This is a genomic window from Sporosarcina sp. HYO08, assembly GCF_001563475.1.
In the GTDB taxonomy this organism is placed as follows: Bacteria; Bacillota; Bacilli; order Bacillales_A; family Planococcaceae; genus Sporosarcina.
Genome location: NZ_LPUT01000029.1, coordinates 57672 through 115342, shown reverse-complemented (window position 1 = coordinate 115342; position 57671 = coordinate 57672). Strand labels below are relative to the sequence as shown.

The 57671-nt window shown below is 42.3% G+C and carries 57 protein-coding genes, 1 tRNA gene, 1 other RNA gene and 1 riboswitch (2 of these 60 cut by a window edge); of the genes, 44 read left to right on the top strand and 15 right to left on the bottom strand.

Features of this window, described 5'->3' with window-relative positions; translation table 11 throughout:
- On the top strand, positions 1-722 hold the 3' portion of the coding sequence (locus AU377_RS13890; protein WP_067408372.1) for a coproporphyrinogen III oxidase. The gene continues 787 nt to the left of window position 1, outside the view; 722 of the gene's 1509 nt are visible here — the last part of the coding sequence; its start codon lies off the left edge, out of view; the stop codon is at positions 720-722.
- Between the two features lie 68 nt (positions 723-790).
- Here AU377_RS13890 and mgsA read toward each other — a convergent pair whose 3' ends face one another.
- Together mgsA and AU377_RS13880 are read right to left on the bottom strand one after the other, a co-directional pair.
- Complete coding sequence (mgsA, locus tag AU377_RS13885; protein ID WP_067408371.1) at positions 791-1195, bottom strand: methylglyoxal synthase; 405 nt, start codon at positions 1193-1195, stop codon at positions 791-793.
- 61 nt (positions 1196-1256) lie between these two features.
- Positions 1257-1442 (bottom strand): YhzD family protein, encoded by a 186-nt coding sequence (locus tag AU377_RS13880; protein WP_067408370.1) that lies wholly within the window; start codon positions 1440-1442, stop codon positions 1257-1259.
- A 151-nt stretch (positions 1443-1593) separates the two neighbouring features.
- Here AU377_RS13880 and AU377_RS13875 point away from each other — a divergent pair, with 151 nt between their 5' ends.
- The 6 genes from AU377_RS13875 to AU377_RS13850 all read left to right on the top strand — a co-directional run bounded on the left by AU377_RS13875 (position 1594) and on the right by AU377_RS13850 (position 9760).
- A complete protein-coding gene (locus AU377_RS13875; protein WP_067408404.1) occupies positions 1594-2493 on the top strand; it encodes an ABC transporter ATP-binding protein in 900 nt (299 codons plus the stop codon).
- On the top strand, positions 2486-3748 hold the full coding sequence (locus tag AU377_RS13870) for an ABC transporter permease (protein WP_067408369.1): 1263 nt from the start codon (positions 2486-2488) through the stop codon (positions 3746-3748). The genes AU377_RS13875 and AU377_RS13870 overlap by 8 nt, the downstream gene beginning before the upstream one ends.
- Positions 3749-3927: 179 nt before the next feature.
- Complete coding sequence (locus AU377_RS13865) at positions 3928-5154, top strand: DNA repair exonuclease (protein WP_067408368.1); 1227 nt, start codon at positions 3928-3930, stop codon at positions 5152-5154.
- 4 nt (positions 5155-5158) lie between these two features.
- Complete coding sequence (locus AU377_RS13860; RefSeq protein WP_067408367.1) at positions 5159-8044, top strand: AAA family ATPase; 2886 nt, start codon at positions 5159-5161, stop codon at positions 8042-8044.
- Positions 8041-8976, top strand: a complete 936-nt coding sequence (yhaM, locus tag AU377_RS13855) for a 3'-5' exoribonuclease YhaM (protein ID WP_067408366.1) — start codon at positions 8041-8043, stop codon at positions 8974-8976. The genes AU377_RS13860 and yhaM overlap by 4 nt, the downstream gene beginning before the upstream one ends.
- A 61-nt stretch (positions 8977-9037) precedes the next feature.
- Complete coding sequence (locus AU377_RS13850; protein ID WP_067408365.1) at positions 9038-9760, top strand: hypothetical protein; 723 nt, start codon at positions 9038-9040, stop codon at positions 9758-9760.
- A gap of 19 nt (positions 9761-9779) precedes the next feature.
- Here the strand turns inward: AU377_RS13850 and AU377_RS13845 are convergent, their stop codons facing one another.
- Positions 9780-10661 (bottom strand): peptidylprolyl isomerase, encoded by an 882-nt coding sequence (locus AU377_RS13845; RefSeq protein WP_067408364.1) that lies wholly within the window; start codon positions 10659-10661, stop codon positions 9780-9782.
- A 148-nt stretch (positions 10662-10809) separates the two neighbouring features.
- Here AU377_RS13845 and AU377_RS15380 point away from each other — a divergent pair, with 148 nt between their 5' ends.
- Complete coding sequence (locus AU377_RS15380; RefSeq protein WP_156450455.1) at positions 10810-10902, top strand: YjcZ family sporulation protein; 93 nt, start codon at positions 10810-10812, stop codon at positions 10900-10902.
- A 43-nt stretch (positions 10903-10945) separates the two neighbouring features.
- Here AU377_RS15380 and AU377_RS13840 read toward each other — a convergent pair whose 3' ends face one another.
- The 5 genes from AU377_RS13840 to AU377_RS13820 all read right to left on the bottom strand — a co-directional run bounded on the left by AU377_RS13840 (position 10946) and on the right by AU377_RS13820 (position 13581).
- The gene (locus AU377_RS13840) at positions 10946-11131 is read right to left on the bottom strand and encodes a hypothetical protein (RefSeq protein WP_067408363.1); all 186 of its coding nucleotides are present in this window, start codon (positions 11129-11131) and stop codon (positions 10946-10948) included.
- Between the two features lie 60 nt (positions 11132-11191).
- The gene (locus AU377_RS13835; RefSeq protein ID WP_067408362.1) at positions 11192-11803 is read right to left on the bottom strand and encodes an HTH-type transcriptional regulator Hpr; all 612 of its coding nucleotides are present in this window, start codon (positions 11801-11803) and stop codon (positions 11192-11194) included.
- Between the two features lie 149 nt (positions 11804-11952).
- Positions 11953-12318: a YtxH domain-containing protein gene (locus tag AU377_RS13830; protein ID WP_067408361.1), complete on the bottom strand. Its 366-nt coding sequence runs from the start codon at positions 12316-12318 to the stop codon at positions 11953-11955.
- Positions 12319-12514: 196 nt separating this feature from the next.
- Positions 12515-13039: a tryptophan transporter gene (locus AU377_RS13825; RefSeq protein WP_067408360.1), complete on the bottom strand. Its 525-nt coding sequence runs from the start codon at positions 13037-13039 to the stop codon at positions 12515-12517.
- Between the two features lie 119 nt (positions 13040-13158).
- Positions 13159-13581 carry an HIT family protein gene (locus AU377_RS13820; RefSeq protein WP_067408359.1) on the bottom strand — a complete coding sequence of 141 codons (423 nt, stop codon included), beginning with the start codon at positions 13579-13581 and terminating at the stop codon, positions 13159-13161.
- Between the two features lie 118 nt (positions 13582-13699).
- Between AU377_RS13820 and AU377_RS13815 the strand changes: the two genes are divergently transcribed.
- The 6 genes from AU377_RS13815 to AU377_RS13790 all read left to right on the top strand — a co-directional run bounded on the left by AU377_RS13815 (position 13700) and on the right by AU377_RS13790 (position 22235).
- Complete coding sequence (locus tag AU377_RS13815) at positions 13700-14449, top strand: ABC transporter ATP-binding protein (protein ID WP_067408358.1); 750 nt, start codon at positions 13700-13702, stop codon at positions 14447-14449.
- On the top strand, positions 14433-15647 hold the full coding sequence (locus AU377_RS13810) for an ABC transporter permease (RefSeq protein ID WP_067408357.1): 1215 nt from the start codon (positions 14433-14435) through the stop codon (positions 15645-15647). The genes AU377_RS13815 and AU377_RS13810 overlap by 17 nt, the downstream gene beginning before the upstream one ends.
- Before the next feature lie 115 nt (positions 15648-15762).
- The gene (locus AU377_RS13805; protein ID WP_067408356.1) at positions 15763-15999 is read left to right on the top strand and encodes an IDEAL domain-containing protein; all 237 of its coding nucleotides are present in this window, start codon (positions 15763-15765) and stop codon (positions 15997-15999) included.
- A 161-nt stretch (positions 16000-16160) separates the two neighbouring features.
- Entirely contained in the window at positions 16161-18146 is a 1986-nt protein-coding gene (gene uvrB / locus AU377_RS13800) for an excinuclease ABC subunit UvrB (protein ID WP_067408355.1), read from the top strand.
- A gap of 5 nt (positions 18147-18151) precedes the next feature.
- A complete protein-coding gene (uvrA, locus tag AU377_RS13795) occupies positions 18152-21025 on the top strand; it encodes an excinuclease ABC subunit UvrA (protein ID WP_067408403.1) in 2874 nt (957 codons plus the stop codon).
- A gap of 58 nt (positions 21026-21083) precedes the next feature.
- Entirely contained in the window at positions 21084-22235 is a 1152-nt protein-coding gene (locus tag AU377_RS13790) for a DUF4097 domain-containing protein (RefSeq protein WP_067408354.1), read from the top strand.
- A 58-nt stretch (positions 22236-22293) separates the two neighbouring features.
- Here AU377_RS13790 and AU377_RS13785 read toward each other — a convergent pair whose 3' ends face one another.
- Entirely contained in the window at positions 22294-22848 is a 555-nt protein-coding gene (locus tag AU377_RS13785) for an N-acetylmuramoyl-L-alanine amidase (protein WP_067408353.1), read from the bottom strand.
- A 132-nt stretch (positions 22849-22980) separates the two neighbouring features.
- On the opposite strand from AU377_RS13785, the gene hprK reads away from it, so the two are divergent.
- From hprK to AU377_RS13725, 12 genes are all read left to right on the top strand, one after another.
- Complete coding sequence (hprK, locus tag AU377_RS13780; RefSeq protein ID WP_067408352.1) at positions 22981-23913, top strand: HPr(Ser) kinase/phosphatase; 933 nt, start codon at positions 22981-22983, stop codon at positions 23911-23913.
- Positions 23914-23926: 13 nt separating this feature from the next.
- Positions 23927-24745: a prolipoprotein diacylglyceryl transferase gene (gene lgt / locus AU377_RS13775; protein WP_253724497.1), complete on the top strand. Its 819-nt coding sequence runs from the start codon at positions 23927-23929 to the stop codon at positions 24743-24745.
- 16 nt (positions 24746-24761) lie between these two features.
- A complete protein-coding gene (locus AU377_RS13770) occupies positions 24762-25712 on the top strand; it encodes a nucleoside recognition domain-containing protein (RefSeq protein ID WP_067408402.1) in 951 nt (316 codons plus the stop codon).
- Positions 25705-26361, top strand: a complete 657-nt coding sequence (gene ppaX, locus AU377_RS13765) for a pyrophosphatase PpaX (RefSeq protein WP_067408401.1) — start codon at positions 25705-25707, stop codon at positions 26359-26361. The genes AU377_RS13770 and ppaX overlap by 8 nt, the downstream gene beginning before the upstream one ends.
- Complete coding sequence (locus tag AU377_RS13760; protein ID WP_067408351.1) at positions 26358-26891, top strand: DapH/DapD/GlmU-related protein; 534 nt, start codon at positions 26358-26360, stop codon at positions 26889-26891. The genes ppaX and AU377_RS13760 overlap by 4 nt, the downstream gene beginning before the upstream one ends.
- A gap of 94 nt (positions 26892-26985) precedes the next feature.
- Positions 26986-28509, top strand: a complete 1524-nt coding sequence (locus AU377_RS13755; protein ID WP_067408350.1) for a lipopolysaccharide assembly protein LapB — start codon at positions 26986-26988, stop codon at positions 28507-28509.
- 106 nt (positions 28510-28615) lie between these two features.
- Positions 28616-29566, top strand: a complete 951-nt coding sequence (gene trxB / locus AU377_RS13750; RefSeq protein WP_067408349.1) for a thioredoxin-disulfide reductase — start codon at positions 28616-28618, stop codon at positions 29564-29566.
- Positions 29567-29896: 330 nt separating this feature from the next.
- A complete protein-coding gene (locus AU377_RS13745; protein WP_067408348.1) occupies positions 29897-30376 on the top strand; it encodes an NUDIX domain-containing protein in 480 nt (159 codons plus the stop codon).
- Between the two features lie 2 nt (positions 30377-30378).
- On the top strand, positions 30379-31266 hold the full coding sequence (gene rapZ, locus AU377_RS13740) for an RNase adapter RapZ (RefSeq protein ID WP_067408347.1): 888 nt from the start codon (positions 30379-30381) through the stop codon (positions 31264-31266).
- A 4-nt stretch (positions 31267-31270) separates the two neighbouring features.
- The gene (yvcK, locus tag AU377_RS13735; protein ID WP_067408346.1) at positions 31271-32254 is read left to right on the top strand and encodes a gluconeogenesis factor YvcK family protein; all 984 of its coding nucleotides are present in this window, start codon (positions 31271-31273) and stop codon (positions 32252-32254) included.
- Positions 32255-32277: 23 nt separating this feature from the next.
- Positions 32278-33219 (top strand): DNA-binding protein WhiA, encoded by a 942-nt coding sequence (whiA, locus tag AU377_RS13730; RefSeq protein ID WP_067408345.1) that lies wholly within the window; start codon positions 32278-32280, stop codon positions 33217-33219.
- A gap of 24 nt (positions 33220-33243) precedes the next feature.
- On the top strand, positions 33244-33501 hold the full coding sequence (locus tag AU377_RS13725) for an HPr family phosphocarrier protein (protein ID WP_067408344.1): 258 nt from the start codon (positions 33244-33246) through the stop codon (positions 33499-33501).
- A gap of 42 nt (positions 33502-33543) precedes the next feature.
- Here the strand turns inward: AU377_RS13725 and clpP are convergent, their stop codons facing one another.
- Entirely contained in the window at positions 33544-34146 is a 603-nt protein-coding gene (clpP, locus tag AU377_RS13720; RefSeq protein ID WP_067408343.1) for an ATP-dependent Clp endopeptidase proteolytic subunit ClpP, read from the bottom strand.
- Between the two features lie 185 nt (positions 34147-34331).
- Here clpP and AU377_RS13715 point away from each other — a divergent pair.
- The 16 genes from AU377_RS13715 to AU377_RS13645 all read left to right on the top strand — a co-directional run bounded on the left by AU377_RS13715 (position 34332) and on the right by AU377_RS13645 (position 51450).
- Positions 34332-34403 (top strand) — tRNA-Arg (locus AU377_RS13715).
- Positions 34404-34600: 197 nt separating this feature from the next.
- A complete protein-coding gene (locus tag AU377_RS13710) occupies positions 34601-34840 on the top strand; it encodes a glutaredoxin family protein (RefSeq protein WP_067408342.1) in 240 nt (79 codons plus the stop codon).
- A gap of 150 nt (positions 34841-34990) precedes the next feature.
- Positions 34991-36025: a sugar-binding transcriptional regulator gene (locus AU377_RS13705; RefSeq protein WP_067408341.1), complete on the top strand. Its 1035-nt coding sequence runs from the start codon at positions 34991-34993 to the stop codon at positions 36023-36025.
- 89 nt (positions 36026-36114) lie between these two features.
- Positions 36115-37122 (top strand): type I glyceraldehyde-3-phosphate dehydrogenase, encoded by a 1008-nt coding sequence (gene gap, locus AU377_RS13700; protein WP_067408340.1) that lies wholly within the window; start codon positions 36115-36117, stop codon positions 37120-37122.
- 158 nt (positions 37123-37280) lie between these two features.
- Positions 37281-38465 (top strand): phosphoglycerate kinase, encoded by a 1185-nt coding sequence (pgk, locus tag AU377_RS13695; protein WP_067408339.1) that lies wholly within the window; start codon positions 37281-37283, stop codon positions 38463-38465.
- 14 nt (positions 38466-38479) lie between these two features.
- The gene (gene tpiA, locus AU377_RS13690) at positions 38480-39241 is read left to right on the top strand and encodes a triose-phosphate isomerase (protein WP_067408338.1); all 762 of its coding nucleotides are present in this window, start codon (positions 38480-38482) and stop codon (positions 39239-39241) included.
- Positions 39234-40754, top strand: coding sequence for a 2,3-bisphosphoglycerate-independent phosphoglycerate mutase (gene gpmI / locus AU377_RS13685; protein ID WP_067408337.1), 1521 nt, complete (start codon positions 39234-39236; stop codon positions 40752-40754). Before tpiA ends, gpmI begins: the two co-directional genes overlap by 8 nt.
- Positions 40755-40768: 14 nt before the next feature.
- Positions 40769-42064: a phosphopyruvate hydratase gene (gene eno / locus AU377_RS13680; RefSeq protein ID WP_067408336.1), complete on the top strand. Its 1296-nt coding sequence runs from the start codon at positions 40769-40771 to the stop codon at positions 42062-42064.
- 206 nt (positions 42065-42270) lie between these two features.
- Entirely contained in the window at positions 42271-42498 is a 228-nt protein-coding gene (gene secG / locus AU377_RS13675) for a preprotein translocase subunit SecG (RefSeq protein WP_067408335.1), read from the top strand.
- 264 nt (positions 42499-42762) lie between these two features.
- Positions 42763-43509, top strand: coding sequence for a carboxylesterase (locus AU377_RS13670; protein WP_067408334.1), 747 nt, complete (start codon positions 42763-42765; stop codon positions 43507-43509).
- 47 nt (positions 43510-43556) lie between these two features.
- Entirely contained in the window at positions 43557-45881 is a 2325-nt protein-coding gene (gene rnr, locus AU377_RS13665) for a ribonuclease R (protein WP_156450454.1), read from the top strand.
- A gap of 123 nt (positions 45882-46004) precedes the next feature.
- Positions 46005-46472, top strand: a complete 468-nt coding sequence (gene smpB / locus AU377_RS13660; protein WP_067408333.1) for an SsrA-binding protein SmpB — start codon at positions 46005-46007, stop codon at positions 46470-46472.
- 83 nt (positions 46473-46555) lie between these two features.
- Positions 46556-46918, top strand: a transfer-messenger RNA (tmRNA) gene (gene ssrA, locus AU377_RS13655).
- 291 nt (positions 46919-47209) lie between these two features.
- Entirely contained in the window at positions 47210-47359 is a 150-nt protein-coding gene (locus tag AU377_RS15655) for a hypothetical protein (protein WP_172794070.1), read from the top strand.
- A 271-nt stretch (positions 47360-47630) separates the two neighbouring features.
- On the top strand, positions 47631-49109 hold the full coding sequence (locus AU377_RS13650; protein ID WP_067408332.1) for a YcdB/YcdC domain-containing protein: 1479 nt from the start codon (positions 47631-47633) through the stop codon (positions 49107-49109).
- 301 nt (positions 49110-49410) lie between these two features.
- Positions 49411-51450, top strand: coding sequence for a cation:proton antiporter (locus AU377_RS13645; RefSeq protein WP_067408331.1), 2040 nt, complete (start codon positions 49411-49413; stop codon positions 51448-51450).
- Between the two features lie 151 nt (positions 51451-51601).
- On the opposite strand, the gene dapA is transcribed toward AU377_RS13645, so the two are convergent.
- From dapA to AU377_RS15925, 3 genes are all read right to left on the bottom strand, one after another.
- On the bottom strand, positions 51602-52486 hold the full coding sequence (gene dapA, locus AU377_RS13640; protein ID WP_067408330.1) for a 4-hydroxy-tetrahydrodipicolinate synthase: 885 nt from the start codon (positions 52484-52486) through the stop codon (positions 51602-51604).
- Between the two features lie 125 nt (positions 52487-52611).
- Positions 52612-52789: riboswitch (Lysine riboswitch) on the bottom strand.
- A gap of 160 nt (positions 52790-52949) precedes the next feature.
- Complete coding sequence (locus AU377_RS13635) at positions 52950-54470, bottom strand: BCCT family transporter (protein WP_067408329.1); 1521 nt, start codon at positions 54468-54470, stop codon at positions 52950-52952.
- 214 nt (positions 54471-54684) lie between these two features.
- A complete protein-coding gene (locus AU377_RS15925) occupies positions 54685-55470 on the bottom strand; it encodes a hypothetical protein (RefSeq protein ID WP_368664432.1) in 786 nt (261 codons plus the stop codon).
- A 294-nt stretch (positions 55471-55764) separates the two neighbouring features.
- Between AU377_RS15925 and AU377_RS13625 the strand changes: the two genes are divergently transcribed.
- Together AU377_RS13625 and AU377_RS13620 are read left to right on the top strand one after the other, a co-directional pair.
- On the top strand, positions 55765-56667 hold the full coding sequence (locus AU377_RS13625) for a 5'-3' exonuclease (protein ID WP_067408328.1): 903 nt from the start codon (positions 55765-55767) through the stop codon (positions 56665-56667).
- Position 56668: 1 nt separating this feature from the next.
- A complete protein-coding gene (locus tag AU377_RS13620) occupies positions 56669-56893 on the top strand; it encodes an STAS domain-containing protein (protein ID WP_067408327.1) in 225 nt (74 codons plus the stop codon).
- Between the two features lie 30 nt (positions 56894-56923).
- Here the strand turns inward: AU377_RS13620 and AU377_RS13615 are convergent, their stop codons facing one another.
- Both AU377_RS13615 and AU377_RS13610 read right to left on the bottom strand, forming a co-directional pair.
- A complete protein-coding gene (locus AU377_RS13615) occupies positions 56924-57439 on the bottom strand; it encodes a C39 family peptidase (protein ID WP_067408326.1) in 516 nt (171 codons plus the stop codon).
- An 80-nt stretch (positions 57440-57519) separates the two neighbouring features.
- A protein-coding gene (locus AU377_RS13610) for a thioredoxin family protein (RefSeq protein WP_067408397.1) crosses the window boundary here: on the bottom strand, positions 57520-57671 show its 3' portion. It continues 169 nt past the right edge of the window; only the last 152 of its 321 coding nucleotides appear in the window; its start codon lies off the right edge, out of view; its stop codon occupies positions 57520-57522.

The window sequence follows — 57671 nt, the reverse complement described above, 5'->3', positions numbered from 1 at the left end:
TCCGTGAAATCACTGTAGAAGCCGGTCGTCCCGATACGATCACACCTGAGAAAATCGAAGTCTTAAAAAAGTGGGGGATTGACCGCATAAGTGTCAATCCGCAATCTTATACAGATGAAACGTTGAAAGCGATTGGGCGACATCATACTGTACAAGAAACGATTGATAAGTTTTGGCTCTCTCGTGAGATGGGCATGAAAAATATTAATATGGATTTAATCATTGGTTTGCCAAATGAGGGAATGAATGAATTCGAGTATTCGCTTGAAGAAACGGAAAAAATGCAGCCAGAATCGCTTACAATTCATACGCTGTCCTTTAAACGTGCCTCAGAAATGACACGCAATAAAAACAAATACAAAGTCGCTGATCGCGAAACCGTCGAGCAAATGATGAGGCTTGGTGAAAAATGGACAGCGGCAAATAACTATGAACCGTATTATTTGTACCGCCAGAAGAACATCCTTGGTAATTTAGAAAACGTCGGCTATGCGAAGCGAGGCGAAGAAAGTATATACAATATCGTGATCATGGAAGAGGTTCAAACGATTATCGGCATTGGCTGCGGTGCTTCTAGTAAATTTATGGATCCCGAAACGGGGAAAATCATCCAATTCCACAATCCGAAAGATCCCGCGGCATACATTTTGACATATGATGAATCCATTGAGAAAAAACTGGATCATTTAAACGAGATATTTCCGAAAAAGAATAGATCATAAACTAAAAAGGTCTGTTAAGTCATCATGCTTAACAGACCTTTTCATTTTACCCAAGGGATGTGGGCAGCTTATCTCATTTTCTCTACCGCTTTCCGCCAGTCGAAAAATCCTTTATCAACAGCTCGGAGTAAAAGCTCCGCAGTTGCAATGTTTGTTGCGAGTGGAATGTCGTGAACATCACATAAGCGCAAAAGTGCACTGACGTCCGGCTCATGTGGTTGTGCAGTTAGTGGGTCTCGAAAGAAAAGGACAAGATCCATGTCACCTTTCGCAATCATAGCGCCGATCTGCTGGTCACCACCTAAAGGTCCAGACATCAACCGCTCAATCGAAAGATTTGTATGTTCCATAATGCGTTTTCCCGTTGTGCCCGTCGCATACAATGTATGGTTTGAAAAAATAGATTCGTAAGCGATTGTGAAATTGATCATTTCGTTTTTCTTTTGATCATGCGCAATTAAAGCGATTTTCATGATTCGAAACACCTCTTTTGTTCTATTGGTGATAAAATGTCAGTAAGTGGAAAATGAGTAATCAAGAATGAAACAGCAATAACTTACCAGTAGGTGATGCAAGGCGGTGGGTTTGCCCGAGAAGATTTTTCTCTTTAAGCAAAGCATGTCCCATCTCTTTTGCCTGCTCATCCGACTCCGCTTCAAAAGTATCCTCTACAATTAACTTGCCGGAGCTTTCATAAGCTGTCAGTTTATAAGCTTTCACAACATTCACCCTTCCCATTCATTTCATTATCTATTATACATGAAACTTTTAAAAAAGAAATTTGTCTTTGTTGGAAGTAACAAGCATGAAGATGAAACTTTCACATAGCTTCCTACGTAAAGTGATTAGCCAGAAATCAAAGGAGGACCTGATTATGCTGCGATTGGAAAGCGTAACCAAACGTTTCGGTAATTTTACCGCTGTAGATGATTTATCATTGTCAGTAGATGAAGGAACGATGTATGGATTTTTAGGAGCAAACGGGGCGGGTAAGACCACAACATTCCGAATGATATTAGGGCTTCTTAATGCGAATGAGGGACAAATTACGTGGAGCAATTCACCAATCCAGTCTACTGCAAGTTCGGACATCGGCTATTTGCCAGAAGAACGAGGATTGTATCCCAAAATGAAAGTAGAAGAACAGCTCATTTTTCTAGGTCAGCTTAGAGGAATGAGCCGCAGTTCGGCAAAAAATGAATTAAAGAAGTGGCTTGAACGAATGGAAATTTCTCATTATGCGGGTAAAAAAGTGGAGGAGCTGTCAAAAGGGAACCAACAAAAGATTCAAGTAATTGCGTCATTACTTCATCGTCCGCGTCTACTCATTTTAGACGAACCCTTTTCTGGATTAGATCCGGTAAATGTGGAGCTCCTAAAAAATGCGATTATCGAATTTCGAAACGATGGCGCAACGATCGTTTTTTCAAGTCACCGAATGGATCATGTCGAAGAGCTTTGTGAACAGCTCAGCATTATTCATCACGGCAAGCAAATTGTGAATGGAACGCTACGTGACGTCAAGCGTTCATTTGGCAAACAAAATGTTCGGATTCATTCGGATTATGATTTGTCGGCTTTGGAAAAAGTGGCAGGTGTTGGATCTGTTCAACGTTCCATTGAAGGTGCCGTCTTCCAAGTAGAGTCGGAAGACGTTGCGGAAACACTTCTGATGGAAGCGCTAAAAGCAGGGCCTATCCGCCATTACGCCATTGAAGAGCCGTCATTGCAAGATATTTTCATTGAGAAGGTGGGGAAACAATATGCGTGAATTTATGATTATTTTCAGGCAGGCCTTCATAACGAAAGCAAAATCGAAGTCTTTCATCATTACAACGATTATTATGGTTGCTGCATTGTTTTTATTTGCGAATATATCGAAGTTAACGGGCACGTTCAAAAGCATTACAGGCGGTGGGGATGAAGCGGCTGTTATACAAGTAATTGATCAAAGCGGCAGGCTGTTTGAACCATTTAAGCAACAGTTCGAGGCGAATGAATCAGAGATTACGATTGAAAAATCTGATCAAACCGAACAAACATTGGCCGAGCGTGTGGAAGCAGAAGAAATTGACGGTTTTTTAACGTTAACGCTCAATCAAACGAATATGATTCACGCAAATTATACATCAAAGAGCATGCTAGATTACATGTATCCTATGATGATTCAAGATGCCCTTCAATCCGTGCAAACAGCACTAAAAGCAGAGGAACTATCATTATCAGGCGAGCAAGTTTCAACATTGTTTGCCCCCATTCAATTTGACCAACATGCGGTCTCGTCTTCTGCAAAATCTCAGGAAGAACTGAATCAAGCAAGGGGTCTCGTTTATGTACTAATGTTTCTCATCTATTTTGCTGTTATTATGTATGCGAGTATGATCGCCACCGAAGTAGCAACTGAAAAATCTTCACGTGTCATGGAAATTTTAATTTCCAGTGTTTCACCAGTGAAGCATATGTTTGCGAAAGTGGCGGGGATTGGTACGCTTGGATTATTACAGATGATTATCATCGGCGCTGCGGGCTTCACTGCCTTTAAAATGGCGGCTTCTGATTTAACAGAAGGCTTTTTCTCGGCGTTTGGATTTAATGACATGAATGTCGGCACATTATTTTATGCGATTGTGTTCTTTTTGCTTGGCTATTTTCTGTATGCCACGCTGGCGGCGTTGCTCGGTTCGCTTGTTAGCCGTACGGAAGATGTGCAGCAAATGATTTTACCGATGACATTGCTCATTGTGGCTGCTTTTCTGATCGCTGTCACAGGTCTTGGCAATCCAGAAATGACCTACTTAAAAGTGGCTTCATTTGTACCGTTTTTTGCGCCGCTCGTTATGTTTTTACGTGTTGGTATGTTAGATTTGCCAGTTTGGGAGCCCGTTTTGTCAATTGGCATTATGTTACTGACGATTTTAGTCTTAGGTACATTTGGCGCACGGATCTACCGAGGCGGTGTACTTATGTATGGACCTTCGCGCTCACTGAAAGACGTTAAAAAAGCCATACAGCTTGGAAAAGAATAACCCAAAAAGGGATTGTCCTAGAAGTGCTTGGCACCGCGATACACTGTCAAAATGTAGTATTATATTCCGATTTCGATACTATATTTAGTGTTCAATGGTGCCTGGCTCTTCGTTTTTGGATAACTCCTTTTTTTATGATAAAATAAGAACAGATATTCGTTGTGAGAGGGGGCTGTAAATTGTCGACGATTCGCTTTATCCATACGGCTGATCTGCACTTAGATAGTCCATTTAAAGGGGTTACAGAATTACCTGCCCGGCGTTTGCATGCATTGAAAGAAAGTACTTTCAAGGCGTTTCAGAATGTAGTCAACTACGCTGTTCAAACAAAGCCTGATTTCGTTTTAATCGTAGGCGATATTTACGACGGGGAAGATCGAAGTTTACGCGCGCAACTGAAGTTTTTTGAAGGAATGAAACAGTTGCATGAAGCGGGGATTCCAGTCATACTTTCATACGGTAATCATGATCATTTAGATGGCAAATGGACAAGATTTGAGCTGCCGGAAAATGTACATACTTTCGGTCCTGAAGTTGAAACGTACACCTTTGACGTGAACGGCAAACAAGTGTCCATTCATGGCTTTAGCTATGGGAAAAGACATATAAGAGAAGCGATGATTGCACATTATCCAGTCGCAGAAATGAATGAAGTCATTCACATTGGCATGTTGCATGGTAGTATCGCCGGGGATGAAAGTCACGCAGTCTATGCACCATTTACAAAAAGTGAACTGCTTTCTAAGCATTATGATTACTGGGCGCTCGGTCATATTCATCTTAGGCAGTCGCTTCATGAGTCACCGCCGATCATTTATCCAGGCAACATACAGGGAAGACATCGTAAAGAACAGGGCATGAAAGGGTTTTACGAGGTGGAGTTGTCAAAAACGAATGCAACACGCCAATTTGTTCCTGCATCTTCGCTTGTATTTGATCGATTAGACGTGTCTTGTGAAGGGATTCGACATGTAAATGAGTGGCTCGCAGCTTGTGAACTTGCTGTTGAAACATTTCAACGACAAACTGGTGCGGGCATTGTGGAATTACGGATGATCGATGTGGATGAAGAAGCAATGCAGCTTTTTTCACAACATACAAAGGATGTATGGCTCGAAACGATAAGGGATTATATAGAATCTGCAGAACCCTTTGTATGGATTGAACAATTGTCCTTTTTCGAACAACATCCTTCACAAACGACTTTAAGTCCTTTAGCAAAATCAGTCCTGCAAGTGATGGAAGACTGGAATTCAGATGACTGGAATGACGTTTTGCATGATGTGTATCAACATATACACGGCGTGAAGTATTTGCCAAATTTACAAGAAGAAGATCTAGAGGCTGTTCAAATGCAGGCAAAGTCTTTATTTATAAAAGAATTAGCTGAAATGGATAGAAGGTGAGTCAATGCGAGTTGAAAAAATCGTTATCTATGGGTTTGGCCAACATGAAAACGTAACAGTGAATTTTGAACGAGGCGTAAATGTCATCTATGGTTTGAACGAAGCTGGAAAAACAACGATTCAACAGTTCATTTTGCATACATTGTTTGGCTTCCCGCAAAAAAATAGTGTTTTTTTACGTTATGAGCCGAAAACGGGCGGGAAATATGGTGGACAAGTGCATGTCATTGACGACGTGCACGGGAAATGGATCGTCGAGCGTGTTCGGGGCAAATCGGCTGGAGATGTGACGGTCTACTTTGAAGATGGCACCGTGGGGGATGAGGAAGACTTAAAAGAACTGCTGCGCCATTATGACCGTTCATCTTTTGAGGCCATTTTTTCTTTTTCATTATTACAGCTGCAAGGCTTTGAAAAGATGGATGAAAATACGTTAAGCCGGACACTTCTAGCATCTGGAACGACCGGTGTCGACAGCTTAATGCAGCTTGAAAGCAAAATGGAGAAAGAAATGAATGAGCTATTTAAGATGAAAGGCCGCCGTCCGGACATGAATGTAAAAATAGACGAACTGCGTCAGTTGGAGGCCGACTTGAAAAAAGAACAGGAAAAAACCGAAGAATATGCTCCTGCTCTGAAAAAAGTTGAAGAAATTGACGAACGATTGATAGATCTGTACGAACAATCCGATCGCCTGCAAAAAGAACAGCGAGAGATCGCCCTTCTTCAGCAGCTGCATCCCCTTTTCGAACAAAAGCAAATCGTGGAAAAGCAACTTTCTACTCGTCATGGACATACATTTCCAGTAGACGGTATTCGCCGGTACGAAATAGCTTCCAGTCAACTAACAGAAATAACAGCAAGGAGAAATCGAATAGAAAAGGACTTAGCGGTATTAACAAAAGAGCTGCCTAGCGAAGATCATTTAGAACAGCTGAAAGAGCTCGAAATAGTAATGGCCAAGGAATCAGAGTGGCATCGATGGCGCTCGATCCAAACTGCATTGGCAGATGAAAGTGAGCAGTTGGAAGAAACAATTGTACGTCTTTGCCACAGAATTGGGGTCAATGAGCAAAGTAACACGATTGTGACGGCAGATGTTTCCCTTCAAAAGGAAGAGGAGCTTTACGCGCTATTAAAGCGTGTTGAGGAAAACGAACAAAAGCAAGCGTATACATTGCATCAGATCGAGCAATTAGAAAGTGAACAGATCACTTTGCAAAATGAGCTTCAGGCACTTCATCAAATGGAACCATCCGAGGAAGAATGGCAACGTGTCCGCGAGTGGCCGCGTATTCGTCAGCAATTGGCAGAAGCGAAAGCTTTTTTATCGTTGAACAAACAATCAGAACCGAAGACGAATGTTCTATTTCCGCTCCTTGTTTTGTTTGCGCTAGGCTGTCTATTGTTCGGAACGATTCAGCAACAATGGCTCCTCACAGCCATCGGCGTCTTACTGGCAGGTGCCGCTTATTTTTATAAGAAGGGGAACCAGGCAGATCAGCCCATGAACCTGCAAGAAATGGAGCAGCTCGTTGCCGCATATGATGGGAAAGAACAGCAAATGGAACAGTTAACGATTCGGGTGGAAGACTATACGAGAAATATTGAAGCGAAAGAAGTATCAATTCACTCGCTTGATCAAAAACGCCAAGCAGCCCGTTTGGAACAAGAAAAAACGAAGCGATCTTTACAAGTGGAACAAAAAGCCCTTGCACAATTTTTACTACAATATGGGATTACGAAACAACCATCTAGGCCGCTTATTCCTGAATTGTTCCGTATGGTCCGGGAACTGCAAGAGGCAAGGCGTGTAATGGACAAGAACGATGCAAGAAAACAAGAACTTGAACGGCTAATGGAAGAGAGAAAAGCAAATGTTGAAAAGCTGTTGCAAAAAAGTGTGCCAGAAGATGCAATCTATGAAATACTTAGAAGTGAATTTAAATATTTAACGGAAGAAACGGAGGCGGCGAAGTCGAACGAAGCCGCTCGGAAACGATTGAAAACGGAATGGAAAGAAGCGACGGAGCTGCAAAAAGCTTTAGATAAGCAAGTGAACGTGTTGTATGCCGAGGCGGGTGTTGAAACAGAGGAAGCATACTATCATGCTTTTCATTTGGCGCAAGAGAAAGAGACGTTAAAGAGGCAGTTAAAAGAGCTTATCATTCAGCTGGAACCGCATCAGTTACATGATCAGCTTGAAAACAATTCCAAAGAAGAGCTGAAGCAAAGGGCTGAAAGAAATGAGGAAGCCCGTTTAGCGAATGAGGAAGAACAACGCAAACTTCGGGAAGAAAAGGCTGCGCTTGTCCATCAAACGGAGGCTCTGTTGTCGGATGAAACGTATGGCAGTCAATTGCAACGATTTGAAATGAAAAAGGCGGAGCTTGCAAAGCTAGCCGGTCAATGGTCTGAACGAAAAGGGATCGTAGCAGCGATCCAACAAACGATGAGGGAATTGAAAGAGAAAAAGCTGCCTAAAGTTTTGCGTATTGCTGAACGGTATTTTGAGCGGTTAACAGGCGGAAAATATGTCACCTTGAAAATCACCCCAGAAGGTCGATTTGAAGCGATTACAGCTTATGGCTTGGCGCATCCGATCAGTGAATTGAGCCAAGCGACGAAAGAACAGGCCTATATTTCACTGCGGCTTTCATTGGCAAGTACCATGATAGAAACCGCGCCGTTTCCATTGTTAATGGACGATCCATTCGTTCATTTTGACCATGAAAGAATCGCACAGATCATTACATTAATTGAAAGTTTACAAGATCAACATCAATTTTTATATTTCACATGTCACCAAACAATGAAAGAGAAATGGGAAGACGCAAATATTCTTAACGCTTCTGAATTTGGAAATAAGCAGGGGGTAAGGACGCATTGAAAAAAATTTTAGAACACCAGGTTGGTGAAACAGTCGATCTTTATTTATTGATCAAGCAATCCACAAAAGGCGTAACGATGCAAGGGAGTCCGTTTATGACATTGATCTTGCAAGACAAGAGTGGGGATATTGAGGCGAAGCTGTGGGATACGACAGAAGAGCATGAAAAAATGTATGCAGCCTCATCCATCGTAAAAGTAGGCGGCGAGGTCCATGATTACCGTGGGAAAAATCAGCTGCGCATTAAAAGTATTCGTCCGATTAAAGAAAATGAAGGCGTGTCGATTGCTGATTTAGTACCGTCAGCCTCTAAAAGTAAAGAAGTATTGTTTGAAGAATTGACCCAATACTTTTTCGAGATGAAAAACCCAGCGATTCAGCGAATTACACGACATTTGTTGAAAAAACATCAGTCGGCATTTATGACATACCCAGCAGCCACGCGCAATCATCATGACTATGTTTCAGGACTGATCGATCACGTTGTTTCCATGTTGAAGCTAGGAAAAGCACTTGCAGACTTATATCCATCTTTGAATAAAGACTTACTCTATGCCGGCATCATTTTGCATGATATCGGAAAAGTTGTGGAACTGTCAGGTCCTGTAGGTACACAATATACAGTTGAAGGGAATTTGCTTGGCCATATTTCCATTATGGTCAATGAAATTTCAAAGGCAGCAGACGAGCTTGAAATAAGTGGAGAAGAAGTCATGTTGTTGCAACATATGGTGTTATCTCATCATGGTAAAGAAGAATGGGGAAGCCCAAAACGTCCAATGTTAAAAGAGGCGGAAATGCTGCATTACATTGATAATATTGACGCGAAGATGAATATGCTTGATCGTGCACTTTCGAAAGCGGCACCAGGAGAATTTACCGAAAGAATTTTCCCGCTTGATAATCGATCATTTTATAAACCAACGATTTAAAGTAATCGCTAGGTTCCGAATAAAAACGGTACCTAGCGATTTTTCTTGTTATACTAGTGGCATGACAAATTTAACAGAAGAACAGATGAAACAATTAACAATGTATAGTGTTTATACTGAAGAGCCAGCACATCGCTTGTTTACATTGGAAACCATTCTTCAAGCAGATCAGATGGAGGCAATCCTTCAAACGATTCAAGTCATTAGTGGCAGTCCAAATCGAACAGTCACGGCCTCTTATTTCACGAGAAGATTTGGCATGTTTACGGCTATGCAGTTTACGAGTTTAGTCCAATCTAATATTACGTGGAAAGGAGAAAGCAACAATCTAGTTTTTGGTGTGAATGAGGAATACGGAAGAAAAACAGTGAGTACATACACTCGAGCCGAAGATTGGAAAGTTATTTCAAATGGGCGACGAGAAGAGGAAATTTGGCATATTTTACACAATGAATGTGCGGCAGTCTTTCACCAAATGAGATCAGTAACAGCTATTTCACCACTGATAATGTGGGAAAATATTTTTGGTTTCTTGCTTTGGCAATACCATGTTCTTTTAGCAAATCCATCGACGGCTCAAAATGCCCGAAAGGATTTAGAGCTCTTAAAGGCGGATCGGCTATGGGAAGGAATTGCGCCGAAGTCATTGTTTGCTTCTTACTTAAAAGGGTGCGAGCCGTCTGAACTGCTCAATACAACGGTCAGAAAAACATGCTGTCTGTCAAAGGACGTGCCGGGTTTGATGCAATGTGGGTTTTGTCCATTAAAAAACGCCAAGGGCTAAGTCCTTGGCGTTTTTCGTATTATTTTTTTTCTTCTCCAGCATTCATGAAGATTTCTAATGAGTCTTTTAAGTCATTGTCTTTAATTTTAATATCCGCATCTTTTAACAGCTTAGATACTTTTTTCATTAAAGCTTCTTGGTCTTCGCCTGCTTTTTCAAGTGCAACATCTTTTCGTGCTTCTTCTTCTGTTGCTTTATCTTTTTCAACTTCACGCTTCTCTGTTACTTCGATAATATGGAAGCCATGTTGAGATTGAACTGGCTCACTAATTTTATTCACTTCTAATGCGTAAGCGCCTTGCCAAAATTCAGGAACCATTTTACCATAGCCGAACCAACCAAGGTCGCCGCCAGATTCTTGTGCGGCAGGCTCTGTAGAAAATTCTTTCGCTACTTCAGCGAAATCAGCTCCGCCTTCAAGCTTTTCTTTCACTTTCAGAGCTGTTTCTTCATCTGCTACAAGTACATGACGTGCATGCAGTTCTGTATTCATTTCTTTCAAACGTTTTTGAACTTCTTCATCTGACACTTCGACGCCATCCATTTGTGCAGCATCTTGTAGCAGATTAATGCGCAAAATTTTCTTATAGCTTTCTTCTGTTTGTCCATTTTGCATTAAGTACATTTCAAAGCTTTCTCCGTAAAGCTCTTTTTCACGGTTGAACGCTTGGTCAACGTCTTTATCCGATACTTTATATTTGTTTTCAAGAACTTTTTCAATTGCCAGAATTTGGAATGTTTGTTCACCTGCAACATCTTTCAGTTCTTCGTAAAATTCATTTTTCGTAATATCTCCAGCTTTGGATGTCATAATGACTTCATCGCCTGCATTGTTATTGCTACATGCAGAAAGTGCAAGAATGGATGCAGCCATTGTCAGCGCTAATATAGATTTTTTCATGTCTTTTTCTCCCCTACAGTTAGTGTACGATAGTTGCTACTATAACATATAAACGAATTGAAAACAAAAAGGTTTCCCCTACCCCAATAATTTGCCCAGAAACTAAAAAGCAGATTGCATACGATACAAAGAGAGAGGGGGTGCTCCAATGAGCGGATATAATCATGGCTCTTCAGGCTTTGCTTTGATTGTGGTGTTGTTTATCTTACTCATCATCGTCGGTGCAGCCTTCATGTACTAAATCAAAAAGAGTCCATTTCCCAGTTTGGGACAATGGACTTTCCTTATGCTTTCAATAAAATTTCAACAAAAAAAGACAAAATTAAAATCGTCACGAGGATATTGACCGTTCGATAGATTTTGGGCTGTTTTTCCTCTGGAATTTCTCTTGATTCGCAGAGAGCATATGTCATTTTATTGATTTGATACAGATAGAATAATGAGAACAGAACTGTTATTACAAGGATCAAATCCATTCCTCCTCTTCGGCGTTCCAAAATAATCATAGCAGAAATGTACGCGAATTGGAATTAAAAATCCTTACCAATCGGGTGATAACGTTCTTCCCTTTTCTCAGATTTTTTCTCTCGATTGACTGCGATCAATTCTCCATTTTCCTCATCATACGCTTCTTCAATGTTTTTGAAACCTTTCTCGAAAATTTCCATAAAATCATCTCCATAAATGTTGCGAATGACAGACATGACCTCTAGAAACTCTGGAAATTTACCGTACAGTTCCTTAATTGGAATTGTTCCTTCCAGCACACTATGTGCTGAACCATAATAATTGCGATTCATTTCTAGTAGTAGATTTTCGCCTTTCTCTGTGACGGCAACGTATGTATTTCGGCGATCATCATCTTTCTTGAAAAAATGTAAATAGCCTCGTTGCTCCAACTTCTTTGAAAAGTTGAATGCGGTCGAAACGTGCATGACGCCAAACTTTGCAATATCTGAAACTGTTGCCTTTTCAAGATGATAAGCAATCCATAAAATATGGTGCTCATTAATATTCAAGTCATAAGGTTTTATCCATTGTTGCCAATCTTTTTCGACTGCTTTCCAAAGCGCTTTAGACATTTGTGCAATGCGCTGACTAAAGATCATCGCTTCTTTTGGGGAAAATTTTTGCTCAATCATCGAACCCACCCGCTTCCTAAAATTCATATTCTTTCATTATAGCAAAAAAGCAACAAGGTGAGAAGTCAGAATTTAAGAAACTTTCCCTAAGATGGTAAAAAGAGACCGTCTCACATAGGATTGGCTCTGTGACGGTCTCTATCATATACTTAGTTTTTCTGATGTACGGTAATGGATTGTTCAAGTTCTTCTAGTGCTGCTTGAATCGCTTCAATTTCCTGTTCTAGGGACACTTTGTTTGGCTCGGTTGATTGTTGCCATTTACCAATTGAATCTTTAATACCGCCGATTGCTGAGGGAATCGTTTCTTTTGCCTCTTTTGTTAAGTGAGAAATCGATTCTTTTAAATCGTCAAACTTCACATTGACCTCTTTAAGTTTGTCTTTCATATCTGTCGATGCGTTTTTGACGGTTGTTCGAAGCTCACTTCCAGATTGTGGTGTTGAATACAGAACGGTAACAGCGGCCGCAATAGAACCGGCTGCTAGTCCTAAGAAAAACGTAGATGCTTTCATTTGTTAGAGCGCTCCTTTCAAAGATGGATCATACAATCTTGCGTAATTTTATTTAAACATGTGTTAAGCAGTTTCACAAATTAAATACTTTGGCATTTTGAAAATGCTGTGGTAAAAACTACTAGTTTGTTAGAAGGCAAAAAGGGGCCGTCCCCAAACGAAGAGCCAGGCACTTCTGGGACAGCCCCTTTATTCTTTAACTGGATAACGCTGTTTTGAAATTTGTACGTTTTACCAATCCAAGAATGATTGGATAAATAATGACGAATGCAATGCAGTTCATCGCGACTGCTGGAAGGACGACTGTTAAGAACAATGCAAAAAATGGTAAGTTGACACCTAACACAAAAATTGCAATGGATAAAAAGATCGTACCTGATAAAATCGTTCCAAGGCCTGCAAGAACTGTTGCGCCGATCAAATGCTTCGAGATGTTCTTTAATGTTACAAACGCTGCGTAAATAACAAATGCAGTAATGAATTTGTCAATGACGTTCGGCAGGAAACCGCCCGGGAAACTTGAAAAAATACCCGAAATCACACCAGTTGTGACACCAAGTAAAAATACACTGCGGCGATCAGGAAATAGGAAAATCCCGATAAACATCATCGTCAACATGAAGTCAGGCTTCATGCCGTTTCCGTAACCTGGAATCACCAAATATAAAGCAGCACCGACGGCAACCAAAAGCGCCATTAACACAAGATTTTTCGTATTCAATTCTCATCTCTCCTCAGCTAAGTCTAAGCTATTTTTTGCTTTTCCTATCGTATCCTCGTGATCGATAGCGAAAAACATTATGTGTATAATACACCGAATTCAGAAAATAAGCAAGGTGATTATAGGAGTTTTTTACGAATGCCGACTGCGATTTCTTTGATGCGTTCCACTGTAAAAGTATCTGTTTGTGGATCCCATTGCGGCTGGAAACCGTCAGATCGATCATAACGTGGGATCAAATGCATATGAAAATGGAATACAGCTTGTCCCGCAGGAGCGCCATTATTTTGCAATACGTTTAATCCGGCAGGGGCAAACTCTTCTTTTAAGGCATTTGCAATTTTGGGCGCAACGGAAAATACCTGCGCTGCCTCCTCTGAGGTCATTTCATATAGATTTTCCCGATGCGTTTTTGGAATGATAAGGACATGACCTTTTGTGACAGGCATAATATCCATAAATGCCACTACATGTTCATCCTCATAAATTTTTTCACTCGGAATGCTTCCTTCGACAATATTACAAAAAATACAAGAAGTCATTTCGGCACTTCCTTTCATTTTTAGGACAAGTGTAGCATATAATCGTTCGACAAAGGTGTATTGGACAAGGTATTCAAAAGAGATTTTTGATAAGATAGGAAAGGAATGGAGGATGAAGATGGAAATTTTAGAACTACAACATATAACGGGCGGGTATACAAGAAGACCCGTCCTGCACGATGTATCTTTTACAATTGGCCGCGGAGAACTGATCGGATTGATCGGGTTAAATGGTGCGGGTAAAAGTACAACGATCAAACATATTATTGGTCTAATGAATCCTCATGAAGGTGACATTCGACTGAATGGTGTAACATTTCGTGAAAACCCAGAACAATATCGGAAAGCCTTTTCATACATTCCCGAAACGCCTATTTTATATGATGAATTGACGCTGCGCGAACATCTTGAGTTGACGGCTATGGCATACGGACTTGAGGAGGATGTGTTCGAAGCACGCTCCGAGCAATTACTGAAAGAATTCAGAATGGAAAAGCGATTGAAATGGTTTCCTTCCCATTTTTCCAAAGGAATGCGCCAAAAAGTGATGATCATGTGTGCATTTCTTGTCAATCCTTCCCTTTATATCATCGATGAACCATTCGTCGGTTTAGATCCGATCGGCATTAAGTCATTGCTCGATCAAATGGAAGAACGGAAAAAGCAAGGGGCTTCGATTTTAATGTCGACGCATGTGCTCTCTACTGCGGAAAAATACTGTGATCGCATCATCTTATTGCATAACGGCCAAGTAAGAGCGAGTGGAACAATGGATGATTTGAGAAAAGCATTTGGCCGGCCGAATGCTTCGTTGGATGATTTATATATTGCGATGACTGAGGATACAGACGATGAAAAATTTGCGTGACATATGGGGAGTACGCTTCGTCCATTACATGAACGAATTTCAACGGTATATGAAATATGTTTTTACGGGCCATTTGGCGATTGTTTTAGTCTTTACAATCGGTGCTGGGGGATATGCTTACAGTGAATGGCTGAAAGAAGTGCCCGAACATTTTCCGGCCGCGCTCCTTACGGCAATTGTCATTGCAGCTGCACTCTGCTATTCGCCGCCCGTTACATTGTTAAAGCAAGCAGATAGTGTGTATTTTTTACCGTTAGAACAGCAGTTGGGAGAGTATATGAAGCGTGCATTGCGCTGGAGTTTCTTTTCGCAGCTGCCGTTGCCGTTCATTCTTTTGATCGTTGCCTTACCGCTATTGTCGGCGACTGGGACAGGCTCAAATAGTAGCTATCTAGGCATTGCTGTTTTTATCGTAGTACTTAAAATGATCTTTGTTCAATCCGAGTTTAATGCCAGGTATGTGTTGGAAGGAAGAAAAGTATGGTTGGATCGGACAGTTCGATTTTTATTGGCTTCGATTCTTATTTGGATTGGACTGCATGGATCCCCGCTCATTTTACCCATCATTGCAGTGATGATCGGCCTTTATGCACAATATTGGAAAAAGCGAACAGCCGAAAAGCCTTTTCCATACGATCATTTCATTGCACTCGAACAAAATCGAATGATGCGATTTTATCGTTTTGCCAATTACTTTACAGATGTTCCACATGTGAAAGGCTCTGTCAGTCGAAGAAGATGGCTAAAATTTCTCATGACTCAGCCGAAATTCGGCAACAATAACGCCACGCACGCTTATCTCGTTCGTCGTACATTTCTTCGGACGGATGATATTTTTTGGCTATGGCTGAGATTAACGATATTGTCTGTACTTGGCGCGTTGTTCATTCCATTCCCGATAGTTGTATTTATTTTCGTAGGATCGCTCGCATTTGCATCAGCAGTACAAATCGTTCATGCGCTTGGAGCAGGGGATGAATTTCGAATGGATATGTTGTTTCCGGAAAAAGAAGATCGTCGTTCTGCAGCCGTTCAAGAAACAGTTCGTACTGTTCAATGGATTCAAGTGATTGGTGTGATGATCGGGGCAGTTGTTCAATTTGGTCTATCACTTACACCGATCTTAATTGGAGCGATCGTGCTAATCGTTTCCGAAGCCACCATCCGTTTAACGGGACAAAGAAAAAATGTTGAGTAAGACTGTTCAATTAGGGACGGTCTTTTTTGAAAAAAGAGGTTGAATTTTCTAAAAAGACTTGCAACTTGCCACTGGAAATCGATATACTATATAAAAGGCATTAGGGGTGAGTAAGATGGAAAACAACTATTCATATGCCGAATTCTTAAAAGCCGTTGGAAAAAACAACACGACATTGCAGGCCGAAAAGATGCTCAACGAAATTTATATGGACCTGTTTTTAAATCATATTCATTGGGAACAAACAAAGGAACGATTGCTCATGTTGATTGACCATGCACTCGATCGGCGAGATGAAAAAGCCTTTAATATGTATACAGACAGTTTGAACAAGTTAATTGAAAATGACTAAAGTGGGGCGCTGCATGAAATATGCAGCGTTTTTTTTTTATATGCCGGGAAATGAAAAGCACCCTTCACTTCTTCTTAAAACGTACGTTCTCTTTTTGCTCGTGAAAATGGAAAGGTTATGCTAAAATGAAGATCAATTCTTCTTGGAAGTGAGTGGAGACGATGGACCAAAAGAAATTTGAATTGCATGCGCCATATTCACCCGGGGGCGATCAGCCTTCAGCGATTGCCGAACTTGTAAAAGGGCTTGAAAAGGGAGAAAAACACCAAACATTACTCGGCGCGACGGGAACGGGGAAAACGTTTACCGTTTCCAATGTTGTGAAGGAAGTCAATAAACCAACACTTGTCATCGCTCACAATAAAACGTTAGCCGGGCAATTGTATAGTGAGTTTAAAGAATTTTTTCCTAACAATGCCGTTGAATATTTTGTAAGTTATTATGATTATTTCCAACCGGAGGCGTATGTGCCGCATACAGATACTTATATTGAAAAAGACGCGAGTATTAATGATGAAATTGATAAGTTGCGTCACTCCGCTACATCGTCGTTATTCGAACGAAAAGATGTGCTAATTGTCGCATCCGTTTCATGTATTTACGGTCTCGGTTCACCGGAAGAATATCGTGAGCATGTCGTATCTTTACGAACAGGTATGGAAATCGAAAGAAACGAATTGCTGCGAAAGTTCGTTGACATTCAATATGAGCGAAACGATGTGAACTTTATCCGCGGAACATTTCGGGTCCGCGGCGATGTTGTTGAATTGTTTCCAGCTTCAAAAGATGAACGGTGCATCCGCATTGAATTTTTCGGCGATGAAATTGACCGAATTCGCGAAGTTGACGCATTAACCGGCGAGATTATTGGAGATCGCGATCATGTGGCCATATTCCCGGCATCCCACTTCGTGACAGGCGAAGAAAAGATGACGAAGGCCATTGCGAATATCGAAAAGGAACTTGAGGAGCGTCTGATAGAATTGCGTGGCCAAGAGAAGCTGCTCGAGGCACAGCGTCTCGAACAGCGTACACGCTATGACTTGGAAATGATGAAAGAAATGGGTTTTTGTTCGGGCATTGAAAACTATTCCCGCCATTTAACGTTACGGGAGGCAGGAGCGACGCCTTACACACTGATTGATTATTTTCCAGATGATTTTTTAATTGTTATTGACGAAAGTCATGTGACACTTCCGCAAATTCGGGGTATGTATAATGGTGACCAGGCAAGGAAAAGTGTATTGGTGGAGCATGGCTTTAGGCTTCCATCGGCGCTGGATAATCGTCCATTGAAATTTGAGGAGTTTGAAAAGCATGTTCATGAAGCGATCTACGTGTCAGCGACACCCGGTCCCTATGAAATTGAGCATACACCAAAAATGGTCGAGCAAATTATCAGGCCGACTGGCTTACTCGATCCAACAATCGACGTCCGCCCAATTGAAGGACAAATAGACGATTTAATCGATGAAATTCACGACCGCGTTCAAAAAAATGAACGGGTACTCATTACAACGCTAACGAAAAAGATGTCCGAGGATTTAACGGATTATTTAAAAGAAATTGGCATTAAAGTACAATACCTTCATTCCGAGATTAAAACACTGGAAAGAATTGAAATTATTCGAGAGCTTAGGCTCGGAACGTTCGACGTGTTGGTTGGGATTAACTTATTGAGGGAAGGACTAGATATTCCGGAAGTATCCCTCGTCGCCATTCTCGATGCTGATAAAGAAGGTTTCCTGCGTTCACATAGGTCATTAATCCAGACAATTGGACGTGCAGCACGAAATGCTGAGGGGCATGTCATTATGTATGCCGATCGCATGACAGACTCTATGAAAATCGCCTTAGAAGAAACAAAGCGGCGTCGTGCGATTCAAATCGCCTACAATGAAAAACATGGCATTATACCGAAGACGATTACGAAAAAAGTGCGGGATGTCATCCGGGCTACACATGCCACGGATGAAACAGTCTCCTATGTAGATCAAGTGACACAAGGGAAAAAACTGTCCAAAGAGGAAAAAGCAACACTTTTAGTATCTTTGGAGAAAGAAATGAAAGATGCAGCTAAAGCACTTGACTTCGAACGTGCAGCGGAGCTCCGGGATACGATATTGGAATTGAAGGCGGAAAGGTGAAGCAAATGAAAAACAAAGAAATCATTATACAAGGTGCCCGGGCCCATAATTTGAAAAATATTGACGTCAATATTCCGCGCGACAAGCTCGTTGTGATCACTGGCTTGTCAGGGTCAGGAAAATCATCGCTTGCTTTCGATACGATTTATGCAGAAGGACAGCGAAGATATGTTGAGTCGCTGTCTGCCTATGCAAGGCAGTTTTTAGGGCAAATGGATAAGCCTGATGTGGATGTCATTGAAGGTCTTTCACCGGCTATTTCAATTGATCAGAAAACAACGAGTCGAAATCCACGTTCAACGGTTGGAACTGTAACGGAGATTTACGACTACTTGCGACTTCTGTATGCACGGATTGGGAAGCCGATCTGTCCGATTCATGGGATTGAGATTTCTTCACAGACGATTGAGCAAATGGTAGATCGCCTGTTAGAGTTGCCAGAAAGAACACGAATCCAAGTGTTAGCCCCAATCGTGAACGGCCGCAAGGGAACCCATGCAAAGCTCATCGAAGATATTAAGAAGCAAGGCTATGTAAGGATCCGCGTGAACGGAGAAGTCATCGATTTGGATGACAATATTGAGTTAAATAAAAACAAAAAGCATACGATCGAAGTCGTCATTGATAGAATCGTTATAAAAGAAGACATCGCTGCAAGACTGAGTGATTCGCTTGAATCTGCACTTCGTCTTGCGGAGGGCACAGTGGTTATTGACGTCCTCGACGGGGAAGAATTGTTATTTAGCGAACATCATGCGTGCCCGCAATGTGGTTTTTCGATCGGTGAGCTGGAGCCGCGAATGTTTTCGTTCAACAGTCCATTCGGGGCCTGCCAAGAATGCGATGGTTTGGGGACGAAACTTGAAGTGGACCCGGAGCTTGTCATTCCGGATCCATCTCGCTCACTCACTGATCATGCGATTGCCCCATGGGAACCGACAAGTTCTCAATATTATCCTGAATTGCTAAAAGCAGTCGCAACGCATTTTGGCATTTCTATGGACGTGCCAGTGAGCGAACTTGCGGATGATGAACTAGACAAAATTTTGCGCGGTTCTAAAGAGGAAAAGATTCGTTTCCGCTTTACAAATGAGTTTGGCAATACACGCGATACGAATATTTACTTTGAAGGTGTACTTGCCAATATCGAACGTCGCTTTAGGGAAACGAGTTCAGACTACGTACGAGAGCAGATGGAGAAGTATATGGCGCAGCGGCCGTGCCCAAGATGTGATGGTTATCGGTTAAAGGAAGAGTCGCTTGCTGTAAAAGTAAACGGCGTGCATATTGGAAAAGTGACAGAGCGGTCTATTGTGGAAGCGGATCAGTTTTTCAAGCACCTTCAACTGTCTGAAAAAGATGCGCAAATTGCCAAGCTTATTTTAAAGGAAATTGAAGAACGGATTGGCTTTTTGATTAACGTCGGTTTAGATTACTTATCGTTATCGAGAGCGGCTGGAACATTATCAGGCGGAGAGGCGCAGCGCATTCGTCTTGCCACGCAAATTGGCTCAAGACTAACAGGTGTGCTCTATATTTTGGATGAACCGTCTATCGGGTTGCATCAGCGGGATAATGATCGTCTTATCGGCACTTTAGAAAGTATGCGGGACATTGGCAATACGCTCATTGTCGTCGAGCATGATGAAGACACAATGATGGCGGCCGATTATTTAATAGATATCGGCCCTGGCGCAGGTGTCAATGGCGGTCAAATTGTTTCCGCTGGGGCCCCAGAACAAGTGATGAATGATTCGGCTTCACTGACAGGACAATATTTGAGCGGGAAAAAATTCATACCTTTGCCGACAACAAGACGAAAATCGGATGGTCGAAAAATTTCGATTAAAGGTGCGTCAGAAAACAATTTGAAAAATGTCGCCGTAGATATTCCGCTTGGTCAATTTATCGCCGTCACGGGTGTGTCTGGTTCCGGTAAAAGTACACTAATCAATGAAGTGTTATATAAAGTATTGGCGCAAAAGCTAAACCGCTCCAAGCAAAAGCCGGGACAATATAAATCCGTTACAGGATTAGAAGAATTGGAAAAAGTGATCGACATTGACCAGTCACCGATCGGACGGACGCCAAGATCGAATCCGGCGACATACACAGGGGTATTTGACGATATCCGAGATGTCTATGCAGCAACAAATGAAGCGAAAGTGCGCGGCTACAAAAAAGGCCGGTTTAGCTTCAACGTCAAAGGCGGACGCTGTGAAGCTTGTCGCGGCGATGGGATTATTAAAATTGAAATGCATTTCCTGCCTGATGTGTATGTACCATGTGAGGTCTGTCATGGAAAAAGGTATAATCGTGAGACGCTTGAAGTCCGATACAAAGGGAAAAATATCGCAGATGTACTCGGTATGACAGTAGAAGATGCACTCGTGTTTTTCGAAAACATTCCGAAAATCCATCGCAAGCTTCAAACAATTGTCGATGTAGGTCTCGGTTACATCCAATTGGGGCAGCCAGCTACAACGCTTTCGGGCGGGGAAGCACAGCGTGTGAAGCTTGCATCAGAGCTTCATAAACGATCGAACGGCAAATCGTTTTATATTTTAGATGAGCCGACAACTGGGCTGCATGTCCATGATATCGCGAAGTTGCTTGTCGTCTTGCAGCGATTAGTTGATACGGGCAACACTGTCCTAGTTATTGAACATAATTTGGATGTCATTAAAACAGTTGACCATATTATTGACCTTGGCCCAGAAGGCGGCGACAAAGGTGGACAAATTATCGCCACGGGAACGCCGGAAAAAGTGGCAGCGAATGAAAAATCATATACGGGTCACTATTTAAAATTAATCCTTGATCGTGAGCAACAACGCATGGAAGAGACGATGCAAGAAGCAGAAAAAGCAGCCAAGTGAAACTTTTCGGAATGGGAATCGTATATATACCTAAACGCAGAAACGAGGAGGCTTTATCATGCAAAATGAACGAAAACGAATTTTGACAATGTTGGAAAATGGAACGATTACAACAGACGAAGCACTCACGCTTCTAGAAGCACTTGGAAAACCGGAGCAAAAGCAATCGTCTGAAAGTGTTGCGCCTCAAGAAAAGCCTTTTGAACAATCCGAGTTTAGTCAAAAAACGAATCGTCAAACATCACATTCTATGGATGAGTTCTTGGAAGATTTACGGAAAGATTTTACCAATGTTGGAGATCGATTTATGCATTTCATGCAATCTACCGTACAAAAAGTAAAGGAATTTGACTTTGATTCTCCATTTGGTCATTCGGTCACTTTTACAGAAACAATGACAAAATCTGCGGATAGCCTGGAAGAATTGCTTATTACGATTGATAATGGCAAGGTAACCATTCATGCTGGCGAAGAGGAAGAGATTCGGGCAGAGTTTACAGTTAAGGCTTTTAACAATGAGTCCGAAGAAAAGGCTCGAAAAGATTTTGAACAAAAGCTGCTGTTCGTCTTGGATGAAGGAAAACTCCATTTATCAAGCGATTTAAAGATGATGCAAGTGAATGTGGAGTTGTATATCCCTGGTAAAGTTTACGAGCGAATTTCCACGCGGCTGCTAAATGGTGCCTTTAAAATGAAGGATATTGAGGCAAAGAAAATACGTGTCAAAACCGCAAACGGTAAAATTGACGTTTCTGGACTCACGTTTGAAGATGCGGAAATTGAAACCGCAAACGGTGGGATTGACCTGCATCATTTGACAGGGAATACACTTGAAGCGGAAACGTTAAATGGTCGTGTCTATATTGATGGTGCGGTAAAAGAAGTGGAAGCCCAATCGCTTAACGGACATGTAGTGGTTACGACGACCGATACCGCTCCTAAAAAAGTGGATGCGAAAACGGTCAGCGGATCGGTTGAAATTTACATCCCATCCGACATCTCACTGACGGGGGAGATTTCTTCCAATATGGGCCGACTCGAATTACAGTTAAACGACGTTGATCGAACTGCCGAGCAGGAACAAGTCTTACATCGATCCATTCGATTTAAAAAAGATGCAGGAGATCACCAATTCCCACTCCATCTATTTGGGGAAGCGAAAACAGGATCGGTGCTCGTCTGCTATAATGCCAAACATCCGTCCGAATAAAAACTGCTCCAATCCCATTTTATTATTGTGGGATGGAGCAGTTTTTTCTGTATTTATATTAACTTTTCCCTCTATACTTCCAAGAAAGAATCGCAAATGCAATGGCTTTCGCACATTGCTCTCGATACGCTTTTTGCATTAAAAGTGTGGCTTCCTCGCGATTTGTCATAAATCCACATTCAACGAGCACGGCGGGCATTCGCGTCTCCCTAAGGACTGCAAAATTAGCTGTTTTTACGCCGCGGTCGACCCGGTTACACGCAATGATCATCGATTGCTGGATCCCTTTGGCAAGTGCAAAGCTTTGTTTGCTTGCTGTTGGATAGACGAACGTTTCAATGCCCTTCGCATCATTCCATGTCGTCCCATAAGCATTTGCATGTATTGAAACGAAAGCGTCAACATTTGTTTTGTTGGCCAAGGATATGCGATTTCCTAACGGTACATCCCGCTCGGGACGATGTGAAAAGGTAACGGACATTCCTTCAAAGGTTAAATATCTTGCGACGCTTACTGCGACAGCTTGGTTGAAAGAAAATTCCCGCAGCCTTCCGTCTGGCGATCGTTTACCAGGCGTTTCGGGTCCATGACCAGCATCAAGCAGTATTTTCATAATGCATGCCTCCTTTATCACCTATATAGCATAAAAGTGCTGAAAAGTAGACGAATTCGGAACGAAATCATTTCATTTGAATGTGGTCGTGGTAAAATGGGGCATAGATAAAAGGAGGAGAGGGGGAGGCCGATGGGCGGAGTAACAGTTAGAGATGTGAAGGAAAGATTTGGTCTGGAACTGATTGCGGGAAACATTGAAAACGATTATCAAATACATACGAGTGACATTTCTCGACCTGGCCTTGAAATGGCTGGCTATTTTAACTTCTATCCAGCGGAGCGTGTGCAGTTGCTCGGTATGACTGAGCTGTCGTTCTATGCAAAGCTTAAGGTGGAAGAAAAAATAGATCGAGCGGAAAAGATTTGTACGCCCGCAACGCCTGCAATTATTATTGCGCATGGAATGGATGCGCCGCATGAGTTAAAGCTAGTCGCGGATCAGAAAGGAACGCCTGTATTTAAAACAGACAATCCAACGACTCGTTTTTCAGGGATGTTGACGAACTATTTAGAAGGGCAACTTGCGCCGATGACTGCCATTCACGGTGTCCTTGTCGATGTGTACGGAATTGGCGTGCTAATCACTGGGAAGAGCGGCGTGGGTAAAAGTGAAATTGCACTCGAACTTGTGAAAAGAGGTCATCGCCTCGTTGCGGATGACTTAGTAGAAATTCGCCAAGTCGCCAAAAACGTACTGATCGGTAATGCACCAAAATTATTGGAGCATATGTTGGAAATCCGCGGCGTGGGGATCGTGGATATGATGACATTATTCGGTGCGAGCGCTGTCAAAAGTGACAAACGGATCTTGCTCGTTGTCGACCTCGAAGTATGGGTGCCAGAGAAAATTTATGATCGCCTCGGAATTGATGAAGAGAAGATGAAAATTATGGATTCTGAATTGACGAAGTTAACGGTCCCTGTGCGCCCGGGAAGAAACTTATCCGTCATTATTGAAGTTGCGGCAATGGATTATCGAATGAAACGCCTCGGTGTCAATGCGGCAGAGGAATTTTCGAGAAAACTAAGTACAGCTATACAAGAGAAATCCGAATCGAATTGATACATAGAGGGGAATGATGTATTTGATGTACCAAAACTTAGCGATCAATCCTGTCGCTATTTCACTAGGGCCATTCTCGATTAAGTGGTATGGTATTTTGATTGCCCTTGGAATCATTCTAGCTTTTATTGTTGTTCAAAGGGAAATGGTGAAACGGGGAATGCATCCCGAATTTTTAACGGATTTATTAATTTGGGCAGTGCCGATTTCGATCATTACGGCACGTATTTACTATGTTGTTTTTGAATGGGATGTTTATAAAAATCATCCCGAGCAAATTATTCAAATATGGAATGGCGGTATCGCCATTCACGGTGCATTGATTGGTGCATTTTTAACGACGTACTTTTATACGAAACGTCGTGGGGTTTCATTCTGGAAAGTCGTCGACATCGCGGCGCCTGGTTTATTGATCGGTCAAATTATTGGGCGCTGGGGAAATTTTATCAACCAAGAAGCGCATGGTGGACCGGTTTCCACGCACTTCCTCGAGACAACAATCATTCCAGATTGGATCATGAAACAAATGACGATCGATGGTGTGACGTATCACCCGACTTTTTTATATGAATCGCTTTGGAATGTTGTTGGACTCATTATCATTTTGTTGCTACGAAAAGTAAACTTAAAGCGCGGTGAAATGTTCTTATTCTATCTGACTTGGTATTCGCTTGGCCGATTTTTTATCGAGGGAATGCGAACAGATAGTTTGCTCATTGGCGGATTGCGTACAGCACAACTTGTGTCGATTACGACGATCATCATTGCCGTTGTTATTTTTATCATCAGACGTTTTGTCCAGAAAGTGGATGTGAATTATAAAGATGACTAAACAAAGGGTTGGGGAAATAGGAACATTAAAAAATGGGTTGAAAGCTGGTTTTGGTACAACTTGGACACTTGGGAAAATTATTTTTCCAATTACCGTGCTCGTTGTGATTTTACAACACACACCCGTGTTACCATGGCTTGTACAATTAATCGCGCCTTTTATGGGGATTTTCGGCTTAAGTGGAGAAGCGGCAATTCCACTTGTGCTTGGAAACGCACTGAATTTATATGCGGGAATTGCAGGTGTTTTATCACTGGAATTAACGGTGAAAGAAGTATTTATCATCGCAGTGATGCTGTCGTTTTCACATAATATGTTTATTGAAACGGGTGTCGCTTTAAAAGTTGGTGTGAAACTTTGGATCGTTTTAGTCGTACGTTTCGGACTCGCGGCTTTTTCGGGAATCGTTATTAATCTGTTCTGGAAAGGCGGTGGGGAGCTTGCGCAGTATGGCATCACACCGACTGTTACAAAAGATCCGGAAGGCTGGTTCCAAATTGTTTTACTAGGCTTGCAAAAAGCTTCCTTTGGTGTGCTGCAGCTTGCTTTAATCGTCATTCCGCTCATGATTTTTGTCCAGTTTTTAAAAGACCGACAGTACTTACAAAAGTTTTCCAAGCGTTTAGCGCCTTTTACAAAAGTCATCGGTGTTCAGCCAAATGCATCTTTAACACTTGTGGCAGGATTGGTGATCGGTCTTGCATATGGCGCAGGTGTTATGATTCAAGCTGTGCAGGAGGATGGTGTCAGCAAAAAGGATGCCACATTAGCGTTCATCTTCCTTGTCGCTTGTCATGCGGTGATTGAGGATACATTGCTTTTTGTTCCGCTCGGCATTCCGGTGTGGCCGCTCCTGCTCATTCGCATCATTACCGCATTTGTGCTAACGATACTCGTTGCGTTTTTCTGGAAGCGTGCGGAGCAAAGAAAAGAGAAAGAAAAAGGGGCGCCGATTATTGATGGATAAACAAATTACTGCATTATTATTTGATTTTGATGGTACTTTGGCAGATACGAACGAATTAATCCTGCAATCGTTTGAATATGTTTTAAATAAGTATTTTCCGGGACAGTATGCAGACCGCCAATCGATTTTACCATTTTTAGGACCTACGCTAAATGAATCTTTTGGTGAACTGGATCCAGAAAAAGAGGAGCTGCTTGTCGAGGAATACCGCGCGTGGAATTTGGAAATGCATGATCAGTTAGTTGCGGAATATGATCAAGTAACAGAAACAATTAAACAGTTAAAAGCAAAAGGTCTCAAACTTGCAATCGTTTCTTCCAAGCGTACCGATATGATTGAAAAAGGGATTCGCCTATTGAAATTGGAAGGGCTATTTGAAGTCATTATTGGCCAGGATAGTGTGACAAATCCAAAGCCGAATGCGGAACCGATTTTACTTGCATTGCAAAAGCTTAACGTGTCAAAAGATGAGGCGCTCATGATTGGAGATAATTATCACGATATCGTCGGCGGACAAAATGCAGGCGTTCGAACAGCGGGTGTTGCTTGGGCTTTGAAAGGGGAGGCATACTTACAGTCGTTTGAGCCAGATTATATGTTAGGACATATCACAGATTTGCTTGCAATTGTGGATGGGGAAAATCAGTGAGACGGACTGAGCGATACCCTGCAAAAGGGGATGCCAATTCGTTGTGGCATATGTTTCAAACCGTATCCTTTTTTAAAGTCGTCAAAAACTTTATCATTATCCAACTGGCCAGATATATGCCATTTATGCCAGTGAAAAATTTTCTTTACAGAGTATTTTTAAAAATGGAAGTTGGTCACCGAACTTCATTCGCACTTATGGTCATGCCTGATACGATGTTTCCCGAACGCATTAAAGTGGGAAGCAACTCCATTATCGGTTTTAATACAACGATTCTTGCGCACGAATATTTGATCGACGAATATCGCATAGGAGATGTCGTCATAGGTGAAGATGTATTGATCGGAGCGAATACGACGATTTTACCGGGTATTGAAATTGGCGATGGGGCAATTGTTTCAGCGGCCTCCCTCGTTAATAAAGACATTCCTCCCGGGGTGTTTGCGGGCGGCAATCCGGTGAAAATCATTTTTACAGCGAGTGAAATGGCAAAACGACGTGAGAGGGATCCGTTGGAAGGAAATCGGTGAAAACCAATTGACCGGCTAGAAGTTGTGGTATAATAGGCTCAATACGAGGAGGAACGTTTCGTACGTTCCTTCTTATTTTTTCGGGGGAATAAGGTTGGATAAAAAACGTATTTCACAAAATAAAAAAGTCATATCGTTCATTCCAAATGGACAGTTTTATTTTAATAAAGCGTTGCAAGCGATACAACGGGATCGCTTACAAGATGCGCAAAAATACTTGAAAAGAGCAACGGAGCTGAATCCAAAAGATCCCCGCTATCTTATGCATTACGGCGTTCTCGTAATGGAAGAGGGGAATTTTGAACAAGCATACGAGTTGCTAATGAGAGCACATACACTTGATCCACAGGAGGACGAAATTGTCTTTTATTTGGCGGAAGTACATGCGCATCTTGGCCTCCTTCGCGATGCAAAGGCGTATGCGGAAATGTATATTGCCATTGCACCTGAAGGCGTTTTTGTAGACGAAGCATTAGAAATCATCGACTTTGCAGAACAAGAAGCCGCGGAATATACGGACGAGGATGCCCCGGACGGCGAAGTATACTTTCTACAAGAAAAAGCGCGTCGCTTGATGGAGACAGGAGAGTTCGGTACAGCGGTCGAATTGCTGGAGTCAATTATTGTGGACTACCCTGAATTTTGGGCGGCGTATAATAATTTGGCACTTGCCTATTTTTATACCGGAGAAACGGATCGGGCGAGAGAGCTGCTCGATGATGTGCTTAAGAAAAATAAAGGCAATATCCACGCCTTATGTAATCTTGCTATTTTTTATTACTACGAGAAAAAAGATGAAGAGCTAACGTCATTACTGAACTTACTTTTGAAGATCAAACCTTATCAAATCGAACACCGCTATAAGTTAGGCGCAACATTTGCATTAGTTGGAAAGCATCAAGAGGCGTTCAATTGGCTTCGAAGTCTCCAGAGACGTGGCTTTGAAGGAGATGCGGGCTATTATTTTTGGCTTGCCCATTCAGCCTATTTTTCTGGCTATTCCACTATTGCGAAGGAAGCGTATGCTAAACTTGTGGAAATAGATCCAACGAAAAAAGGATTTGAGCCATGGGAAGATGGCAACGATGAAATATCCATTACTTCCGTTGAGCAAGATCGCGAATTTTTATTAAATAAGATTAATAATACTTACCATAGCGAAAGACTATTTGGGTTTTATTTGCTTGGGAAGTCTATGCATAAGCAAGAGATTATTTCTCATCCTTCTTATATTCATGTCGATGAGTTAAGTGATATAGAGCGTCTTTTTTTAGCGAGCAGTCTAGACTATGAATTTAAGCCAAACACCCCATTTGACAAAGCTTTTTTGCGGGCACTCCAAACGGCTGATTTGCTTTATGAAAAATATGGTCCACTGGATAAAGAAGCCGCACATTTGTTTCAAATGTGGTTCACATTATGTGAGACGGCTTTAACACGTGAGTATCCATTTACCAATCCAGCAGCACTTGCAGCAGCAGCTGATTATATGTTCCAATCCTCACGTTATGCGGGTGTTACAAAAAAAGGAATTGCCTTGGAATTTGGAATATCCGTTCCAACTTTAACAAAATACGTTCAAGAACTAATAGATTTTTTACCGCTTTTTGATGAGTAACGTTCATGGGAAATTACGCCGTATTGGGATGAAGCAGATTAGTTGAAGCTACGCGCCAAATCTTATACGATTTGGTTAGCAGTACTATGTGGAGGAGGAAGTACGCATGTCAACTGAGAAAATTTATGATGTCATTGTAATCGGAGCGGGACCGGCAGGAATGACAGCTGCTGTATATACATCTCGTTCAAATATGTCTACATTAATGCTAGAACGCGGGATTCCCGGCGGACAAATGGCAACAACAGAAGATATTGAAAACTATCCAGGCTTTGACCATATTTTAGGGCCAGACCTATCAACCAAAATGTTTGATCATGCTCGTAAGTTTGGTGCTGAATATGCTTACGGAGATGTAAAAGAAGTGATCGACAACGGCAATACAAAAACAATCATCGTTGGTGATAAAGAATATAAAGCGCGATCAATCATTATCGCAACGGGTGCAGAATACCGTAAAATTGGTGTGCCAGGCGAAAATGATCTAACTGGGCGCGGTGTCAGTTACTGTGCGGTATGTGATGGTGCCTTTTTCCGCAAAAAAGAGATTGTCGTCATCGGCGGCGGTGACTCCGCTGTTGAAGAAGGCGCGTACTTAACGAGATTTGCAGATAAAGTAACGATCATCCATCGCCGTGACGAGCTTCGTGCGCAAAAGATTCTCCAAGACCGTGCATTTGCCAATGACAAAATCGAGTTTCTATGGAATTCAACAGTTAAACAAGTGAATGAGAAAGACGGTAAGATTGGTTCCATTACACTCGTTTCAACGGTGGACGGTTCAGAAAGTGAATTTGAAACAGACGGAATGTTTGTTTATGTCGGTATGGACCCACTAACAGCACCGTTTAAAAACTTAGGTATTCTGGATGAAAACGGCTATATTCACACGAACGAAGATATGGAAACATCCATTCCGGGAATTTTTGCTGCTGGAGACGTTCGTGAAAAGCTATTGCGTCAAATTGTAACGGCTACAGGGGATGGAAGTATTGCTGCACAAGCGGCCCAAAGGTATATTGAAGCATTAAAAGAGGAAATCGGTACAGAAGTTTAACTTATTTCTCCTACACTCAAACAAAAGCGGTGAACTTTGAGCAATGACTCGCCTGTATTGTTTAACAAATCTTTAATGTAGCCGTAACAGAAATGCAATGAGGCAGAGGTATAGTTAAAAGTATCAATTGACCCCTTTTGATATAGAACATGATTTAGGTCATCCAGCGGAAATCCGATTGGATGACCTCTTTTTGTATTTATATTCAGATGACACATACTGAAAGTGAATTGCCTGTACAATAGACAAGGGATTGTCAAGTTTCTTTATGTCGTTTTTTGAAGATACAATGTATAATAAAACTATGCGTAAAAAAGTGGGGTAATGTATATGCAACGGATCGCGAATCTTCTCGTTATAAAAGATGGCCATGTATTATTGTTAAAAAAACCTCGTCGTGGTTGGTATGTGGCACCAGGCGGTAAAATGGATCCAACAGAATCGATTTTTGAGGCTGCCGAAAGAGAATTTCAAGAAGAAACAGGTACAACACCAATCGGCACCCATTTAAAAGGCGTTTATACGATGGCGATAATGGACAATGCTGGGCAAACGGTGAAAGATGAATGGATGCTATACACGTTTATTGCCCATGACTTATCAGGTACACCTTATGAAACAACGACAGAAGGTGTACTGGAATGGCACCCGATCGAAAGCCTGCAAACGCTTCCGATGGCGGAAGGCGATCGAACAAACTTATGGTTTGCAACGCAGGAACCTGGGATGCAGTATGGAACGTTTTTTTACACGGAACAATTTAACCTGTTGAAAGAAGTTCTTCAAAAGTCTGTAGAGGGTGATGAATAATCATGACGGAAAACAAAGCACATGGAGAAATTGAATTAGTCATTATAACCGGGATGTCAGGCGCAGGACGTACAGTTGCGATGCAAAGCTTTGAAGATCTTGGTTTTTACTGTATCGATAATTTACCTCCGGAGCTATTGGCAACCTTTTTAGACTTGATGACCAAATCTGAGAATAAAATGAGACGCATTGCGGCAGTTATGGATACACGCGGCGGGGATTTGTTTGACTCTCTTATTGGAGCGCTTGATGATGTCAGACAGATTGACGGTGTATCGTCCCGCATTTTGTTTTTAGATGCAGACGATGAAACGCTTGTGCGTCGCTATAAAGAAACAAGACGCTCCCATCCGCTCGCGGCAGGACGACTTCCGCTTGATGGGATTCAAAAAGAACGGCTGCTGCTTTCCGATATTAAAGGAAGAGCGCGATCAATTTATAATACATCCAATTTAAAACCTCGAGAATTACGAGAAAAAATTATGTCCGAGTTTTCCACGAGTGAAGACGTAAACTTTACGGTGAATTTTATTTCATTCGGTTTTAAGCACGGTATGCCAATCGATGCGGATGTCGTATTCGATGTTCGGTTTTTGCCTAACCCTTTTTATCTCCCGGAATTGAAAGCAAAAACAGGACTTGAAAAAGAAGTGGCTGACTATGTGCTCAAATGGAGCGACACGAAAATGTTAATTGATAAACTAACAGATTTGTTTAAGTTTCTCATCCCCCAGTACAAAAATGAGGGGAAATCACAAGTCGTCATCGCATTTGGATGTACAGGCGGCCAGCATCGATCTGTTACGCTAGCGGAATATTTCGGGACGAAATTTGAAGATGAATATCGGACATTTATTACCCACAAGGATATAGAGAAAAGGAAGGGGTGACGCAATGGTTAAACCCCAAGAAAAGAAAAAAATAGTAGTCCTTGGGGGCGGAACCGGCTTATCCACCCTTTTGCGTGGCTTGAAGCAGCATGATGTGGATTTAACGGCTGTCGTCACAGTGGCAGACGATGGAGGCAGCTCGGGACGTCTATTGGATGAATATAGCATTCCGCCGCCCGGGGATGTCCGAAAAGTGATGGCAGCGCTTTCAGATGTGGAGCCGCTCATTGAAGAAATGTTTCAGTACCGATTTGAAACAACAGATGATTTGAAGGGGCATTCCCTTGGCAATTTAATGCTTGCGGCACTGACGGACATTACTGGTGATTTTGCACGTGCTGTTGAAACGATGGGACGCGTGTTAAATATAAAAGGGCGCGTACTACCTGCTGCCAATCAACGGATTACGCTGCATGCAGAGCTTGAAGACGGTACGATCGTAACGGGAGAGTCAAAAATTCCGGTCTATGAGCGAAAGATTCGAAAAGTATATTTGTCACCGCAAGAAGTAAAGCCCCTGCCGGAAACAGTCCGGGTCATTCAGGGGGCTGATTTACTTGTGTTTGGCCCTGGCAGTTTATATACAAGCATTATGCCAACAATATTAGTACAAGCAATTCGAGAAGCGGTATTGTCGAGTCATGCTCAAAAAGTGTATATTAGTAATTTGACAACGCAGAACGGCGAAACGTATCGTTATACAGCATCCCAGCATGTTAAGGCATTATATGATCATGCGGGGAAACCATTTATCGATGCGATTCTTTTAAACGGTACCGATTTTAATGATCTATTACCCGAAAAGAAAAAGTCAGAGCCGCCGTGGCCAGTCAAAAATGATTTAGAAACGCTGGGACGTCTTGTTCCCAAAATAGCTATTAGGGAAATTGCTACTGTCATTGATGGGTTTGTATTTCATGACTCTTTAAAAGTGGCTGACTGGCTCATCAATTATCTAGAACAACTTGAGAAAACGAATCAGACATGATCGTTCGGAGAGGGGGAAACGGCATGTCGTCTTTTGCTTCGGTCGTTAAGAAAGAATTGACACAAATTGAAGCGGATCAATGCTGTATTAAAGCAGAGATTGCAGCATTCATACGGATGAACGGCTCGTTGTCTTTTTCAAACAAACAACTAAGCCTTGACGTTCAAACAGAAAATGCGGCCATTGCAAGACGACTTTATACGAATCTAAAACAGCTCTATCCGTATAAAGTCGAATTGCTCGTACGAAAAAAAATGCGATTGAAAAAGAATAACGTGTATATTTGTCGAGTGCGAGAAGGTGCGAAATCATTATTAGAAGATTTGTTAATACTGACTGGGACATTTCAATTTAAAAACGAAATATCAAAGCCTTTAGTGAAAAAGAAGTGTTGCCAGCGGGCTTATTTACGAGGTGCTTTTTTAGCGGGAGGATCAGTGAATAACCCGGAAACATCTTCCTATCATTTGGAGATTTTCTCAATTTACAAAGAGCACAGTGAAGCACTTGTTGACTTGATGAATAACTATTATCTCAATGCGAAATCGATTGATCGGAAAAAAGGGTATATTGCCTACTTAAAAGAAGCAGAGAAAATTTCCGATTTCCTAAGCCTAATTGGCGCGCATGTGTCACTCATGAAATTTGAAGACGTGCGGATATTAAGAGATATGCGTAACAGTGTCAATCGACTTGTCAATTGCGAAACGGCCAATTTAAATAAAACAATTGGTGCCGCACAGCGCCAAGTCGAAAATATCAAACTGATTGATCAAACAATCGGACTGGATCAATTGCCGGATCGATTGCAAGAAATCGCCCGCCTTCGATTAGAAAACCAAGACATTACGTTGAAAGAGCTTGGGGAACTTGTGTCGGGTGGAGCCGTTAGTAAGTCAGGTGTTAATCATCGCCTGCGAAAAATAGAGGAAATAGCCGGAAATCTCCGCAGTGGAGGTATTTGATTTTTAGACGGGAGTTGGATGAACATGGTTGAAAGAACAGTTGAAGTGAAAATGAAAACTGGCTTGCAAGCAAGACAAGCTGCCCTTTTTGTACAAGAAGCCAATCGTTTTATCGCAGATTTGTTTTTACGAAAAGACGAGCGCCAAGTGAATGCAAAAAGCATCATGGGTATTATGAGTCTTGCGATTGCAAGCGGTACTTCCATTACATTAATTGCGGATGGGACAGACGAAGAGCAAGCCATTGAGTCATTAACAAAACTTGTACAAAGTGAAAGCTAAACAAAAAACCGACCCTTCACATGCGAGGTCGGTTTTTGTTTGTTATTTATCGTTTTCTTTCATGTCGCTGCGTGTAATGATATGGTCAATTAGGCCATATTCTTTTGCACGTTCAGCAGTCATGAAGTTATCGCGATCTGTGTCTCTTGCAATGACTTCAATAGGCTGTCCTGTGCGATCAGCAAGAATACCATTTAACTTTTCACGTAAGAACAGAATACGTTTCGCTGCAATTTCGATTTCAGTGGCTTGCCCTTGTGCGCCGCCAAGTGGCTGGTGGATCATCACTTCGGCGTTTGGCAGTGCATAGCGCTTACCTTCTGTTCCAGCTGCTAGAAGGAAAGCACCCATTGATGCTGCCATTCCGATACAAATCGTTTGAATGTCTGGCTTGATAAATTGCATTGTATCGTAGATTGCCATTCCCGCTGTAATACTGCCACCTGGGCTGTTAATGTAAATGGAAATATCCTTTTCTGGATCTTCAGCTTCTAGAAATAATAATTGTGCGACAATTGAGTTGGCGACATTATCATCGATGCCGCTTCCAAGCATAATAATACGGTCTTTCAATAAGCGGGAATAAATATCGTATGCACGTTCTCCCCGATTCGTTTGTTCAATAACTGTAGGTATGAGATGCATTCCATTTCCTCCTTTGAAATCAATTCTTTTTCACCATGTTGAATCGCATTGGATCAACAGTAATCCTATCATACATAGCATGGTCAACAAAGGTCAAATTTAACGCTTGAAATTATAAGGTTGCATAGTCAACTTATTAGTAGTATAATAACTCTTGTCTGCTGTGAATAATTAATATGTCATTTGCCCCCGTGGTGTAACGGATAACACGCAAGATTCCGGTTCTTGAAATATGGGTTCGATTCCTGTCGGGGGCGTACGGAGACGCATACTTTGAAAAGTATGCGTTTTTTTATTTCATTTTTTGAATTAGATAACCCAATCTTCTCATATTTCTTAACAGTATGCGAACTTTTCATCCATAATTTCAACAAAATAGAGTGAATGAGAAAAATTTAGCATTTTTTTAGTTTATTGCTTATACTGAAGAAAGAAAAAATGTGAGGTGTCTTCCATGCATGTAATGTTTTATACAAAACCCGGCTGTTTGCTTTGTGAAGAAACAGAGCTCATGATGCAATTATTACAAGAAGACTATTCGTTAACCTGGACTAATGTCAATATCGAAGAAGATGATACCATTCATGAAAAATTTATGTTCAATATCCCGGTCATTGAAAAAGATGGGGAAGTTTTATTATCCGGTAACTTTAGTGTAGATGATTTGGTGAGTGTATTAAAATCAAATGTATGAAGATTGAAAATTTGTTCATCTTAAAGGTACGTAATTTGAAAAAAAGATGGAAAGGATATATACTAAAGTAGAAAATATTTTTTTATTCTATGTGGGACGTTTTTGTTTGGGTGGGTCGATATTGATCCATCGGATGAATGGAGGAACATTGTGGAAAGAATCATTGAAGCACAACGAATGCTCATTCCTGAAATGATCGACACGCTGGAGCAACGGTATCGATTAGTCAAGCTTATTAAAATGGCAGGCCCGATTGGCAGGCGGCCGCTTGCTCAATTGGCTGAACTATCCGAGCGTGAAACGCGAACCATTATGGATATACTAAGAACCCAGCAAATCATACGTGTTGAAAAAGAAGGTGCCACGATTACAGATCAAGGCGTTGGTGTGTTGGAAACGCTTGAAATAATGATGGAAGATTGGTCAGGGCGTGCTGCACTTGCCAAGAAATTGGCAACATTTCTTGGGATTCGTTCTGTAAAAGTGGTTGCTGGAAATAGCGACGATGACAAAGCTGCTAAACAAGCAATTGGTGCAGAAACTGCAAAAAAATTCGCTCAAGACCTTGGTAAAGGAAAGATTGTGGCCGTTACGGGTGGAAGTACAATGGCTTCAATCCCCTCCCATCTCGATCAAATGAATAAGCACGACGATTTACTTTTCATTGCAGCGAGAGGCGGTGTTGGGGACGACATTGGTTTACAGGCAAATGTCATCGCGGCATCATTTGCGAATGCATGCGGCGGAAAGTACAGCACATTGTATTATCCGGAGTCGCTAAGCCCCGAAGCGCATGCGGCGTTTCGAAAAGAGCCATCCGTCCGAAAAATGTTAGCACTATATGAAGCCACTGACTGTGTTTTACACGGAATTGGTGATGCCCATACGATGGCTGCTGTCAGAAATACGGACAATACCGAAAAACAAATGCTGCTAGATAACGGTGCAAAAGGCGAAGCGTTTGGTTATTATTTCGACCAAGATGGAAACGTTGTTCACCGTATCCTAACAGTGGGCATTCAAACTGATCACCTGGATCGCGTACCGCTCATTATTGCGGCAGCAGGCGGAGCAAGTAAAGCGGAAGCGATTTTATCTTATATGGCGAGTGCACCTAAACAAACGATCTTAGTAACCGACGAAGGTGCGGCAAATGAAATGATGAAACGATTGATCAACAAATAATTGAACGTCGATTGGGAGGGAGTCTCCTAGCGGATATAAGGAGTCCGGACTTCCCTTTAAGATAATATAAAAATGCGGAGGAATTTCCTATGACATTAAAATTAGCAATTAACGGATTTGGACGAATTGGACGGGTTGTTTTTCGAGAGGCGTTGCAGCAAGAAGAAATCGAGATTGTGGCAGTGAATGATTTAACAGATGCGGCGATGCTTGCGTATTTATTGAAATATGACACTGTACACGGTGTGTTTGATGCAGATGTTCAATCAGACGGTGATATGCTAATCGTGAATGGGAAAAAAGTAAAAGTCTACGCGGAGAAAGATCCTGCGGCATTGCCATGGGGTGAACTTGAAGTAGATGTAGTTGTCGATTCAACAGGGGTGTTCCGTGACCGTGAATCACTCAGCAAACACTTAGAAGCAGGAGCGAAAAAAGTGATTCTATCTGCACCGGCGAAAGGTGAATTGACAACGCTTGTGATGGGGGTCAACCATGAATCGTATGATCCTGAAAAAGACGATATTGTTTCTAATGCATCTTGTACAACAAACTGTTTAGCGCCGGTTGTAAAAGTGCTTCATGAACAATTTGGCATCAAACGTGGTCTTATGACGACCATTCATTCTTACACAAATGACCAGCGTATTTTAGATTTGCCGCATGCTGATTATCGAAGAGGACGCGCAGCGGCAGAAAATATGATCCCGACTTCAACAGGTGCGGCATCTGCTGTAACAAAGGTGATACCAGCGTTAAAAGGGAAGCTTGATGGCATGGCTGTACGCGTTCCAACACCAAACGTTTCCCTTGTCGACTTCGTAGCAGAGGTCGAAAAGGACGTTACGGTCGAAGAAGTGAACAATGCACTAAGGGAAGCCGCAGGTGGCGAACTAAAAGACATTTTGTTCTATAACGATTTACCGCTCGTTTCAAGTGACTATAACGGAAATACATCATCTTCAACTGTCGACGGACTTTCCACAATGGTGCTTGAAGACAGTATGATTAAAGTGCTGTCATGGTACGATAATGAATCGGCGTACTCCGCTCGTTGTATTGATTTGGCACTTTATATGTACCGAAAAGGACTTTAAATGGCATAGTATTTAAAATAGTAATAATAAAATTAGCCAATCATGAAGAGACCCCTTATAATGATTAATGGGTATTGGAGGAACGGGGTACCCCGTTCCTTCTTTTCATTTAAAGCAGATCTGAATAGATCGAATAACCGTGGAGGTGGGCCTGCTTCATGAAGTCCAAAATGACAATGAAAGATGTACAACTAGAAGGAAAACGTGTTTTTTGCAGAGTCGATTTTAACGTTCCGATGGAAGACGGAAAAGTGACGGATGATACAAGAGTTCGCGCTGCGATTCCTACGATTCAATACTTAGTAGATGAAGGTGCAAAAGTTATTTTAGCGAGTCATCTTGGTCGTCCAAAAGGAGAAATCCATGACAGTATGCGTTTAACAGCTGCGGGTGAAAAGCTGGCGGAACTGATTGGACAACCGGTTAAAAAATTGGATGAATCAATTAGTGCCGAAGTTGAGGAAGTCATTTCCAACATGGCAAATGGTGACATAGTGTTGCTTGAAAATGTTCGGTTCCATGCAGGTGAAGAGAAGAACGATCCGGAACTTGCGAAAGCATTTGCCAATTTAGCGGATCTCTTTGTCAACGATGCATTTGGAGCCGCACACCGTGCACATGCATCAACCGCTGGTATTGCCAATTATTTACCTGCCGTTTCAGGTTTATTGCTAGAAAAGGAGCTAGATGTTTTAGGGAAAGCCCTTTCAGATCCAGAAAGACCTTTTACAGCGATTATTGGCGGTGCAAAAGTAAAAGATAAAATCGGCGTGATTGAATACTTGCTTGATAAAGTTGATAACTTAATTATTGGTGGCGGGCTATCTTATACGTTTAGTAAAGCCCAAGGTTATGAAATAGGTAATTCTTTACTAGAAGAAGATAAGATCGAATTAGCCAAGTCCTTCATCGAAAAAGCGAAGGAAAAAGGCGTGAATTTATATTTGCCAATTGATGCGGTTGTGGCAAATGAATTTTCAAAAGATGCAGAAACGCAGAATGTTTCCATTAACGCCATCCCTGAAGGTTGGATGGGGCTTGATATTGGACCAGAAACAGCGAAAGTTTATGCGGATGTTATTCGTAATTCAAAACTTGTCATATGGAACGGCCCAATGGGTGTATTTGAAATGGCGCCGTTTGAAAATGGAACAAAAGTTGTCGCAGAAGCGATGGCAGAGACTTCGGCTTATACAGTCATTGGCGGCGGAGATTCGGCTGCAGCTGTAGAAAAGTTCAATGTCGGGGACAAAATGGACCATATTTCAACCGGTGGCGGGGCTTCTTTAGAATTCATGGAAGGAAAAGAACTTCCCGGCGTGACAGCATTGAATGACAAATGATCGGAGGAAATAAGATGCGTAAACGAATCATTGCAGGAAACTGGAAAATGTTTAAGACAATGGCAGAAGCGAGCAGCTTTGTTGAAGAAGTACAAAGCCAAATCCCTGTTTCGGAGAAAGTGGAAGCGGTCGTATGTACGCCGTCCCTTTATCTTTCCGAGTTAGTGAAGATGACGGAAGGTTCAGCCCTTGGCGTCGGTGCTCAAACGATGCATGAAGCGAAGGAAGGAGCATTTACGGGAGAAGTAAGCCCGCATATGCTCGCGGATCTCGGTGTTGGTTACGTCATTTTAGGTCATTCCGAACGCCGTCAATATTTTAATGAAACAGATGCGTCAGTCAACAAAAAAGTGCATGCAGCATTCGAATACAATTTAGTGCCGCTTGTGTGTGTGGGCGAGTCATTGGAACAAAGAGAGAACGGTCAAACGGTTGAGATCGTTTCAGAACAAGTGGAAAAAGCCTTTGCAGGTATATCTCCAGAACTTGCCGCAAAAGCAGTCATTGCCTACGAACCGATTTGGGCGATTGGTACAGGAAAAACAGCAACGGCAGAAGATGCCAATGAAGTGTGCGGAGCGATTCGGGAGACAGTTCGTTCTCTATACGGTGAAGAAACAGCCAATGGGATTCGCATTCAATACGGCGGCAGCGTGAAACCGGACAATATTGCAGAGCTCCTTTCTATGACACATATTGACGGTGCGTTAGTTGGCGGCGCAAGTCTTGAGCCGCAATCTTTCCTAGCGTTAGTTGAGGCAGGGGCCAATGAGTAAAGGACCTGTTGCACTTATTATTTTAGACGGTTTCGGTTTACGTGATGAGCGGCTTGGAAATGCTGTTGCACAAGCGGATAAAAGAAATTTTGACATTCTTTGGAATAACTATCCTCATGCCACGTTAACAGCTTGTGGGGAGGCGGTTGGTCTTCCGGAAGGCCAGATGGGAAACTCTGAAGTAGGGCATTTGAACATCGGTGCCGGCAGAATTGTCTACCAAAGCTTAACACGTATTAATAAATCGATTCGTGAAGCAGGTTTTTTTGACAAGGAAGCGCTACTCCGTTCAATTGACCACGTGAAGCAGCGAGATTCTGCATTACATGTGATGGGTTTACTTTCGGACGGCGGTGTACATAGTCATTTTGAGCATTTATTTGCATTGCTGCGTCTTGCAAAAAACAATGGGATTGAAAAAGTATATGTCCATGCGTTTTTAGACGGACGCGATGTGGCGCCGCAATCGGCACTCGATTTTATCGAACAAACAGAAAAGGTGATGGAAGAGATTGGCGTCGGCAAAATTGCGAGTGTTTCGGGACGTTATTACGCGATGGACCGGGACAAGCGGTGGGATCGTGTTGAACGAGCTTACCGTGCGATTGTCGACGGTGTTGCACAAACTGCAGCGACGCCGACAGCTGGTGTCCTTGCTTCTTATGAACGCGAAATTCATGATGAATTTGTCGTTCCTTTCATCATTGAAGAACTCGGTAAGCCGGTTGCAACGGTTGAAGACGGGGATGCCATGGTATTTTTTAATTTCCGTCCCGATCGTGCCATTCAATTGTCACGTGCACTTACAGAGACTCATTTTGATCACTTTGAACGGAAGCCGATCAGGGATTTGAAATTCGTGACATTTACGCATTATAGCGATGAGGTCGTGTCGGACGTTGTGTTTGATAATAGTAATTTAAACAACACGATCGGAGAAGTTATTGCCAATCATGGACTAAGGCAGCTGCGAATTGCGGAAACAGAAAAATATCCGCATGTTACTTTTTTCATGAGTGGCGGAAGAGAAGAATTATTTGAGAATGAAGATCGCATTTTAATCGATTCGCCCAAAGTGGCAACATATGATTTACAGCCTGAAATGAGTGCCTATGAAGTAACGGATGCACTGCTTGAAGGAATCGCTGCGGACCGTTACGATGCTATCATTTTAAACTTTGCAAATCCCGACATGGTCGGTCATAGTGGTATGTTGGAACCGACAATTAAAGCGATTGAAACCGTCGACTCATGTCTTGGAAAAATCATCGATGCTTTGCTTGCGAAAGGCGGTACAGCGATCGTTACAGCGGATCACGGAAATGCCGATGAAGTGACAACAGAAGACGGCGCGCCGATGACTGCACATACGACAAATCCTGTTCCTGTCCTTATTACAAATCCAGATGTCGTGTTGCGGCAGGACGGTATACTCGCGGATCTTGCCCCAACAATGTTAAAATTGCTTGGACTCGAACAACCGGAGGAAATGACCGGTACACCATTATTTTAAAAGGGGAGACTGAAATGCCAATTATTACGTTAATTCAGGCGAGAGAAGTTCTTGATTCACGAGGAAATCCAACGGTTGAGGTAGAAGTGTTTACAGACAGTGGTGCATTTGGACGGGCGATCGTACCATCTGGCGCTTCCACAGGTGAATATGAGGCAGTAGAGCTGCGTGATGGAGACAAAGACCGTTATCTAGGTAAAGGTGTACTGAAAGCAGTTGAAAATGTTAACGAAATCATTTCTGAAGAACTAGAAGAAAGCTATTCGGTGCTCGATCAAGTCGTAATTGACAAAGCATTGATCGAACTAGATGGCACACCGAACAAAAGCAAACTGGGTGCCAATGCGATTCTAGGCGTGTCTATGGCAGTTGCTCATGCAGCGGCAGACTTTTTAGACATTCCGCTGTATCAATATTTAGGCGGTATTAATGCAAAACAGTTGCCGGTTCCGATGATGAACATTTTGAACGGCGGCGAGCATGCGGATAATAATGTCGACATTCAGGAATTCATGATTATGCCGGTTGGCGCAGAATCATTCCGCCATGGTTTACGAATCGGGGCGGAAATTTTCCACAGCCTAAGAGCAGTGCTCCAAGCAAAGGGCTTAAACACAGCTGTTGGCGACGAAGGTGGATTTGCACCAAACTTATCTTCGAACGAAGAAGCATTATCTACAATTATTGAAGCGATCGAAAAAGCTGGCTACAAACCAGGTGAGGAAATTCTGCTTGCAATGGATGTTGCAGCATCTGAATTTTATAATAAAGAAGACGGTTCTTACAATCTATCCGGAGAAGGTGTTGTCAGAACATCTGAAGAAATGGTGAATTGGTACGCTGAGCTATGCGACAAATATCCAATCGTTTCAATTGAAGATGGCTTAGATGAGAACGACTGGGCAGGTCATAAACTGTTAACAGATCGAATTGGTAAGCATGTTCAATTAGTAGGCGACGATTTATTCGTTACGAACACTGAAAAGCTTGCGCGTGGGATTGAAGAAGGTGTCGGCAACTCTATTCTCATCAAAGTAAACCAAATCGGTACGTTGACAGAAACCTTCGACGCAATCGAAATGGCAAAGCGTGCTGGCTATACAGCTGTTATTTCACACCGCTCAGGCGAATCTGAAGATACTACAATCGCTGACATCGCAGTAGCAACAAACGCTGGTCAAATTAAAACAGGCGCTCCTTCACGTACGGACCGTGTCGCGAAATACAACCAGTTGCTGCGCATTGAAGATCAGCTAGATGATACATCGGAATATTTCGGCGTGAAAACTTTTTATAACATTAAAAAATAAGTAGAGATTGTCCCAGAAGTGCCTAGCACCGCTAAACATTGTCAAAATTTCGTATCAATTTTCAATTACGATACTGTATTTAGTGTTCAATGGTGCCTGGCCCTTCGTTTGGCGGCAACCCCATTCAATTTTCCAAAAGGTTGTCACAACAAACTGTCTTTGGTAGAATAAAACTGTTGTGATGTTTCATTTGGAGGTGGAATTTAGTGTATACATTACTGATGACACTGCTCATAGTCGATGCATTGGCGTTAATTGCAGTTGTTTTATTACAATCCGGAAGTAGTGCAGGTCTTTCAGGAGCCATCTCCGGAGGGGCTGAACAACTATTTGGTAAACAAAAAGCGCGTGGGCTCGACCTTATTTTACAGCGGGTCACGATTATTTTAGCTGTTTTATTCTTTATCCTGACTATTGCCGTTATGAAATATTAACGATTGAATCGCCTGACCTTTCGATGGGTCGGGCATTTTTTTTAGTATTGGAAGCGTCCTGTGTATACATATTGAAAAATAACCTTAGGGGAATCCACTAGCTTGCGGGCAACTCATCGCTGTTTGAGGGTAACTCGAGACGGAATCCGGGCAACCTGTGGTGCTTTGGGGGCAACTCAAGCAGGATTCAGGGCAACCCACGGTATGTTGGTGGTAGTTTACTGACTTTCAACCTATATATATTATTAAGAAAGGATGTTTACATTGAGAATTTCTATTCCGAAACCATTCTTTTTTGAAAAAGGAAAAAGAGCTGTTTTATTACTTCATGGCTTTACAGGAACGTCAGCGGACGTCCGTATGCTTGGTCGTTTCTTAGAGAAAAAAGGATATACATCGCTTGCACCGCATTATAAAGGACACGGGGTGCCGCCGGAAGAATTGATCCACACGGGGCCGGACGAATGGTGGCAAGATGTGATGGATGGATATAACCAATTGAAAGAAGCCGGCTATGACGAAATTGCGGTCGCTGGTTTGTCACTTGGTGGCGTATTTTCTTTGAAATTGGGGTATAACATGCCTGTGAAGGGGATTGTCACAATGTGTGCACCGATGTCAATGCGCACAACAGACCTCATGTATGAAGGCGTATTAAAGTATGCATCCGATTATAAAAAATATGAAGGAAAAGACGCGGAAGAAATCGAAAAAGAAGTGAATGCCTTGCGGGATCAAACGATGCCTTCATTAAAAGATTTGAGAGAACTTGTTTACACTGTTCGTGATCACGTCGACCATATCTATGCGCCGCTGCTTGTCGTACAAGGTTCATTGGATGACGTCATTGATCCGGACTCTGCCAATATTATTTACACCCATGCAGAATCGACAGATAAGGAAATTAAATGGTACGAAAAATCTGGACATGTTATCACATTAGATGTTGAAAAAGAACAGTTACATGAAGATATTTATCAATTTCTAGAATCACTTGATTGGAATGTGTGAAAGCTAAGATAGTAGATCATGCTGTTACCAAAAAGGAGTGCTGCAATTTGGATAAATTCGAGGAAGATTTACAGCAGCGATTGCTGTCTTTAATGAGAGAAGAATCGTACAAACCGTTGACAGTGCAAGAGATTCAAGAACTTATGGGCATGGAGCAGGCGGCAGAATTTAAAGAGCTTGTGAAAATGCTCGTTCAATTAGAGCAAACAGGACTCATCATTCGTTCCCGTACGAATCGCTACGGTGTACCGGAGCGGATGAATCTTGTGCGTGGAAAGTTTGTTGGCCATGCGAAAGGCTTTGGATTTGTGGTGCCAGAAACGGAAGGCATGGACGATATTTTTATTCCGCCTCACGAAGTAAATAGTGCAATGAACGGCGATATTGTTCTTGTGCGTGTGGCAAATATGAGTGCGGGCGATCGGCGCGAAGGTGCGGTTATTCGGATCGCCGAAAGAAAAACAACAAAGATTGTCGGTACGTATCAAGACAACAGAGGTTTCGGCTTCGTTCTTCCCGATGATAAAAAGTTACCGATGGACATTTTTATTGAAAAAGGCAATTCGCTGGATGCAGTCGATGGCCATAAAGTTGTCGTCGAAATTACAGAATGGCCGAGCGAACTCAAATCCGCAACGGGTATTGTCGTTCAAATTTTAGGGCATAAAAATGATCCGGGCGTCGATATTTTGTCGATTATTCATAAGCATGGCATTGAAGTGGAATTTCCACCAGAAGTACTTGAGCATGCGAATCGTGTTCCGGATGAAGTGCAAGAGGAAGATTTGTTCAAACGTCGAGATTTACGCGAAGAATTGACGGTTACAATTGACGGCGCAGATGCAAAAGATTTGGATGATGCCATTTCGGTTACGAAAAATGATGATGGCAGCTACCAATTGAACGTTCATATTTCTGACGTCAGCTACTATGTGACAGAGCATTCTCCGATGGATGCAGAAGCGTATGAGCGGGGGACGAGTGTTTATTTAACAGATCGTGTCATTCCAATGCTGCCGCATAAGCTGTCTAACGGCATTTGTTCATTAAACCCTGGCGTCGATCGCCTGACGTTGACGTGTTCCATGACCATCGATCGAAATGGAAAAGTCGTGGATCATGAAATTTTTGAAAGTGTCATTCGCTCAAAGGAACGGATGACCTATACGGACGTCTATAATCTTATCGAGCAGCGAGATGAAGAGCTAACCGAAAAGTACGCACATATCGTGCCGATGATTATGAATATGGCTGATTTAGCAGCGATTTTAAGACAAAAACGGATGGATCGCGGTGCCATTGATTTCGACTTTAAAGAATCTAAAGTGTTAGTCGATGAAAAAGGCTGGCCGACTGACATTGTCATTAGAGAACGTACAGTTTCCGAACGGCTCATTGAGGAATTTATGCTCGCGGCGAATGAAGCAGTAGCGGAGCACTTTCATTGGCTTCAAGTACCGTTCATTTACCGTATTCACGAAGATCCAAAGGCGGAAAAACTGCAGCGTTTCTTTGAGTTTTTAACGAATTTTGGGATCGTTGTAAAAGGTACAGGCAACAAAGTACATCCGCGTGCATTGCAAGAAATTGTAGAATCGATTCACGGATTGCCGGAAGAACCTGTTATTTCTACAATGCTTCTGCGTTCCATGCAACAGGCGAAATATTTGGATGAAAGTCTCGGTCACTTTGGGTTATCCACCGAATTTTATACCCATTTTACGGCACCAATTCGACGTTATCCGGATCTGATCGTTCACCGGTTAATTCGCACATATTTAATCGAAAAAGATCTATCCCCTCAAACGGTCGCGCATTGGGGTGCACAGCTACCTGAAATTGCGGAGCATACATCGGAACGCGAGCGCCGTGCGGTAGATGCGGAGCGGGATACAGAGTCGCTAAAGAAAGCGCAGTTTATGTTGGATAAAATTGGTGAGGAGTTTGAAGGCGTTATTTCATCGGTCACAAACTTCGGCATGTTTGTTGAGTTGGAAAATACCGTAGAAGGTCTTGTGCATGTCAGCTATATGGTCGATGATTATTACCGATTTGACGATCGCCAAATGATGATGATTGGCGGGCACACTGGAAAGCAATTTAGAATCGGGGACGAAGTGACGATTCGAGTTGTGTCTGTGAAGCCGGAAGAGTCAGCCATTGACTTTGAAATTGTCGGGATGAAACAATCGTTCCACCGGACGAAAAAAGAGAGTCCAAAGGTCATTCATGCCAAAGGACAAAGAGGGGAATCCGACAAGCCCCGCAATGACAAAGACAAAAAGAAATCTGGCTCGTATAATAAAAAGAAGAAGTTTTATGAAGGTGTTGCGAAGAAATCGAAAAAGCAACGGCCGAGAAAAAGAAAATAATGCCGGAGTGGCACTTGCCTCTCCGGTCGCTTCGTTCTGTATCGGAAAACAGTTTGTAGAATGAAGCGGAAGCCGCAAGCTAAAAAAGGTGGCGGTGTATAATAAGATACAGGGGGAAAAAGCATGGCAAAAGGCCAAGGGAAATCTGTTGCAATGAATAAACGAGCAAATTTTGATTTTGCCATTGAGGAGACAATTGAGGCAGGAATTGTTTTGCAAGGTACAGAAATCAAATCAATTCGTAATGGGAAAGTTCAATTAAAAGATGCATTTGTACGGATTCGAAATAATGAAGCGTGGATTTCCAATATGCATATTAGTCCGTACGACCAAGGAAATCGTTTTAACCACGATCCGCTTCGTTCTAGAAAATTATTGTTGCATAAAAGACAAATCAATGCGTTAATTGGCAAGGTGAAAGAGCAAGGCTATGCCATTGTACCAATAAAAATGTACTTAAAAGATGGCTTCGCAAAAGTCTTAATCGGCGTCGGAAAAGGGAAGAAGCATTACGACAAACGAGAGGATTTGAAGAAGAAAGAAGCGAAGCGTGAGATGGAACGCGCATTCAAGGCAAAACAGCAGTATTGATTTTTTCATTAAAATCCTGTACAATAGATTTAGAAACTTGTTCAGAAGCCTTTTCATTAAGGCGATCCTGACATCCTCATATCGGGGACGTTACGGATTCGACAGGGGTCGTCTGAGCTTGAGTTGCGCGTCGGAGGGCTCGGCTCCGTCAGAAACGGCAGTTTATAATAACTGGCAAAACAAACAACAACTTAGCATTCGCAGCTTAATAGCTGACTGAATCTGCCTTTCAATTCCATTGCCCACGTGGCATTGTAAGGCTCAACTTTAGTGGGATACGCCGGCTGTTGCCTCCTGAGGCAGACGGAAGAGATTCGCAGGATAGCGTACAAGACGCCCTGATTGTCGGCATAATGCTACGCGAATCGCAAATAGACGATCTACACGCGTAGATGCTTGAGTGTTGGAGCCTCTGGACGCGGGTTCGACTCCCGCCGTCTCCATAATTTTATGGCTGATAAATGTAGTCGTAACAATGATTTAAAAGATAGGGGTATTGAACGGGAGCTAGACTCTTGGGCAATATCCCTATTTTTAAGTTATAGGATAGATAAAATGATTATTAATAAAAGTTTTGCTCGTTCATCTAAAAGTGCTAAGCACATTGGAATGAAAGTTCCTACACCATCAATCAATACACTACTGGAGGTAAAAGGTATACTTCAGTAAAATAAGGTACATTATATTTGTTGAGTAGGTTCTCTTTGAAGACGAGGAAAGAAAAGTAGGTGAACAAAGTGGGGAAATATCAATTGGATAACAAAGGTAAAGCGGCTGTGACAAAGTATCATGAAAAAAACAAGCCAACCAAATTTGATAAAAAGCAGCACCTTGAAAAAATACGTGCGGAGTATTTGAAAAAAAAGCAAAAACAAACAGATAAATAGTATGAATGAAAACATAGGAAGACCAAAACCTTCCTATGTTTTTCTTATTCGGAGTTTTTTGTTCAATTGATGATAGCGTTTATTCAAAATAATAACGTTGTAACAGGAGGCACTAGTTACAATGAATAGTATCTAAAATGATGAGTTTTTTGTCGTTCGAAATTTCGGCTTTGCGAGAAATGATAGGGCCCATTGGATTTCAAAAGACATCGTTTAATAAACCATTTATAATGATTTTATCTGACGAAGGAGAAGGGGCAGGGGATGGGGCATGAACAAGACAATTGATACATTAGCTAACTTATTAAAAAAAGATGTGACGTTTGTTCAAAGTGAAGAGGGGGACGATGCTTTTAAGGGGATTACGTACGAAATCTATGAAGAGGGCAATGAGGATCTGCTAGCGGTTTGTGTACTGGATCTAGCCGGAAATCTTGTCAACTACTACCAAATTGATTCGTACAAACAAGGGGATTTTATGAGCGGGGATATGCAGTCAATTGCCGAAAAGTTTATCAAAGCATTTTATCCGCAAGGGCTAGAAGAATATCTGCTTCAATCAATTATTGACTTAGATGAAACATATATCGTGACTTATGGAATAAAGGATGAAAAGTATGGCATTCAACTTCCGGGTATTGGGTTTTCACTCACCATTTCAACAGGTGGGGAAGTTGTACAATTTTGCTATGACCATGATCAGGTAGATATTGTGTATCCAGCACAAATGATTTCTGAAGCGGAAGCAAAAGAAAAATATGCATCCCTCGTTGATTTTGAACTGATCATTCGACAAACCGATACCGAAATTTATAAAAATGGGGATAATGCGTATCGACTTGTTTATGCACTAAAGAAAGCTGCCGTAGATATACCGACTTCAGGAGAAGAACCTGTCGTTGTGGAAGAAGGCAATTGCTACGAACCGATTCAGCAGCAAGATGGGCCAAGTGTATCTATCTATGAGTTGATCGGCATGACGGAAAACTACGTAAAGCTTGGAGAGCATGTAGATGAAGATCTTGTTATTAAAAAATGGAGGCATGTATCAATCCCACAACCAGAAGAAATTGATTTTACAGAGGCGTATGCGGAACAAATGATTACCATCCATTTTGATCGTGAAACGAACATGCCGACATTTATCTACAATGGTGAACAATGGCAAGGGGAACGAGTGCAACAAGCAGATAATGTTTTGCAAAAAAAAGCACTGGATTTCCTATTTAAAATATTTCCTGAAGCACACGAGCATTTCGTTATGGAAATAGAAGAAACGGAAGATGAAGAGTGGGCAGAAGCAATCGATGATGAGTTTGAAGGTAACGACGGGGAAGAATGGAATGACTTGGATGAGGGAAGTATGGAGGAAAATGAAGAAGAGGAGAAATCAATCGCCTTTTATTTTCAGTACCATGCAAATGGGGTTCCTGTTGAAAAAGTAACATGTATCCAAGTAGGGACCTACTCGGGAAATATTGTGAGTGCATCCATCGAACCTGTAAATCAAACATTCCTCGCGCAAATAAACACAAAACCAATACTCTCAAAAGAAGATGCAAAGAAACAATTCATGCGTAAATTGCATATGGAACTTTCCATGACATTGGCATATGACGAAGATGGAAAACCATTTTATCATCTAACCTATTTGCCTTCATTTCAAGAAACGATTGGGCATATCCAAATGATTGATGCTGAAAATGGGAAAGCATACTTTGTAGACATAGGAGACACACAGTTTTTTTAAAGGGCATCCTTGGAGGCCTTCCGATTCAACGATTGAATTGGAAGGCTTTTGCTGTGTCAAGAAGTAGAAAGCATTCGTAGAATAAGTTTTAACAGAAGGTCTAAGGACAAAATCTCTTAATAACCGCCTACATTAGCTGTTTTCTTGCCAAATACTTTTTTCTCTGGATTATCGAATGATTTTCAAATCTTTTTTCGAACTGGAATTTTTAAATCAAATATAGTACAGTGTTAATTCGTAAAAAATAATCAAAGATGCAAGTGATCAAGTTAGTGCTTTTTAAAAAAGTGAGGTTGAAATCATGTTGAATATTCCACTGCAGGGACCAGTTTTGATATTTGGTTTAGCTGTGTTAATTTTTTTGTTCTTTCCGATCTTAATGACAAAACTAAGGATGCCTGCGATTATCGGACCGATTGTGGCGGGAATTATCGTTGGTCCAAATGGGTTCGGACTCTTAGCACTCGATTCGACAATTGAGTTGCTTGGAACGGTCGGTTTATTGTTCATTATGTTTATAGCGGGGCTGGAGCTGGACTTTGACGGTTTTAAAAAGTACCGGAACCGCAGTATTTTCTTTGGAACACTTTCCTTTGGGATTCCTTTCATTCTTGGAATCGTCGTAGGGTTGTGGTTGGATCTTGGTGTCCTTCCAGCTATCTTATTTGGTACGATTCTTTCTTCCCATACGCTGCTTGGTTATCCTGCGGTGAGCCGCCTCGGGATTAGCAAAAATACAGCTGTCACGACGGCGATTGGCGGGACACTGTTAACAGATAGCTTGGCTATGCTTGTGCTGGCAATCGTAACGGGTGCATCCGCAGGCAATTTAACATTGGGGTTCTGGACATATTTGCTCGTTGCAACAGCTGTTTTTGCTGCTGGCGTTCTCGTGATTACGCCTTATTTGACGAAGTGGTTCTTTAAGAAATCCAATAATGAAGGTGCTTTAGAATTTAACTTTGTCATGGCAGTCCTATTTGTAGCTGGGGCCATCTCATTGTTTGTTGGCTTGGAACCAATCATCGGTGCATTCTTGGCCGGTCTTGCGCTCAACCGCTACATTTACGATCATGGACCATTAATGAATCGCATCAAATTTACAGCGAATGCATTGTTCATTCCTTTCTTCTTATTATCTGTTGGGATGATGATGGATCTGCGTGTGCTTGTATCTAGTCCTGATGCGTTACTAATTACGGCGTTAATTACCATTGTAGGGATTGTCGGTAAAGTGGCCGCAAGTTGGATTACAGGAAAAGTATATGGCTATTCCAAAGTGGAAACCGGTTTGATTTTTGGACTTTCCATTTCACAGGCAGCAGCAACATTAGCAGCGACGCTCGTCGGATTCCGTCTTGGATTGATTGACCAACAAATTGTCAATGCTGTTATTGTGATCATCTTATTAACTTGTATTATGGGGCCTTACTTCTCTGAAAAATATGCGAAGAAGCTGGCCATTTCACAAGATAAGGCGGTCCTGGATGAAACACTTTCTGAACGGATCTTAATCCCGCTTGCGAATCCTAATACAATGGAATCACTGATGGATATGGGATTTGTTTTAAAAAAGGCACTAAAGACGGATGAACCGCTGTATCCATTAACGATTGTTCAAAAGGATTTAAAAGAGGCCAGCAACGAAGTCACACATGCGGAAAAAATGCTCGGGCATGCTGTGATGTATGCAGCAGGAGCAGAGGTTCCTGTTAAGCTGGTAACACGGGTCGATCAAAATGTTGGTTGGGGGATTGAACGTGCGGCTACAGAAGAACAAATCACGACGATCATTGCAGGCTGGGATGGTGTGACTGAAGGCAACAACAAGACCTTCGGAAAAGTGATTGATAACTTTCTTGAACATACGTATCAGCGCTCGCTTATTACAAATATTAGCCAACCGCTAAATACAATGGATCGGGTCATTCTAATTCTGCCAAATAATGTTGTCTATAAACCAGGGTTTGAAGATGCAGTTGCCATTGTTAAGGACATTGCTTCCCAGTTGAGTACAACTGTTAAGGGTCTTGTTCTCCGTGACGACTTAGCGATCTATGAAAAAGTTTCTGGACGCGTGCAACCGAATGTGAAAATCGAGTTCGAATCCATTGACGGGTGGAATTCTCTTTATGAGCAGGGATTGAACAACCTTAAATCAACAGATCTTGTGATTGTATTAAGCGCTAGAAAAGGCACCGTGGCGTGGAATCAAGAATTGGAAATTTTGCCTAAGAAAATAGCTTCTTTGAATCACGGTAACTTTATCGTGTTCTATCCGACGGAAATGAAAGAAACTGACATTCGCGGATCGCGCGATACTGAAATCTCGACAGAATAGTTAAAGATGGAGCTGTTGTAAAACAAAGTGCCTGGCACCATTGCACACTAAATATAGTATCGTCATTGAAAAATGATACTATATTTTGACAGTGTTTAGCGGTGCCAGGCACTTTTAGAGACGCTTTTGGGACAACCCGATCTTTCGGTGATTAAACCGTCACTTCATCATAGTTAGTCAAAGTCTGCTTTAGCGAACGAAGTTGTTCATCGTTCAACGGAAGCATTGGCAAGCGGACGCCGCCAACCGGAATTCCTTTCAGGTTCAGTGCCGCTTTTACAGGCGATGGGTTTGGAGCCGCGAAAAGTGCGTTCATCGCTGGCAGTAGTTTGCGATGGTCTTTAGCTGCCTCATCGAGATGGCCGATTTTGAAATTTCGCATCATCGTTTGCATTTCATTTCCAAGAATATGGGACGTAACAGAAACGATGCCTGCGCCGCCGATCGTTAGGACTGGTAATGTCAAACCATCGTCACCGCTGTACAAAGCAAAACCTCTTGGCGTCCGTTCAATAATTTCGGCCATAGCATCCAAATCGCCGCTCGCTTCTTTGATGGCAACGATGTTTGGGATTTCGGCAAGGCGTACGACTGTGTCGACATCAATACTTGCGACCGTTCTTCCCGGCACATTGTAGAGCATGACGGGTAAAGAAGTGGACTCCGCAATTGTTTTGAAGTGTTGGTACATTCCTTCCTGGCATGGCTTGTTATAGTATGGAACGACAAGCATCACTGCATCGACACCCGTTTCTTCCGCTAACTTTGTTAGTTTGACGGATGCTCTTGTGTCATTCGAGCCTGTCCCCGCAATGACCGGCACTCTTCCATTTACAACATCTACCGTGAATTTGAATAATTCCACTTTTTCCTCGGTCGTTAATGTCGGAGATTCCCCTGTTGTGCCTGATACGACTAAACTGTCTGTCCCGTTGGCGATCAAATACTCAATCAAGTTTCTTGTCGCTTCAAAATCAATGTCTAACTGTTCATCAAAAGGCGTCACCATAGCTGTTACAATTTGTCCGAAATTCATTTTTTCTCCACATCCTATTCGTTTATTTTTATAAATAAAATAGAGGGAGAAGGGCAATTTGTAAATGAACGCAAAAAGCAACAACGAGGGGTCGTTGTTGCTTTGAAATAATCGTTTATTTCTTAGCGTAAGATAGCCCTCCATATAGTTACCTATATGACAATCCTGAGCTTATTCAACCCAGAACCAGCTTCGAGACAATGAGGTTCTCTCCACTTCGGCAAATTCCCCTTTCTACAACCTTCACAGGATCTCATCATCCTCTAATTGTGTACTAATGGTCTTTGCGCCTCTATCCTTACTTCAAAGTTTTGAAATAAGTATATGTTCAATTACTATGACTGTACATGTAATTCGGTATAATTGCAAGTTGAAAATGTTCAGAAGAACCTAAATAACAAGATGGGTCGTTTTTTTTTGATGACAACCGTACCCAAATCGGGGAGCAGCTGTCATCAAAAAACTATTTAATTTTTCTTCGCTTTTCATAAGGGCGTACCATAAGCCCTAATTCTTTTCTTTCCTTATCGAGCGCTTTATATAGTGAGATCATCATTAAGATCATGATAAAGGAAAAGGGCAACGCGGCAATAATGAGTGCGTTTTGCAATGCTGTTAGTCCATTGGCGGATAAAAGAATCATGGCAATGGCGGCTTGTGCAACACCCCATGTTAATTTAACAGTATTTGGCGGCGTCAATGAACCGTACGTTGTCTGCATGCCAAGAACAAACGTTGCGGAGTCAGCAGATGTAATGAAGAAAATAGCAATGAGCAAGATTGCAACAATCGACAGCAGCATAGACATCGGCATTTCGTGGAAGACCGCAAATAACGTTTCCTCAGTCTTCAACCCAGAAAGGTCTGTCCCTTTTAGTTGTACATCCATTGCCGTGGCGCCGAAAACGGAGAACCAGAAAAAGCTGAGTAACGTTGGCAATAGTAAAACACCAACTAAAAATTCACGAATCGTTCGACCGCGTGAGACGCGTGCGATGAAAATCCCAACGAATGGCGCCCAAGAAATCCACCAAGCCCAATAGAAGATTGTCCAACCATTAATCCAAGCACGATTAACATCATCCAATGGCGCGGATCTAAAACTCATGCGCGGCAAGTTTTGCAAATACTGACCGATCGTATCGGTAAAAGTATCAAAAATTAATAACGTAGGACCAAGGATAATGACGAGCATTAATAAAATAACGGCCAGCACCAGATTCGCATTTGATAAGTACTTAATCCCTTTTCCTAACCCGGACCATGCAGAGATAATGAAAAGGACTGTTACAACGCTAATAATGATCATTTGAACTGAAAAGCTATTAGGGATGCCAAATAAGTAAGCAAGTCCACCATTAATTTGAATGGCACCAAAGCCAAGGGTAGTCGCAACACCGACGACTGTGGCGAAAACTGCAAGTACGTTAACAGTCGTTCCGAATGGTCCATTGATTTTATCACCGAAAATCGGTCGCAGGGTAGAGGAGATTAACCCCGGTGCGTCTTCGCGGAATTGGAAATAGGCGAGTGACATGGCAACGACAGCATAGATTGCCCATGCATGGATACCCCAGTGGAAAAATGTGAAGCGCATAGATTCGCGGAACGCGGCCTCTGTGCCCGGTTGCTCAGTTGCAGGGCTAATCGCAAAATGCGAAAGCGGTTCTGCAGCACCCCAGAAGACGAGTCCAATGCCCATGCCGGCGGAGAAAAGCATTGCAAACCAGCTTGTTCGGGAATATTCCGGTTTTTCGTCCGGTTTCCCTAGTGTAATCTGCCCAATTGGACTCACAATAAAGAAGAAGCAGAAAAAAACGATACCAGTAACTACTAGCAAATAGTACCAACCAAATGCAGACGTTATAAAGTTTTTCATGTTATTGGTCACAGCTTCAAAGCTTTGGGGTGCAAATACACCGTACAACAAAGCGAGCACCACAAGCCCAGCTGCGATCCAAAACACATTTGAGACTTTTTTCATTTCATCACCTAAGTTTCATTAAGATAATTTACACTTTTAACCTAATGTGTCCAATATTATAAAAAGCATGCCAAAGTTCTATACACTGCTCATTCCCATCATGCAGTCGAATCAAACGCATCCACAAATAAAAAATCGAATCCTAGTACAACGGATTCGATTTTTACTTGTTTCAGTCAAAAGTGAATAGGTACTATAATACATGTTCCCTATATCAAGAACAAGTGAAACGAATAATTTGGTTCAAATCTATCCCTGTATATTCCCATCTACGGCGGCGGCTATTCCAACGATAACCGGCAACAGATCTGCGGCCTACAAATACGGGATAAAACCAAAAACCGTTCCGTCTGGATAACCAAACATACGTAAACCGGTATAGACATCCGCGAATAGCACCCGGATCTACCGCAAAGGTTTGGTGAGTTGGGAAACTAGGTGTATGGAACGGCGGCGGTGATGAAGGCGGTTGTGCGTGTTGGCCATGTCCTCCATGTCCCCCCTGCCCATGCCCTCCATGCGGCGGTCCAAATCCAGGCCCTCCATGCATTGGCGGTCCAAATCCGGGTCCCCCATGCGGTGGTCCAAATCCAGGCCCCCCATGCATTGGCGGTCCGAATTCGGGTCCCCCGTGCGGCGGTCCAAATCCAGGTCCTCCGAACGGTGACGGCGGATCGGGGTTACCATGCCAACGTGGTTGGTTAACCATTTCCATATGTTCCATCCCATGCCAATTCGACATTTCAGGCATTTGCATGCCAGACATCTCTTCGTGCGGATAAGCCGCTGCCATTTCCATACCAGGCATTTCCATTCCTTGCATGCCCATTCCCGACGGATCCATATCAGGCATGCCGTGCCATTCTGTCATTGCCATGCCGGGCATTCCTTGCCAATTTGCATAACTATGCATCATCTGCTCCTGCCTTTCCTCATATCCTTCTGGTAACTTAGGGAACCACATCTGCCCATCTTGCCCAGACGGCTGCATATTAACCATTCGCTCACTCCTTCTAGGTGGTTCGATGTAGTGTATGCATGGGGTATTAAAAAGGAATGGGTATACCTATTGATGAATGGGGGAATTGAAGGAAGTAAATATGCGCAGTGCATTTAATCAGATCAGATAGAGATCAAATTAAAAACAGTACTTTCTTCACAGTGAATTATCTCCTAATATACGTATGTTATTTGAAATTTCTGGATAAGTAATATCTGGCTTAACTATTAAACAATCGTGTATGCTAAAATAAGGATAGAGGGATGCGACGAGATATTGGAGGAATTTTAACAAATGACACAAGAGAAACCACATATTTTACTCATAGACGGAATGGCACTCTTGTTCCGTTCTTTTTTTGCTACGTCTGCGATGGGGCATTATATGCCAAATGAAAAAGGCGTACCGACAAATGGCGTACAAGGATTTGCCCGACATGCGATGACGGCGGCCTCTATTTTTAAGCCGACGCATATGGCAGTGTGCTGGGATATGGGGGCTCATACATTCCGGAATGATTTGTTTGACGGATATAAAGCGAATCGTCCTGCCCCTGCACCGGAACTCGTACCGCAGTTTGATATGGCGCGGAGCGTGTCGGAACTGTTGGGATGGAAAAGTTATGGGATTGAAGGAATGGAAGCGGATGATTTAATTGGTTCATTCGTTCATACGTGGGGTGGTAAGGCAGATATAACGATCGTGTCTGGAGATAAAGACTTATTGCAGTTATTGAGACCGGGCACTCAGATTGCTTTTACGAAAAAGGGGTATACCGTTTATGATCTGTATACAGATGAACGATTCGTGGAGGAGTATGGCATTCAACCAGTCCAATTTATTGATAAAAAAGCGTTTACCGGAGATGCAAGCGACGGCTATCCGGGTGTCAAAGGCATTGGTCCGAAAACGGCTTTAAAGCTCATTAAAGAATACGGTACAGTGGAAGGGGTATTAGCTGCACTCGAACAATTAAGTCCAGCGATGCAAAAGAAAATTGCCCAGGATCAGGAGATGCTTCTGTTATCTAGAAAACTTGCCGAGATTCATTGTCAACTGGATTTGAATGATTCACTGGAAGAATTGGAAATCCCGACATTTGACGGAAGCATAAGAGCAGCTATAGAAAAAGAAGGATATTCTCTAATCGTCAGACAGGCAGATTCACTATTTGGCCGAAATATTTTAGAAGTGTAAGATTGTTGTTTTATCGGGATTGGAGACGACAGACACGTTTGTCGTACAACAGCTTTACTATTTGTTTAAAACATTCTCCTTACTAGGCATTCAGGCAATGACAAGCGGTATTTCGCCGGCCATTGCCCAAACAATGGTCAATCTAGGCCTATCATTCGGCAAGATTAAAAGTTTTGCAACGCCGAAACAAGCACTAGCTCATACAAGAGAAAAAAACGCTGCCTGATGGAAAAGTCAGGCAGCGTTTTTTAGTTTGTCAAGCATTTCTAGGCTCAACCTTTACGAAGGACAATATGGCTTGATTTTGTTTGTAAGAGACACGGCGGATTCGGCTCGGATGATGTCTGCTGCCATTATCGTGAATGATTAGATCGATGTCCTCGTTCTTTTCTTCATAGCCGATGACAGGCACCCAATGATAATCGAATTTGTATTTGCCGAACCAACGGATCTTGAACCATTTATCGAACTTGGCTGCAACGAGATGGCCTTTATTAATTTGCTGTTTCACTTCATCCAACGAGCATTGGGCTACGATCCAGTCATCTCCCAAAATCTTTTGCATGTTTCGGATGAAACGTCTTTTAAAAAGCCCTATTTTTGTCCCGCCAAGCAATGGATAAAGTTCATTGATGGTGTAGGAACATGTATCGGTGGAGAATTGATCCAGCATGACGCGAGCCGTAACTGGACCGCAGGCAGAGGCGCGATAGGCTTGATGAATGTCTTGGTCATATTGTGATTTGCCGTTTACCTGCAATATTTTTTTCATCAAGAGACCTCCAAAATGTATGCATCACATGAATTTATGTAGTAAAAAACGACGGGCTACTTCCGTCGTTTCCCTTCTAATTATTCATTGTCTTTGTCGAGAAATTCAGTAACTTGCTCAGGCGTTTTTGTATAGGCGCTGTGTAGATGTCCCGTCTTTTCGCCATTTTGGAAAATTAATAAACTTGGAATGCCCATCACTTCATACTTTTCTGCGATTTCAGGAAGCACGT

What these genes read in the sequence shown, in the direction of transcription:
- mgsA (WP_067408371.1), bottom strand. Translation starts at nt 1,195, where the DNA reads ATGAAAATCGCTTTAATTGCGCATGATCAAAAGAAAAACGAAATGATC.
- AU377_RS13870 (WP_067408369.1), top strand. Translation starts at nt 2,486, where the DNA reads ATGCGTGAATTTATGATTATTTTCAGGCAGGCCTTCATAACGAAAGCA.
- AU377_RS13860 (WP_067408367.1), top strand. Translation starts at nt 5,159, where the DNA reads ATGCGAGTTGAAAAAATCGTTATCTATGGGTTTGGCCAACATGAAAAC.
- AU377_RS13850 (WP_067408365.1), top strand. Translation starts at nt 9,038, where the DNA reads ATGACAAATTTAACAGAAGAACAGATGAAACAATTAACAATGTATAGT.
- AU377_RS13845 (WP_067408364.1), bottom strand. Translation starts at nt 10,661, where the DNA reads ATGAAAAAATCTATATTAGCGCTGACAATGGCTGCATCCATTCTTGCA.
- AU377_RS15380 (WP_156450455.1), top strand. Translation starts at nt 10,810, where the DNA reads ATGAGCGGATATAATCATGGCTCTTCAGGCTTTGCTTTGATTGTGGTG.
- AU377_RS13835 (WP_067408362.1), bottom strand. Translation starts at nt 11,803, where the DNA reads ATGATTGAGCAAAAATTTTCCCCAAAAGAAGCGATGATCTTTAGTCAG.
- AU377_RS13830 (WP_067408361.1), bottom strand. Translation starts at nt 12,318, where the DNA reads ATGAAAGCATCTACGTTTTTCTTAGGACTAGCAGCCGGTTCTATTGCG.
- AU377_RS13820 (WP_067408359.1), bottom strand. Translation starts at nt 13,581, where the DNA reads ATGACTTCTTGTATTTTTTGTAATATTGTCGAAGGAAGCATTCCGAGT.
- AU377_RS13815 (WP_067408358.1), top strand. Translation starts at nt 13,700, where the DNA reads ATGGAAATTTTAGAACTACAACATATAACGGGCGGGTATACAAGAAGA.
- AU377_RS13810 (WP_067408357.1), top strand. Translation starts at nt 14,433, where the DNA reads ATGAAAAATTTGCGTGACATATGGGGAGTACGCTTCGTCCATTACATG.
- AU377_RS13805 (WP_067408356.1), top strand. Translation starts at nt 15,763, where the DNA reads ATGGAAAACAACTATTCATATGCCGAATTCTTAAAAGCCGTTGGAAAA.
- uvrB (WP_067408355.1), top strand. Translation starts at nt 16,161, where the DNA reads ATGGACCAAAAGAAATTTGAATTGCATGCGCCATATTCACCCGGGGGC.
- uvrA (WP_067408403.1), top strand. Translation starts at nt 18,152, where the DNA reads ATGAAAAACAAAGAAATCATTATACAAGGTGCCCGGGCCCATAATTTG.
- AU377_RS13790 (WP_067408354.1), top strand. Translation starts at nt 21,084, where the DNA reads ATGCAAAATGAACGAAAACGAATTTTGACAATGTTGGAAAATGGAACG.
- AU377_RS13785 (WP_067408353.1), bottom strand. Translation starts at nt 22,848, where the DNA reads ATGAAAATACTGCTTGATGCTGGTCATGGACCCGAAACGCCTGGTAAA.
- hprK (WP_067408352.1), top strand. Translation starts at nt 22,981, where the DNA reads ATGGGCGGAGTAACAGTTAGAGATGTGAAGGAAAGATTTGGTCTGGAA.
- lgt (WP_253724497.1), top strand. Translation starts at nt 23,927, where the DNA reads ATGATGTATTTGATGTACCAAAACTTAGCGATCAATCCTGTCGCTATT.
- ppaX (WP_067408401.1), top strand. Translation starts at nt 25,705, where the DNA reads ATGGATAAACAAATTACTGCATTATTATTTGATTTTGATGGTACTTTG.
- trxB (WP_067408349.1), top strand. Translation starts at nt 28,616, where the DNA reads ATGTCAACTGAGAAAATTTATGATGTCATTGTAATCGGAGCGGGACCG.
- AU377_RS13745 (WP_067408348.1), top strand. Translation starts at nt 29,897, where the DNA reads ATGCAACGGATCGCGAATCTTCTCGTTATAAAAGATGGCCATGTATTA.
- rapZ (WP_067408347.1), top strand. Translation starts at nt 30,379, where the DNA reads ATGACGGAAAACAAAGCACATGGAGAAATTGAATTAGTCATTATAACC.
- yvcK (WP_067408346.1), top strand. Translation starts at nt 31,271, where the DNA reads ATGGTTAAACCCCAAGAAAAGAAAAAAATAGTAGTCCTTGGGGGCGGA.
- whiA (WP_067408345.1), top strand. Translation starts at nt 32,278, where the DNA reads ATGTCGTCTTTTGCTTCGGTCGTTAAGAAAGAATTGACACAAATTGAA.
- AU377_RS13725 (WP_067408344.1), top strand. Translation starts at nt 33,244, where the DNA reads ATGGTTGAAAGAACAGTTGAAGTGAAAATGAAAACTGGCTTGCAAGCA.
- clpP (WP_067408343.1), bottom strand. Translation starts at nt 34,146, where the DNA reads ATGCATCTCATACCTACAGTTATTGAACAAACGAATCGGGGAGAACGT.
- AU377_RS13710 (WP_067408342.1), top strand. Translation starts at nt 34,601, where the DNA reads ATGCATGTAATGTTTTATACAAAACCCGGCTGTTTGCTTTGTGAAGAA.
- gap (WP_067408340.1), top strand. Translation starts at nt 36,115, where the DNA reads ATGACATTAAAATTAGCAATTAACGGATTTGGACGAATTGGACGGGTT.
- pgk (WP_067408339.1), top strand. Translation starts at nt 37,281, where the DNA reads ATGAAGTCCAAAATGACAATGAAAGATGTACAACTAGAAGGAAAACGT.
- tpiA (WP_067408338.1), top strand. Translation starts at nt 38,480, where the DNA reads ATGCGTAAACGAATCATTGCAGGAAACTGGAAAATGTTTAAGACAATG.
- gpmI (WP_067408337.1), top strand. Translation starts at nt 39,234, where the DNA reads ATGAGTAAAGGACCTGTTGCACTTATTATTTTAGACGGTTTCGGTTTA.
- eno (WP_067408336.1), top strand. Translation starts at nt 40,769, where the DNA reads ATGCCAATTATTACGTTAATTCAGGCGAGAGAAGTTCTTGATTCACGA.
- smpB (WP_067408333.1), top strand. Translation starts at nt 46,005, where the DNA reads ATGGCAAAAGGCCAAGGGAAATCTGTTGCAATGAATAAACGAGCAAAT.
- AU377_RS13650 (WP_067408332.1), top strand. Translation starts at nt 47,631, where the DNA reads ATGAACAAGACAATTGATACATTAGCTAACTTATTAAAAAAAGATGTG.
- AU377_RS13645 (WP_067408331.1), top strand. Translation starts at nt 49,411, where the DNA reads ATGTTGAATATTCCACTGCAGGGACCAGTTTTGATATTTGGTTTAGCT.
- dapA (WP_067408330.1), bottom strand. Translation starts at nt 52,486, where the DNA reads ATGAATTTCGGACAAATTGTAACAGCTATGGTGACGCCTTTTGATGAA.
- AU377_RS13635 (WP_067408329.1), bottom strand. Translation starts at nt 54,470, where the DNA reads ATGAAAAAAGTCTCAAATGTGTTTTGGATCGCAGCTGGGCTTGTGGTG.
- AU377_RS15925 (WP_368664432.1), bottom strand. Translation starts at nt 55,470, where the DNA reads ATGGTTAATATGCAGCCGTCTGGGCAAGATGGGCAGATGTGGTTCCCT.
- AU377_RS13625 (WP_067408328.1), top strand. Translation starts at nt 55,765, where the DNA reads ATGACACAAGAGAAACCACATATTTTACTCATAGACGGAATGGCACTC.
- AU377_RS13615 (WP_067408326.1), bottom strand. Translation starts at nt 57,439, where the DNA reads ATGAAAAAAATATTGCAGGTAAACGGCAAATCACAATATGACCAAGAC.